The organism is Streptomyces sp. NPDC046915 (assembly GCF_040644935.1).
Taxonomy (GTDB): Bacteria; Actinomycetota; Actinomycetes; order Streptomycetales; family Streptomycetaceae; genus Streptomyces.
Genome location: NZ_JBEYXB010000006.1, coordinates 388240 through 445047, shown reverse-complemented (window position 1 = coordinate 445047; position 56808 = coordinate 388240). Strand labels below are relative to the sequence as shown.

Sequence of the window (56808 nt, the reverse complement as noted above, 5' to 3'; positions counted from 1 at the left end):
TCCGCGTCGACGAGGCGCTCGGCATCGCCGCGAAGCGGGCCGCGCTGCACGCCATCGAGGCGGGCGACGCGGCCGAGGAGCACTTCGACACCCTCGGCGACGACTGGGACGTCGAGGAGCGCGCGCTCGCGACCCTCGGCGAGCTCGGCCTCGGCCACCTCGGCCTGGACCGCGGCGTCGGTGAGGTCTCCGGCGGCGAGTCGGTACTGCTGCGCCTGGCCGCGCTGCTGCTCGGCCGCCCGGACGTACTGCTGCTGGACGAGCCCACCAACAACCTCGACCTGTACGCCCGCAGGCGGCTGTACGCGGCCGTCGCCTCCTGGCCGGGCATCCTGCTCGTGGTCAGTCACGACCGGGAACTCCTCGACCTGGTCGACCAGATCGCCGATCTGCGTGCCGGGGAGATCACCTGGTACGGCGGGAACTTCTCGGCGTACGAGGACGCCCTCGCCGTGGAGCAGGACGCCGCCGAACGCATGGTGCGCGTGGCCGAGGCCGACCTGCGCAAGCAGAAGCGGGAACTGGCCGACGCCCAGATGAAGCTGGCCCGCCGCAAGCGGTACGGGCAGAAGATGTGGGACAGCAAACGCGAACCGAAGATCGTCATGGGGGCGCGCAAGCGCGCGGCGCAGGAGTCCGCGGGCAAGCACCGCATCATGCACGAGGAGAGGCTCGCCGAGGCCAGGGAGCGGCTGGACGAGGCGGTGGACGCCGTACGGGACGACGACGAGATCAGGGTCGACCTGCCGTACACGGCGGTGCCGCCCGGCCGCGACGTCCTCACCCTGCGGGACCTGGAGCCGGCGCACGGGGCGCGCGTCAAGGGCGGCTTCGAGCTGCGCGGCCCCGAGCGGGTGGCCCTCGTGGGGCGCAACGGCGCGGGCAAGACGACCCTGCTGCGCACCATCGCGGGCGAGCTGGAGCCGGTGGCGGGCGAGGCGCGGGCGCACGTCCCCCTGCGGTTCCTGCCACAACGGCTGGACGTCCTGGACGGCGGGCTGACCGTCGCGGAGAACGTGGCCCGGTTCGCGCCGGGCGCCACCAACAACCGGATCCGGGCCCGCCTGGCCCGCTTCCTGTTCCGGGGCGCCCGCGCCGACCAGCAGGCGGCCACGCTCTCCGGCGGCGAACGCTTCCGGGCGGCCCTGGCCGCGCTGATGCTCGCCGAGCCCGCGCCGCAACTGCTCCTGCTCGACGAGCCGACGAACAACCTCGACATGGCGAGCGTGCACCAGCTGACGACGGCCCTGGAGTCGTACGAGGGCGCGCTGGTCGTGGCCAGTCACGACCTGCCGTTCCTCCAGTCGCTCGGCATCACGCGCTGGCTGCTCCTGGAAGGAGGGGAATTGACGGAGACCACCCCCGAGGCGCTCACGGATCCCGCGTAGCCCGCGCGCGGAGCGTCTCAGGAGGGGCACAGCCTGACAACGAGGGTTTTGTCCTCGCGGACCCGCCCTGCATGATGGCGAACCGGCGCCCCGAGAACGGGCGCCGGACCCCCGCCGATACGGAGACCCCTCGTGCCCAGCAAGAAGGCCCTCGTCCGCCGCCCCAGCCCGCGCCTCGCCGAAGGCCTGGTGACGCACATCGAGCGGGAGAAGGTCGACGTGGACCTGGCCGTCGAGCAGTGGGAGGCCTACGTCGAGGCGCTGCGCACGCACGGCTGGGAGACGGTCGAGGTGGAGCCGGCCGACGACTGCCCGGACTCGGTGTTCGTCGAGGACACCGTGGTGATGTACAGGAACGTGGCGCTGATCACCCGGCCCGGCGCCGAGTCGCGGCGCGAGGAGACCGCCGGGGTGGAGGAGGCCGTGGCCCGGCTCGGCTGCTCGGTGAACTGGATATGGGAGCCGGGCACCCTCGACGGCGGCGACGTGCTCAAGGTCGGCGACACCATCTACGTCGGCCGGGGCGGGCGTACCAACGCGGCCGGGGTCCAGCAGCTGCGGGCCGCCTTCGAGCCGCTCGGCGCGCGGGTGGTCGCCGTCCCGGTGAACAAGGTGCTGCACCTGAAGTCGGCGGTCACCGCGCTGCCCGACGGCACGGTGCTCGGTCACATCCCGAACGTGGACCGGCCTTCGCTGTTCCCCGGCTTCCTGTCGGTGCCCGAGGAGGCCGGCGCCCATGTCGTGCTGCTCGGCGGCCACAAGCTGCTGATGGCGGCCAGTGCGCCGAAGACGGCCGAGCTGCTCACCGATCTCGGCCACCAGGTGGTCACCGTGGACATCGGCGAGTTCGAGAAACTGGAGGGCTGTGTGACATGTCTCTCGGTGCGGCTGCGGGAGCTGTACGCCTGAGCGGGTGATCCCTTCCCTCTTGCGGCCCTGGGACCTGCGCGTCCCGGACTCTTCGGCGTGCCCCGGTCCGGCCGGGGCAAGCGGCCTGATCAGCGATCTTTACGACGCGCTTAACCTACGGCTTCGTAACCTACGGATTCGTAGCCTACGATCACGTAGATTCCGGTGCCGCTCACCGGACCCTCCCCCGACCGAGTCGGTTTCCTCCCCCTTCTGTTCGGCGTCCCCCTGGAGTTTCCATGACGATCGCTTCTCCTCACCTCGGCAGCCCGTCCGTGTGGACCGACGCGCGGCTGCTGTACGCGCTGGAGGAAGTGGTCGAGAAGGAACTGAACCGGCATCTGACAGTGGCCAAGGACTGGATGCCGCACGAGTACGTGCCCTGGAGCGACGCCCGCAACTTCCCCGGCCTCTTCGACGACGGCGAGGCGTGGGACAAGGAGCAGTCCAAGGTAACGGAGATCGGCCGGATCGCCCTGGTGGTGAACCTCCTCACCGAGGACAACCTGCCCAGCTACCACCACGAGATCGCCTCGCTGTTCGGCCGGGACGGCGCCTGGGGCACCTGGGTGCACCGCTGGACCGCGGAGGAGGGCCGGCACGGCATCGTGATGCGCGACTACCTGCTCGCCTCGCGCGCGGTCGACCCGGACAAGCTGGAGCAGTTCCGCATGGCGCACATGAGCGAGGGCTTCGAGTCGGACAACCGGCACTCGATGCTGCACTCGGTCGCCTACGTCGCCTTCCAGGAACTCGCCACCCGCATCTCGCACCGCAACACCGGCCACCAGTCCGGCGACCCGGTCTGCGACCGCATGCTCTCCCGCATCGCGACCGACGAGAACCTCCACATGGTCTTCTACCGCAACCTGCTCAAGGCGGCCTTCGACCTCGCCCCCGACCTCACCATGCAGGCCGTGCGGGACGTGGTGGTCGACTTCCGCATGCCCGGCCACGGCATCCCCGGCTTCGAGCGGGCGGCTGCCCAGATGGCCATCGGCGAGGTCTACAACCTGCGCATCCACCACGACGACGTGCTTCAGCCCGTGCTGCGCTTCCTGAAGATCCTGGAGATCGACGGGCTCGGCCCCGAGGGCCTCAAGGCGCAGGAGGAGCTGGGACTGTTCATGGGCGGACTCGACGCCGAGGCCCTGAAGTTCGACGAGAAGCTCGCCGCCCGCAAGGCCCGGATGGCGGCGCGGGCCGGCGCCTGACCCCCGGCCGGCAAGGCGCACCGAACTCCGGTGCGCCCTGTCGGAGGGCTGCGGCATCATGCCGCCATGCGTGACAACACCAGGGCGGAACAGGCGGTCGGTCTCCTGCTCGGACTGACCGACGAGGAGACCGCCGCGCGGGTGCGGGCGCGGACGGGCCTGCCCCGGGCGGAGGACCCCGCCGCGGCCCGGCGCCGGATGCAGCGTCCGTGGCTGTGGTCCGGTGAACTGCCGGCGTCCGTGAAGCTGTGGATCCTCGAGCAGGACGACCCCGAGCTCAACGCCCTGGTGTGGTGGGCCATCGGCACCGACGCCGGCCTGCGCCGGGCCGTCGCCCGCGGAGTGCCGTTCGGGGCGGACCGCACCGAGCCCGTGCCGGTGGACCAGGCTCTGCGGGAGCAGGAACCCGAAGTCCCCGAGAGCTACGTCCGTCACGGCATCGTCGGTGCCCTGCGCGCGGCCGGCTCCATGCGCGAGGGAAACGGCGCCGCGTCCATGGTGCTGACGCGCACCGACTGGCGGACGGTCACGGACGCCGACGGCGAGCGGCCGCTGCCCGGGTTCGCGCGCTGGGCGCTCACCGTCCGCCCGGACTGCCCGCCCGCGCTGCGCGCGCAGTTCGGCTCGCACCCCAAGTTCACGCACCGGATACGGCAGGCGGGTGTGCTGGACGGCCCCGCCGAGTACGCGACGGCCCACGGCCCCGCCGTGCGCGTGCTGGACGTCCTGGCGATGGGTCACCTGCTGTTCCCGGCCCGCCTGCGCGAGGCCGAGGACGCCCTGCGCCCGCTCGTCCACGAGCACCTGGGCGACCGTGAGGAGGCCTGGGCGGTGCTGACCCAGCTGATGGAGACCTTCCACGGGACCGTGCCGGAACTGGTGGTGACGGCGGGCGCGATCGCCTGAGCCGTGCCCATGAGGTCGTCGAGGGGGCGGGGCGGCTGGATTCGAACCAGCGTGTTCTGGTTTTGGAGACCGGTGCGCCTGCCTCTGCGCTACGGCCCCGCCCTTGACCGCCGAGCGTAATGCCTTGGCCGGTTGTCGGTGGGGCCTGGTACCAATGAGGCACTGGGGGAGGCACGGCACGGGGGGCATGGCATGGCGTACGGGGAGCGGGGGCGACGACGGCCCCCGGTGGTCGATCTCGCCGACCGCAGGGCACTTGTGCGGTACCGCCCGGCGGACGAGGCGGTGGTGGAGGAGGCGCGGCGGCTGAAGGAGGCCGCGCTGCTCGACTTCGGTCTGACCGAGTCGGCGGTGGCGTCGTGGCTGTACGCCAAGTGCCACCACCAGATCCCGACGACGGCGGTGGACACGGCGGCCGTGGTCGCCTCCGGTGACGGCACCTGCCTGCTGCTGTACAACCCGGACTTCTTCGTCGGACTCGGCCTGGACGGCGTGAGGTTCGTGCTGTTCCACGAGGCCCGGCATCTGGTGCACCGTCATCTGTTCGCCGACCCCGAGCTGCGTGCGGACCCGGTCTTCACCCTGGCGGCCGAGGTGAGCATCAACCACGTGGCGCTGGTCCGCCTCGGCCGCCGCGGGCTGCCGCTGCTGGACGGCAGGCCCACGGGCATCGATCCCCGCTCGGTGTACGACGCCTACGCGGAGGACCTGACGACGCACGGCCTGGAGCCGGTGGCGTACGAGGCGTTCACCGAGACGGACATGCGGGTGTACGGCGAGCTGAAGCGGATGCGGCACCCGCCGGTCCCCGAGCCCCGGCTGTGCGTGCACCTCACGGAGGGCGGGGTGCCCGGCGACCAGGAGACCGTCGACGCCGTGACCTCCTCGGCGCTGCTCAACTCCCTGCTGGCCGCGCGGCGTGGGCACGCGGGCGCGGAGCGGGAGCTGCTGGACCTGATGGGCCGCACCGAGGACGGCTCGGCGCGCGCCGCCCGGATCTGGGGGAATCTCGGCGCGGGCCTGCTGCGCGGCGAGACCACGCGCACGCGTACGGTCGACTGGTGGCAGCGCTGGCTGGCCGACGTGCTGGGTTCGAAACTGCGCGACGGCGAGCGGCTGGTGTACCCCAAGAAGCGGGGTGCCCTGCTCACGGCCCTCGGCCAGGACCCGACGCTGTCGCGGCGCGGCCCGGTACGTCACAAGGTGCTGGTCGTCGCCTACGACACCTCGGGCTCCATGCCGGAGCACGTGATCCGGTGGCTGACCGAACTCGTCGGCCGGATCGACGGGGTGGAGGCGCACTGGCTGTCCTTCGACGCCGTGGTGATGCCCTTCAGGCCCGGCGAGCGGGTGTACGGGGGCGGCGGCACCAGCTTCCAGGCGGTCGCGGACCACGTGGAGGGCCGGACGGAGGTGAACGGCCGCCGGTTCGAGGAGACCCCGGACGCCGTCGTCGTCCTCACCGACGGATACGCCCCGCCGATCACCCCGGCGGAGCCGGAGAAATGGATCTGGCTGATCACCGAGGGCGGCGACGAGTGGCCCGAGAGGCACAACCCGGCGATGCACTGCCATCGCGTCACCACCGGATCACGGTAAATGACCACGCAAGCACAGCGGACGGCTGTTTCCCGCCTCGAGGCGTTCATCGACGCGATGATCGACATGGGGCAGACGGGTCAGGTCTTCGGCGAGCACGGCATCGGCAAGACGTCGACGTTCTTCACCCACCTCACCCGCGCGCACCCGGACACGACCCTGGTGTACGTGCCCGCGGCGAACCTGACGCCGGACGACCTGCTCGTCAACGCGCCCGTGCGCGATCCGCGCACCGGTGAACTGGTGCTGCGCCAGCTGGTGATGAACCAGTTGAAGCCGGGCCGGCCGTTCGTGCTGCTCATCGACGACTCGTTGCAGGCGGGCGACACGATCCAGTCGCAGCTGATGCAGATCGCCTGCGACTGGACGCTCGGCGAGCACGATCTGCGGGCCCTGGGCTGCGTCGGTGTCTTCCTCACCGACAACGAGTCGCTGTCGGAGACATCGGCCCGGCGCGGCGACCTCGCGCTGCTCGACCGCATGGTGACGATCCGGATCACTGCGAACGACACCTCCTGGCGCAAGCACCTCGAGGCCGAGTACCGCCCGTGGGACCTGCGCGGGGTGTTCTCCCTGTGGGCGTCGCTCTCCCCCGCCCTGCGGGAGCTGCTCTCGCCGCGCACCCTCGACCACGTCCTGGCGAACGCCCGGGAGGGCTTCCCGCTGCGCTGGGGGCTGCCCCTGGTCGACGGCGAGCGGCTGCGGCTGGCCGAGCCGGGCCCGGACGGGCGGCCCGGTCACAACCGTACGGCCGAGATCCTCGACCGGATCGCCGAAGCGGTGGGCGTGCCCAACCCCGCGACGGTCCCCGACCCGGTCCGGCAGGTGGTGCGGGCCGCGCTGCGGGGCCGGTGGACGGTGCTGCTCCAGGGCCCGCCGGGCTGCGGGAAGACGGAGATCGTGCGCGAGACGCTGCGCGCGGGCCTGGGCCGGGATCCGCTGTACTTCTCGCTGCCGGTGACGAACGTCGAGGACCTGTGCGCGCCGATCCCCTCGCCGGACGGCACGCTGGACAACCTGCTGGCCGCATCGTTCACCGGGCCGGAGCCGAAGGCGATCGTGTGGGACGAGTACAACCGGCCCAAGGACAAGGCCGCGTTCGCCAAGCTGATGGAGATCACCCAGGAGTGGTCGCTCGCGGGCCGGCGGATCGAGAACCTGCGGGCGCAGATAGCCGTGCAGAACCCGCCGTACCACCTGGGCCGCAAGCTGCTGGTGGCGCGCAACAACATCGCCCAGGCCACCCGGTTCACGGCTTCCCTCACCGTCGAGCCGGAGGACATACCGGCCAACGAGTGGCTCCTGGCGCGGTACGGCGCGGACGCCGAGACCGTCCTGGAGTGGTGGAAGCACGACATCGACGACGAAGGCCGTGCCTGGATCACCAAGCGCACCCTGGAACGGCTGATCAAGCTGCACCGGCGGGGTCTGCCGCTGGAGATGGGGACCGTGTACCTCGGCGACGGCGAGTACGCGCCCGTGCCGCTCACCGCGCTGGTCGACCGGCTGCGGGGCCGCCCGGTCACGGGCCTCGGCGAACTCGCCCGGGACGCCGGCGCCTGGGAGGCCCGCCTGCGCCGCGCGGCCGGCCGGTCCGACGAGGGCGGCGACGACAGTGATGTCGTCCACCAGATCCTCGCGAACGCGGAGCTGTCCCAGCTGAAGAAGCACAAGGCGGTGGTCACCCGGCTGGTGGCCCACCTCCCGGCCAAGCTGCGGGCCACCTATCTGGTGGGGGCCTCGGAGAAGCAGCAGCGGTTCTGGATGGAGGTGTTCACCGGGATGCGGCGCGGCTGAGGCCCGGCCCGGCCGCCCGCGGTCAGTGCGCGGGCGGTGGCGCGGTGCGGTGCACGCTGCGTACGGCCGCCACGTCGGCCGGGACGGCGGGCGCGGGGATGTGGGCGCTGAGGGCGTCGAGGCGGCGTTTGATGCTGCTCGCGATGCCGCTGCCGAGGCGGAAGCGGGTTGCCGTGACGGCGGCGGGCGCGGTGTCGAGGAGGCGGTGCGCCTCGCGGCTGCGCAGGCCGGTGTGGGTGAGGACGAGGTGGGCCAGCCGGTGCTCGCGTTCCGCGAGAGTGCGGGCGACGGTGTCGGCGGCGGCCAGGTCGAGCCGGTTGTCCGCCGCGCCGAGCACGGCGGCCGCCCTGACCCGGCCCAGGTCGAGCAGGGTGACGCCGGCCCCGGTCGCCGCCGTCACCAGGCGGGCGGCGGCGACCGGTCCGATACCGTTGCCGGCCACCGACAGACGGGTGAGCCGCCCGTACGGCGCCGCGTCCAGGGCCTCGGCGAGCCGCAGCGCGCCCGCGTCCCCCAACCGGGCGGCTGACACGTACAGTTCGTCGACCGCTCCCTGGGCGACGACGGCGGCCAGGGCCCGCGCGCCCTCCTCACCGAGGGGGTTGCCGCCGACGAAGAGCCGCTCGATCCGGCGTCCGCCGGCCGCGGCGGACAGCAGTGCGTCGGCGAGGACACCGGCGCCCGCCGGGTCGAGTCCGGTCTGCACGAGGTCGAGGGTGCGCAACGCCCGCGCCGACTCGACGAGTCCGGCCGCCGCCCGGCCGCCGCCGCTGCCCAGCGGATTCCGTTTGAGCCACACGCCGGTGACCACCTGCGGCGAGGCGCGCAGCTGGTCGGCGATCCGGCAGGCGCCGCCCGCGGTGATGCCGTTGCAGCCGAGGTACAGCGTCTCGACCTGAGCGCCGGTTCCGGCCACGGCGGCGGCGCCGTCGTCACCGAGCCCGTCGGTGCCGAGGAGCAGGTGCCGCACCGGCGACGGTCCGTGGGCCAGCGCGTCGGCGATCAGCGCGGCCCCCTCCGCGCCGACACCCTGCTTGCACAGGTCGAGCCGCCCGTCCGGCAACGCCGTACCGGCCGCGAAGTCGAGACGCTCGCCCGCCGGGCGCCCGGCCCGCAACCACGCCAGCAGCGGGGCGAGGTCGACGGGCGGGCGCGGTACGACGGGCGGCACACCCGCGAACCCGGGTTCCACCCTGCCGGGTCTCCCGCTCACCACGCCGCCTCCTGGTAGTCCTTCAGGAACACCCCGGACACCGGGTCGCCCGCCTCGCCGCGCACGATCGGGTCGTACACCCGTGCGGCGCCGTCCACGATGTCCAGCGGGGTGCGGAAGCCGGCACCCGCCATGCGGGCCTTCTTCGGGGCCGGGTTCTCGTCGGTGATCCAGCCGGTGTCGACGGCGCACATGTGCACGCCCCGCCCGGCGAGTTCGGCGGCGCTGGTGCGGGTGAGCATGTTGAGGGCGGCCTTGGCCATGTTGGTGTGGGGGTGGCCCGCCATCTTGTTGCGGACCTCGAACCGGCCCTCGACCGCGGTCACGTTGACCACGTAGCGGCGCGGATACGGCGAGGCGAGCAGCAGCGGCAGCAGCCGGTCGCACAGCAGGGCCGGGGCGAGCGCGTTGACCAGCTGGGTCTCCAGGACCTCGGCCGGGTCGAGTCCGCCGAGCCGGGCCGACCAGGAGTTCTCCGGGGACGCGTCGGGCAGCAGGCCCGCCTCGTCGGCCTCCCGCAGCACCGCCGGCAGGGCGGCGGCCGTGCCCGCGAGCATCCGCATCGGGGTGAAGCCGGGCGCCTGCCGGGCGCCCCCGGGCAGCGCGTCGTACTCCCCCGCCGCGAGCAGCGCGTAGGACTCCGGCGGCCGTCGCACGGTCTGGGCCGCGTTGTTGACGAGGATGTCCAGCGGCCTGCCCTCCCGCCGCAGTTCCTCGCACAGCCCCAGCACCTGTCGTGGGTCGCGCAGGTCGACGGCGAGCACGGTCAGCCGGTCCAGCCACTTCCCGCTGCCCGGCTCGGCCCGGAAGCGGCGCACCGTGTCATGCGGGAAGCGCGAGGTGACCAGGACCTCGGCGCCGTCACGGAGCATCATCAGCGCCAGCTGGAAGCCGATCTTCACCCGGCCGCCGGTGAGGAGCACCCGGCGCCCGCCCAGGTCGGTGCTCAGGGCGCGACGGGCGGTGTTGTCGGCGGCGCAGCGCGGACAGAGGCGGTGATAGAAGGAGTCGACCTGTCGATAGGGCGACTTGCAGACGTAGCAGGTGCGCGGCTTGCGGAAGACGCCTGAGGCGCCGGGCTCGGCCAGCGGGGCGTCCTCGCGCCGGCCGAGGGCGCCGGTGGCGGTCGCGGCCATCACCGCGGCGTCGGCCGCCGACGCCGCGGCACCGCGCGCCTTGCGCCGCCTGAGCCGCCCGTCCCGGGCGAAGGACGCGGCGACCTGCTCGGCCCTCAGCCGTACCGGGTCGTCGGCGGGCAGCGCCCGCAGCTTGCCCACGACCTCGTGGAAGACCGCCAGTTCCGCCTCGGTCACCGCCGCGGTGACCCTCTCGGTGACCGCCTCGTCCATGCGCCCCGCCCCGTGTCCGCCGTGCCGCGGCCCCGGCCGGATTCGAACCGGCGTATCCGCCCTGAGAAGGCGGCGAGTCTGCCTCTGCTCTACAGGGCCCCGCGACGCACCCCGGATCCTAACCCCCGGCCCGTGCCCGCGGATCAGGAGGAGGTACGCCTGAGTTCCAGCCGCTCCTTCTCCGACAGGCCGCCCCACACGCCGAAGCGCTCGTCGTTGCTGAGGGCGTAGTCCAGGCACGCGGTGCGCATCTCGCACATGCCGCAGATGCGCTTCGCCTCGCGGACCGAACTGCCCGGTTCCGGAAAGAAGAACTCCGCCCCGGTCTGTGCGCACAGCGCCTGCGCCTGCCAGGCGGTGTCGGCCGGGGTGATCGTTTCGATGTGCATGGCCAGGATCGTTCCGGAGGCCGAAAAACGTTCGATCAACGCCGGCTCAACGAGCGCGCCAGGACCTCCGGCCGCTCCGATCATGCTCCCCGGGCGGACGCCGGCGCACGGCGGCGCGCGGAACGGGATGAAGACCGGGAGAACAAGGGACGTCACCCAGGGTGAGCGCCGGGGTCGTTCCGGCGGGCGTGAGTGTTCCGGCAGCGATTGTCAGTGGGCGGTGCCAGACTCGGCAGTGCAGACAACGGGACCCTTCTGAGGAGGGCGAACATGCTCACCACCCGTTTCGTCGACGGTGCCCCCAACTGGATCGATGTCGGCAGCCCCGACATCGACGGCGCCGTCTCCTTCTACGGCGGTCTCTTCGGCTGGCGGTTCCAGTCGGCGGGGCCCGAGGCCGGTGGCTACGGCTTCTTCCAGCTGGACGGCAAAACGGTCGCCGGCGGTATGCAGACCACACCCGAGCAGGGCCCGCCGTCCTGGACCGTGTACTTCCAGAGCTCCGACGCACAGGCCACCGCCAAGGCCGTCGAGCAGGCGCACGGCACGGTCCTGTTCCAGCCGATGGACGTGATGGGACAGGGGCACATGGCGGTCCTCGCCGACAAGGCGGGCGTGCCGTTCGGCGTCTGGCAGCCCGGGCAGATCAAGGGCGTGGACCTGGCCGGCGAACCGGGTTCGCTGTCCTGGGTCGAGCTGTACACGCCGGACGAGGCGGCGGCCGCCGCGTTCTACCAGCAGGTGCTGGGCCTGGAGACCTCGGCCGTGTCCTTCCCGGGCGGCACCTACACCTGCGTCAATCCCGCCGGCGCCGGCGAGGACACCATGTTCGGCGGCGTCGTCCCGCTGGCCGGTGCCGCCGCGGAGGCGGAGGGCGGGCCGCACTGGCTGCCGTACTTCGAGGTCGAGGACGCCGACGCCGTCGTCGCCAGGGCGCAGGAGCTCGGCGGCACGGTCCGGTCGCCCGCGACGGACATGGAGGGCGCCGGCCGGATCGCCAAGCTCGCCGACCCGTACGGCGCCCGCTTCGCGGTCATCAAGAGCACGCCGCCGCAGGGCTGAGGCGCCGCTCGTCCGGCTACGCGGAGGCGCGTCGCACCAGTGTCGTCGGCAGGACCACACCGGTCGGCGCGCCGTCCGCGGCCGGATCACCGTGGTGCCGGGGCTCCGGGCCGCGCAGCAGGAGACGGGCCATCAAGCGGCCCATCTCCTCGATGTCCTGACGGACCGTGGTCAGCGGCGGGTCGGTGTGTTCGGCGACCGGCAGCATGTCGTCGAAGCCGATCACCGCGACGTCCTCGGGCACCCGCAGCCCCCGCTCGCGCAGCACCCGCAGGGCACCGGAGGCGGCGAGGTCGTTGGCGGCGAAGACGGCGTCCACGTCCGGGCGGCGGTCGAGGAGTTCCCGCATCGCCCGCTCGCCGCCGGCCGCGGTGAAGTCGCTCTCCACGATCAGCCCGGGGTCGGCATCGCCCATGACGTCCCGGTAGCCGTCGAGCCGGTCCACCGCCGAGGTCTGGTCGAGGGCGCCGGTGATGTGCGCGATCCGCCCGCGGCCGAGCCCCAGGAGGTGCCGGACGGCGGTGCGGGCGCCGTCCCGGTTGTCGCTGTCGACGTACACCGCGCTGCGCGTGCCGTCGCTCCACCCCGGCCGCCCGCCGAACACCGTGGGCACACCGGCGCCCTGGATCAGACCGGGCAGCGGGTCGTCGAGGTGCAGCGAGAAGACGAGCGCGCCGTCGACATGTCCGCCGGCGAGATAGCGGGCCACGCGCGCGTGGTCGTCCCTGCCCTCCGTGAGCAGCAGCACCAGTTGGTTGTCGTGCGCCGTCAGTTCCTTGCTGATGCCGCGCAGTTGCAGTCCGAAGAAGGGGTCGGCGAAGACCCGGGTCTCCGGCTCGGCGATGACGACGGCGACCGCGTCGTGCCGTCTCGTCACCAGACTGCGCGCCGCCTGGTTGGGGACGTAACCGAGCTCCTCGACCGCCCGCCGCACCCGCCGGACGAGGGGCTCGCGGACTCCGTCGCCGCCGTTGACGACCCGTGACACGGTGGCCCGTGACACCCCGGCCCGCGCGGCCACGGCCTCCAGCGTGGGACGCGGCGCTGTCTCGGTCACTTCGGGGCTCCTCACCGGGGTGTGCGGATCAGGATAGCCGGGCCGCGAGCCCCGGTGAGAGCGCTCTCGTCGCCGTGAAATGCGGTTGCGCACGCGGCGCCGCCCGGCTGATGATCGCCGTCATGACGACGAGAAGGGCCCATGACGCCTGACCGCCTCACCCCGTACGCCCGGCTCCCGCACGCGTACCGGCACCGGGACGTCCTGCACAGCACCGTCGACGCCTTCGGCCGCGCCCACTGGCTGATCGCCATCGCCGAGGAGCGGCACGGCCGCCCGCGCGCGGACCCGTACGACGCCGTGGTCGTCACCGTCGAGGACGGCCGCGGGCACGAGACGCACCTGAGCGCCCTGCGGCCGCGCTTCCCCCTGCTCGACGCGCTGCCGGACGGCGGCTTCGTCGTCGCCGACGCGCGCAGGCGGGCCCGCGAGGAACAGGTGCAGGTCTTCGACGCGCTGGGGCGGCCGTCGTGGTCGTTCGCGGTGGGCGACGCCGTCGAGCATCTGCTGGCCGACGAGACGGGCGATCTGTGGGTCGCGCACTTCGACGAAGGCGTGTGCGGGAACGACGAGTTGAGCCACCCGGGCCTGCGCCGCTGGAGCAGCACCGGTGAACCGCAGTGGCGGTACGGGCCGGTGCCCGGAGCGAGGGAGATCATCGACTGCTACGCCCTGAACGTGGCGGAACGCGCCGCCTGGGCCTGTCCGTACACCGACTTCCCGCTCCTGGAGATCCGCGGCGACCGGGTGGTCCGGGTCCGGCACAACCCGGTGGCGGGCGCGCGGGGCCTCGCGGTGCACGGCGACCGGGTGGTGTTCTTCGGCGGGTACGGCGACGAACGGGACCGGATCGCCGACTGCCGCCTCACGGACACTGCGGTCGAGGTGGTCGCGGAGGGCCGTCTGGCCCGCCCCGACGGTGCCGCGCTCGGGCGTCGCCGGGTGGTCAGCCGGGGCGCCCGCCTCTATGTCCAGGCGGAGCCGGTCCAGGAGTGGACGGTCCTGGACCTCGCGGCTCCGGACCTCGCCTGAACGGCTCCCTCCTGATCCGCCGTCGGGGCCGTTGTCAGTGGCCTGCGGCATGCTGTGACCAGTGGCGGACCGCGCGCCACGGGCGAGGGGGCGGACAGGGTGTTCACGGGGATCGACGAGGTCGACTGGGCGTCGCTGGGCCATGCGTACACGGACTCGGCGACGGATGTGCCCGACCTGCTGTGGGGACTGGCGTCGGACGACCCGGCACGGCGCGAGATCGCGCTGGACGGGATGTACGGCGCGGTGCACCACCAGGGTGACGTCTACGACAGCACGCTGGCGTGCATACCGTTCCTGTTCGAACTGGTCACGACCCGTGCGGTGGCCGACCGGGGCGCCGTCGTCGGACTGCTGCGCAGCATCGCGGGACGGCCCGACGAGGAGGAGGACGCCGCCCCGGAGGACGCCTTCGGCACGGACGCGTCCGAGGACGGCGAGTACGACGACGCGTACGACGACTACGACGAGCACGAGGAATGGCTCCGCCACCACCGCGAGGCCCACGCCATGGTGCGGGACCGCGCCGGTGTCTTCCTGGACCTGCTGGACGACCCGGACCCGGGGGTGCGGGCCGCGGTGCCCGGCGCGCTGGCGCAGCTGCACTCCGATCCTGTACGGGTGTTCGACGCCCTGCGCGAGAGGCTGCCCGGCGAGCCCGACCCCGCGGCCGCCCGGTCCCTGGTCCGTGCCCTGGGCACGCTGGCCGTCGAGCACACGGGCGTCCTCGGTACCGGGCCGGGCCACGCCCTGCGTGACGTCGTCTCCGGCACGCCCGATCCCGAGCTGCGGCTGACGGCGCTGATCCAGCTGGCGCGCTGCGCCCCCGGCCTGCTGCCGGACGACACCCCGGAGATCGCCCTGGAGGTGATGCGCCTGGCCCGCGCCGCCAAGGAGCTGGGGCCGCCGCCGGCGGAACCGGAGCGACCGCGTACGGACACGCTGATCTCGCACGTGCGCGAGCTGCACGCCGAGCACCGCCGGAGCCTCGGCGTCGACGAGACCGACGAACTCCTCACCGAGCTGCACCGGCAGCTGTGCGACCGCGTCGACGTGCGCTTCCCGCTGCTCGTCGCGCAGTTGCGCAGCCCCGACCCGGTGCAGCGGGCCCAGGCCGTCGGCATGGCCGGGCAGCTGCTGACGGGGTGGCGGGCCCCGGACGACGAACCGGTGCTGTCGCTGGCCATGCTGCTCGCCGAGGACGACCTGCGGCTGCACAAGTCGGTCCTCGCCGAACTCCGGTACCTCGCACCCGTCTCGCACCGCGTGGCCGAGGGCCTGGTGGCGTACATCGAGAGCTGGGAGGACCGGGAGCCCGAGACCGGGACGGCCTGGCGGGAGACAGCGGTCGGCATGGCGTTCGAGGTGCTGACGCTCCAAGGGGACGAGCGGGTCGTGCCCGCGCTCACCTCGGTCCTGAAGAGCATCGAGGTGCCCGCGAACCTGGCGGGTTGGATCGAAGCGCTCGGCCCCGAAGCGGCGGCCCCGCTGGGCCCGGTGCTGCACGACAGGCTGGCCGCGCTCGACCACCGGGCGCGCGGCGACGCCTGGAGCCGTCTCGTCAGAGGTCTGGGCGCGCTCGCCCACCGTGAGTCGGTGCCGCTGCTCGCGGAGATCCTGAGCGGCACGGACGACCGCCACACACGCCGCGACGTGCTGGAAGCACTCACCGCGTACGGCCGCCGGGGCAGCGAAGCCACCCCGCGGATACGGGAGTTGTGGTCGGGCGGCACGGTGCCCGACGAGGACCGGATCTACGTCGCCGAGGCGCTGTGGGCGGTGGCCGGGGACGCCGGGGCCGCCGAAGCGGCGCTGACGGTCACCGGCGACGCGTTGACGAGCGGGCACTGGCTGCGGCGGGACACCGGACTGCGGCTGGCCGGGGCGCTCGGCCCGTCCGGGGCGTCGCTGGCACCCCGGCTGCGTGAGCTGATCGCGGCCGGTACGGAACCCGCGCGGGCGGCGGTCGCGCTGTGGCGGGTGACCGGCGAGGCGGACGAGTCACTGCCGGTCCTGCTGGACCAGTGGACGGCGGCTCCCCGCACGCGCCCGGAGACCGCCGCGTGCCTCGCCGAACTGGGCCCGGCCGCCGCTCCCGCGCTGCCGCTGATCCGCGCGGAGCTGGCCGCACCGCGCCGCCACAACAACACCGGCAGCCCGGGCAACATGCGCTACCACGTCCTGGCCGACGTGACCCTGCTCGAGGACTGCCGCCGCGTCCTGGACGCGTGCGGCGAGCAGCGCGACGCTCAGGACGACAGACTTTAGGGCGCCTCCTCGCGCCGCGCCCGGCTCGGCTGCACCCGTTTGGGCTCGCCGGGCATCTTCGGGTACTCGGGCGGGTAGGGCAGGTCGCCCAGCCCGTGGTCGTGCTCGTCGCGGCGGGCGAGTTCGAGCAGGGCGTCGAGGGAGTAGGCGTGCTCGTCCATGTCCGCGTGGACATCACCGAGTTCGGCGAACCGGCCGGGCATGGTCGCGAGGTCGAAGTCCCGGGGGTGCGCGGCACCCACCTCCTCCCAGCGCAGGGGCGCCGAGACCGGGGCGTGCGGGCGGGGCCGCACGGAGTACGCGGAGGCGATGGTGCGGTCCCTGGCCGTCTGGTTGTAGTCCAGGAAGATACGGCGGCCCCGTTCCTCCTTCCACCACTTGATGGTGACGTGGTCGGGCATCCGGCGTTCCATCTCCCGGCCGACGGCGATCGCCGCGCGCCGTACCTGGGTGAAGGTCCAGCGCGGCTCGATGGGCACGAAGACGTGCAGGCCGCGCCCGCCGGAGGTCTTGGGCCAGCCGCGCAGGCCGCCGTACTCGTCGAGGACGGCACGCAGTTCGTGGGCGGCGCGGACGGCGTCCGCGTAGTCGGTGCCGGGCTGCGGGTCGAGGTCGATACGGAGTTCGTCGGGACTGTCGACGTCGGCGCGGCGTACCGGCCAGGGGTGGAAGGTGAGCGTCCCGTACTGGGCGGCCCACACCACGGCGGCCGCCTCGGTGGGGCACATCTCGTCGGCGCTGCGGCCGCTGGGAAAGGTGATGTGGGCGGTCGGGATCCAGTCGGGCATGCCCTTGGGCGCGCGCTTCTGGTAGAACCACTCGCCGTTCAGCCCGTCCGGATGACGCTCCAGGGTGGTGGGACGGTCGCGCAGGGCGCGCAGGATGCCGGGGCCGACCGCCATGTAGTACCGGGCGAGGTCGAGCTTGGTGAAGCCGCGCTCCGGGAAGAACACCTTGTCCGGGCTGGACAGCCGCACGGTCCGCCCACCCACCTCCAGCTCCACCGCAGCACCCATGCGGCCACGGTAGGCGCACCCCGCACACCCCGCACACCGGGCGGCACACGGCGGGTGCGAGCAGAATCGGAGCATGGATCTGCCGGTGATGCCGCCCGTGAAGCCGATGCTCGCCAAGTCGGTGGCGAACATCCCCCCGGACATGCAGTACGAGGCGAAGTGGGACGGGTTCCGGGCGATCGTGTTCCGCGACGGGGACGAGGTCGAGCTCGGCAGCCGTACGGGCAAGCCGCTCACCAGGTACTTCCCGGAGCTGGTGGCGGCCGTCAGGGAACGGGTGCCCGAGCGATGTGTGCTGGACGGCGAGATCGTCATCGCCCGCGAGGGGCGGCTCGACTTCGACGCGCTGACCGAGCGGATCCACCCGGCGGACTCCCGGGTCCGGATGCTCGCCGAGCGGACCCCGGCCTCCTTCGTGGCGTTCGACCTGCTGGCGCTGGACGACGAGTCGCTGGTGGACGTGCCCCTGACCGACCGGCGGGCACTGCTCGTGCGGGCGCTGTCGGGGGTGACCGCGCCGGTGCACCTGGCGCCGGCGACGACGGACATCGAGGTGGCGCGGCAGTGGTTCGAGCAGTACGAGGGGGCCGGCCTCGACGGGGTGATCGCCAAGCCGCTCACCCTGCGCTACCGGCCCGACGAGCGGGTGATGTTCAAGGTCAAGCACGAGCGCACCGCGGATGTCGTGGTGGCCGGCTACCGCTTCCACAAGAGCGGCCCCGTGGTCGGCTCGCTGCTGCTCGGCCTGTACGACGACCGGGGCCGGCTCCAGCACGTCGGCGTGTCCGCCGCCTTCCCCATGAGGAAGCGCGCCGAACTGGTCGAGGAGCTCGAACCGCTGCGCATGGACGACGTGGCCGGGCATCCGTGGGCGGCCTGGTCCGAGGAGGCGGCCCACGAGACGGCCCGGCTGCCCGGGGCGCCCAGCCGCTGGTCGGGCAAGAAGGACCTGTCCTGGGTGCCGCTGAGGCCGGAGCGGGTCGTCGAGGTGGCCTACGACCACATGGAGAACGGCGCCCGCTTCCGGCACACGGCCCGCTTCCGCCGCTGGCGGCCCGACCGGACCCCGGAGAGCTGCACCTACGCGCAGCTGGAGGAGCCGGTGCGCTACGACCTCGGCGAGATCCTCGGGCCGTAGACGCGGTGACGCGCGGGGCCCGGCGGGTCAGGGCTGGTCAGGGCTGGAACAGGATCTTGACCGCGCCCTCCTGCTTGCGCTGGAACATGTCGTACGCGTGCGGCGCCTCGGACAGCGGCACCCGGTGCGTCGCGAAGTCGTCGACGCCGAGCGGGTCCTCGTCGGTGAGGTAGGGCAGGATGTCGCCGCTCCAGCGGCGCACATTGGCCTGGCCCATCCGCATCTGGATCTGCTTGTCGAAGAGGGTGAGCATCGGCATCGGGTCCGCCGTGCCGCCGTACACGCCGATGAGGGAGAGCGTGCCGCCGCGGCGCACCAGCTCGATGGCGGTGTGGAGGGCGGCGAGCCGGTCCACGCTGAAGCGTTCCGCGAGGGGGCCGCCCAGCTTCCGGGGCATCACCGCGGCGGCCTGCTGGACCAGCCGGGCGGCCGCGCTGCCGTGCGCCTCGGTGCCGACCGCGTCGATCACGGCGTCGGGGCCGCGTCCCTCGGTCTCGTCGCGGATCGCCTCGATCAGTTCCTTCTCGCCGTCGAAACCGCGCAGGTCGAACGTCTGCACGCCTCGTCGGCGGGCCCGGGCCAGCCGCTCCGGGACCAGGTCCACGCCGAACACGCGCCCGGCGCCGCGGGCGCGGGCGATGCGGCACGCCATGTCACCGATGGGCCCGAGACCGAGCACGGCGACGCTGCCGCCGCGTGGGATGCCGGCGTACTCGACCGCCTGCCAGGCGGTCGGCAACACGTCGGACAGGTAGACGAACCGGTCGTCGGGCGGGCCCTGGGGCACCTTGATCGGGCCGTAGTCGGCGTGCGGGACCCGCAGGTACTCGGCCTGCGCGCCGGGCACCGCGCCGTACAGCCGGGTGTAGCCGAACAGTGCGGCGCCCATGCCCTCGCTGGTGACCTGGGTGGTCTCGCACTGGGTCTGGAGTCCGTCCGAGCACATGAAACAGTGCCCGCAGGAGATCTGGAACGGCACCACCACCCGGTCGCCCGGCCGCAGGTCGGGCACCTGCGGGCCGACCTCCTCCACGATGCCCATCGGCTCGTGGCCGAGGATGTCGCCCGGGGCCATGAACGGGGTGAGCACCTCGTACAGGTGCAGATCGGAGCCGCACAGCCCGGTCGACGTCAGGCGGATGACGGCGTCGGTCGGCTCCTCGATCCGGGGATCGGGCACGTCCTCCACCCGTACGTCCCGCTTGCCCTGCCAGGTCACTGCCTTCATCGTGTCGCGCTCCCTCCGACGCGTGTGCGCGCCTGTCGCCGTTGCGCGTTCGCTTCTGGGGTGGCGCCCGGGTACCCCTGAGGGCGGGCCCGAACCGTGACCGGCTGACCGGGGTGGGGGGCTCGGCGGTTGCGCTCAGGGCTGCGTGACGAGGGGTTCCGCCGGGTTGCGCAGGCCCTCCGCCGCGTCCGAGACCCGGCGGATCAGGTCGAAGAACTGCCGCTGCTCGTCGGCGGAGAGCGGCGCGAGGAAGACCTGGTTCATCCGGGCCGTGCGCACGGTCAGCTTGCGGTGGGTACGCAGACCGTCGTCGGTCAGGCCCAGCAGGAAGCGGCGGCCGTCCTGCGGATCGCGCACCTTGTCCAGCAGTCCCCGGCGGGAGAGCCGGCTGATGACCTCGGCGATCGTCGACCGGTCGAGGCCCACGCGCTCCCCGACGGTGCGCTGGTCGAGGCCCGGTTCGGCGACGAGCGCGTTCAGGACAGCGAACTGCGGCGAGGTGATCTCCTCCGAGACCATCGTGTTCCACAGCAGGTAGTGGGCCTGCTGGAGCCGCCGGGCCAGGTGCCCGGGGTGGGTGGTGAGGTCCACCGCGGCCATGTGCGCTCCCGAGGTCGTCTTCGTTGGTGCACTGAACGATACCCGCCTCCCCACTCCCCTGCCTGGGTCCGTTTCTCCTTCCACCACAGGTATTGACGCTGCGATGCTCCAGTGGCAGCGTGGGCGCTACCTCATTCAAATACTCAGTGCGCTGATTAATTCACAGTCTCGCGGATTCGCAGAGATGGGGCTTCACGGATGGACAAGGTGGTCGCCACGGCCCTGGAGGCGGTGGCCGATGTGCCGGACGGCGCGTCGTTGGCGGTCGGCGGCTTCGGGCTGAGCGGTGTGCCGAACGTGCTGATCCAGGCGCTGTACGAGCGGGGCACGACGGGCCTGGGCGTGGTGTCGAACAACTGCGGGGCCATGGAGTCGGGTCTGGCGGTGCTGCTGGCGGCCGGGCGGATCGCCCGGGTGACGGGTTCCTACATCGGCGCCAACAAGGAGTTCGCCCGCCAGTATCTGGCCGGGGAGCTGGAGGTGGAGCTGATCCCGCAGGGCACGCTGGCCGAGCGGCTGCGGGCCGGCGGCGCGGGGATCCCCGCCTTCTACACCCCGGCCGGGGTGGGCACGCAGGTCGCCGACGGCGGGCTGCCCTGGCGCTACGACGGCTCGGGCGGCGTCGCGCTCGCCTCCCCACCGAAGGAGGTGCGGGAGTTCGACGGCGTGGAGTACGTCCTGGAGCGGGGCATCCGCACCGACTTCGCACTGGTGCGGGCGGCGAAGGGCGACCGGCACGGGAACCTGGTGTTCAACAAGTCCACCCGCAACTTCAACCCCCTGGCGGCGATGGCCGGCCGGGTGACGATCGCCGAGGTCGAGGAACTCGTGGAACCCGGGGAGATCGACCCGGACGCGGTGCACCTGCCGGGCATCTTCGTGCGGCGGGTGGTCGCCCTGACCCCGGAGCAGGCGGCGGACAAGCGGATCGAGCGGCGGACGGTGAGTTCCTGATGGCCTGGACACGTGAGCAGATGGCCGCCCGCGCGGCCCGCGAACTACGGGACGGCCAGTACGTCAACCTCGGCATCGGCCTGCCCACCCTGATCCCCAACCACCTCCCCGAGGGCGTGGAGGTGATCCTGGAGTCGGAGAACGGCATCCTGGGCACCGGCCCCTACCCCACCGAGGACGCCGTCGACCCCGACCTCATCAACGCGGGCAAGGAGACCGTCACGGTCCTGCCCGGCGCGTCCTTCTTCGACTCGGCGCTGTCCTTCTCGATGATCCGCGGCGGCCACATCGACGTCGCCGTACTCGGCGCCATGCAGGTCTCCGCCACGGGCGACCTCGCCAACTGGGCCGTCCCGGGCAAGCTGGTCACCGGCATCGGCGGGGCCATGGACCTCGTGCACGGCGCCCGTACGGTCGTGGTCGTCATGACACACACCGCCAAGGACGGCTCCCCGAAGATCCTCAAGGAGTGCACGCTGCCACTGACGGGCCGGGCGTGCGTCGACCGGATCATCACCGACCTCGGCGTCCTCGACGTGACCGAGGACGGCCTGCTGCTCGTGGAGTGCGCGCCCGGCGTGACCACCGAGGAGATCACCGCGAAGACCGCCGCCGGGGTGCGCGTACCGGAGGAGGTCCCGTCATGAGGGACGTGTACGTCGTCGACGCCGTCCGCACCCCCGTCGGCCGCTACAACGGCGGCCTGGCGAGCGTCCGCCCGGACGACCTGGCCGCCCACGCCGTCCGCGAACTCCTCGCCCGCACACCCGAACTGGACCCGGCACGGATCGAGGACGTCTACCTCGGCAACGCCAACGGGGCGGGCGAGGAGAACCGCAACGTCGCCCGTATGGCCGCCCTGCTGGCCGGACTGCCCACCACCGTGCCCGGCGTCACCGTCAACCGGCTGTGCGCGTCCGGTCTGGAGGCGGTCGTCCAGGCGTCCCGCGCGATCGCCGTCGGCGACGCCTCCGTCGCCGTGGCGGGCGGTGTGGAGTCGATGACCCGGGCACCGTACGTGCTGCCGAAGTCCGACCGCCCCTACCCGGCCGGGCACGCCGAGCTGTACTCGACCACGCTCGGCTGGCGCATGGTCAACCCGCGGATGGACCCCCAGTGGACGATCCCGCTGGGCGAGTCGGCCGAACTCATCGCCGACAAGCACAAGATCAGCCGCGAGCAGCAGGACGAGTTCGCACTGCACAGCCATCGCAAGGCCGCCCGCGCCCAGGCCGAAGGCCTCTTCGCCGCCGAACTCGCCCCGGTGCCGGTCCCGCGGCGCAAGGGCGACCCGGTCGTCTTCGACGCCGACGAATGCGTACGCCCGGACGCCTCCCTCGCCGCGATGGCCAGGCTCAAGCCGTCCTTCCGCCCGGAGGCGGGCACCGTCACCGCGGGCAACGCCTCACCGCTCAACGACGGCGCCGCAGCGCTGCTCCTCACCGACGAGGAGGGCCTGAGGGCCACCGGCCGCGAGCCCCTCGCGAGGATCACCGCCACCGGCGTCTCGGCGAGGGACCCGCACTACTTCGGGCTCGCCCCCGTCGAGGCCGTGAACCGGGCCCTCGCCAAGGCGGGCAGGGGATTCGACGACCTGTCGGTGCTGGAACTCAACGAGGCGTTCGCCGCGCAGGTCCTCGGCTGCCTCGCCGAATGGCCCGAGTTCGACCCGGCGGTCCTCAACCCGCAGGGCGGAGCGATCGCGCTCGGCCACCCGCTCGGCGCCTCCGGCGCCCGGCTCGCCGGCACCGTCGCCCACCAGCTCGCCCGACGCGGCTCCGGCACCGGCGTCGCCACCCTCTGCATCGGCGTGGGCCAGGGCCTCGCCCTCGTCCTCGAACGCTAGGAACACCCGCCATGTCCCTCACCCAGCACGACATCGACCAGGAGATCGCGGCCGAGCACGCCGCGTACGAGAAGCGGGTCGCCGACGGCGCCCCCGTCGAGCACCACCCGCGCCGCGACTACACCCCGTACCGCTCCTCGGTGCTGCGCCACCCAGTGCAGCCGCCGGTCACCATCGACGTGGCCAAGGACCCGGAGCTGGTGGAGCTGCACTCCCCCGCCTTCGGCGAACGCGACATCACCGAGATCGACAACGACCTCACCCGGCAGCACACCGGCGAGCCGATCGGTGAGCGCATCACCGTATCCGGCCGCCTCCTCGACCGCGAGGGCCGTCCGGTGCGCGGCCAGCTGATCGAGATCTGGCAGGCCAACTCGGCCGGCCGCTACGCCCACCGGCGCGAACAGCACGACGCCCCGCTCGACCCCCACTTCACCGGCGTCGGCCGCACCCTCACCGACACCGACGGCCTCTACCGCTTCACCACCATCCAGCCCGGCCCCTACCCCTGGCGCAACCACGTGGGCGCCTGGCGCCCGGCCCACATCCACTTCTCGGTCTTCGGCACGGCGTTCACCCAGCGACTGGTGACGCAGATGTACTTCCCGAACGACCCGCTCTTCCCCTACGACCCGATCCTTCAGTCCGTCACCGACGACGCGGCCCGGCAGCGGCTGGTCGCCACCTACGACCACGGCCTGTCCGTACCGGAGTTCTCCCTCGGCTACCACTGGGACATCGTGCTGGACGGCCCGAACGCCACCTGGATCGAAGAAGGACGCTGACCGCCATGACGAAGATCGACCCCAGCCGGCCGGAGACCGTCCTGCCCACCCCCTCGCACACGGTCGGCCCCTTCTACGGATACGCGCTGCCCTTCCCCGGCGGCGGCGACATCGCCCCGCTCGGCCACCCGGACGCCCTCACCGTCCAGGGGTACGTGTACGACGGCGAGGGCGATCCGCTGCCGGACGCGTTCGTGGAACTGTGGGGCCCGGACCCGGACGGCCGCGTCCCGACCACCGACGGCTCCATGCGGCGCGACCCGGCGAGCGGCGGCTTCCTGGGCCGCAACGGCGTGGAGTTCACCGGCTGGGGACGCGTCCAGACGGACGCCGACGGCCACTGGTACGCGCGCACGCTGCGGCCGGGCGCACGCGGGCACAGCGCCCCGTACCTGAGCGTGTGCGTGTTCGCCCGCGGCCTGCTCATGCACCTGTTCACCCGGATCTACCTCCCCGGCGACGAGGCGGCCCTCGCCGCCGACCCGCTGCTCGCCGGACTGGACGCGGAGCGCCGCGGCACGTTGATCGCCGCGGACGAGGGGCACGGCACGTACCGTTTCGACATCCGCCTTCAAGGCGAAGGCGAAACGGTCTTCCTGGAGTTCCGGTGACAGCTCCCTACGCCGACACCGGCCTGCTCGCCCCCGAGTGGGCCGGCGCCGCCGCGGCCAACGCCACCAGCGACCACGCGTATCTGCTCGCGATGCTCGACGCGGAGGCCGCCCTGACCCGGGCCCAGGCCGCCCTGGGACTCGCCCCGGCGCAGGCCGCGGCCGTGGTGACCGAGGCCGCCGACCTGGCCAACTTCGGCATACGGACACTGGCGGCACGCACCCGCGCCGGGGGGAACCCGGTCATCCCCCTGGTCGAGGAACTGACCAAGGTGGTCGGCGAGGAGTACGGGCCGTACGTCCACCGGGGCGCGACCAGCCAGGACATCATGGACACCGCGACGATGCTGGTGGCCGCCCGCACCCTGGACCTGGTCCTCGCCGACCTGGCGCGCGCGGAACAGGCGCTGGCCGCGCTGGCCGCGGAGCACCGCGACACCCCGATGCCGGGCCGGACGCTGACCCAGCACGCCGTACCGACGACCTTCGGGCTGAAGGCCGCCGGGTGGCGGTCGCTGGTGCTGGACGCCCGGGACCGTACGACGGCGGTACGGGACTCACTGCCGGTCCAACTCGGCGGCGCCGCAGGAACGTTGGCGGCCTTCACGGCCTACGGCGCCCACGACGCCGTCGCCCTGCCCGCCGCCTACGCGAGGGAACTCGGCCTGCGCGAGCCCCTGCTGCCCTGGCACACCCTGCGCACGCCGATCGCCGACCTCGCCGGATGCCTGGCCTTCACCGCCGGGGCACTGGGCAAGATCGCGGCGGACGTGCTCACCCTGTCCCGCACCGAGATCGGCGAGGTCACCGAGGGCACCGGCGGCGGCTCCTCGGCCATGCCCCACAAGGCGAACCCGGTCCGGGCGACACTCCTCGCGGCCGTCGCCCAGCGGGCGCCACAGCTCGCGGCCACCCTGTACGGATCACTGGCGGCCGAGGACGAGCGGCCGGCCGGGGCGTGGCACGCCGAATGGGAGCCGCTGCGGGACCTGCTGCGGATGGTGGGCGGCGCCACCCAGGACCTCGCCGAACTGGCCGGGGGGCTGCGGGTCCACCCGGACACCATGCGTGACCACCTCGGCCTCACCCACGGGTTGATCGTCTCCGAACGGCTCTCCGCCGAACTGGCCCCCCTCCTCGGCCGGGCCCGCGCGAAGGAACTGCTCACCGAGCTCGCCCGCCGGGCGCACAGCGAGAACCGTGATCTTCGCGAACTGCTTGCCGAGGAGCAGGAGTTGAAGGACGTCGATGTCGACCTCGACGAGCTCACCGACCCCGTCCGCTACACCGGCTCCGCCGGACCACTCACCGACCGTGCCCTGGAGCGACGTTGACAAGTGCACTGCTCAACTACCGTGCCGAGGGCCCTGTTTCCGCTTCCCCGCTGCTGCTCGGCCCCTCGCTCGGCACCTCGTACGCCCTGTGGGACGCCGTCGCCCCGGAACTGTCGGTCACCCACCGGGTGATCCGCTGGGACCTGCCCGGGCACGGCGGTTCGGCGGCGGACCTGATCGGACCGGGCGCCACCGTCGGCGACCTCGCCGGACTCGTGCTCGCGCTCGCCGACTCCCTCGGCATCGACCGGTTCGCGTACGCCGGAGTGTCCCTCGGCGGCGCGGTGGGCCTGCATCTCGCCGTGCACCACCCCGAACGGCTGTCGTCCCTCGCCGTCATCTGCTCCTCGGCCCACTTCGGCGGCGAACAGCCGTGGCGGGAGCGGGCCGAACGGGTCCGCCGGGAAGGCCTGGAGTGGCTGGCCGAGAACGCCGACGCCCGCTGGTTCACACCCGGGTTCACGGTGCCGCGGCTGGTCAGCGACCACCGGAACGCCGACCCGGAGGGATACGCCGCCTGCTGCGACGCCCTGGCCGCCTTCGATCTGCGCGACCGGCTCGCCGGCATCGCCGTACCGACCCTGCTCGTCGCGGGCCGGCAGGACCCGGCGACCCCGCCCGCCCACCTGCGGGAGATCGCGGACGCCGTGCCCGGCGCCGCCCTGGTCGAACTCCCCGGCGCCTCCCACCTGGCGCCCGCCCAGTGCCCCGACGCCGTACTGACCGCCCTGCGCACCCACCTCGACGGGACCGCCGGTCGCGGCATGACGGTACGGCGCGAGGTGCTCGGCGACTCCCACGTGGACCGGGCGCAGGCTCGGCAGACCCCGTTCACCGCGCGCTTCCAGGACTTCATCTCGCGCTACGCCTGGGGCGAGATCTGGACCGACCCGACGCTCTCCCGCCGCGAACGCAGCATGATCACGCTGACGGCGCTGGTCGCGCACGGCCACTACGAGGAACTCGCGATGCATGTGCGGGCGGCGCGGCGCAACGGGCTCACACCGGACGAGATCGGTGCGGTGCTGCTCCAGACGGCGGTGTACTGCGGGGTGCCCGCGGCCAACTCGGCGTTCGCGACGGCTCAGCGGGTGCTGGCGGAGGAGAGAACGGAGACGGAGACGGAATCGGAGACGGAAGGGGAGGCGGGGGACGGCGTCGGCTGACGCCTGTATGCAAAAGGTGCATACAACAGGTGCATACAAAACTTGTATGCGATCTACCGCAGCCCGCGCCCCGTCTCCAACACCTCCCGCGCCCGCAGGACCAGCCCGTCCGCCCCGCACGACCGCGCCAGCGCCAGGCCCCGGTTGAGCTCGGCGACCGAGCGGGCGGCGATGCCGTACTCGACGCGGGCGGCGGCGTGTTCGTACTGGCAGGGTGAGGCTTCCAGGTAGGCGACGGCCTGGGCGGCGAGGCGGACGGCGCGCTGGCCGGTCTCCAGGGCGGCGGCGCAGCGCAGGGCCTCGCCGATGGCGGTGTCCGTGCCGAACCGTTCGGCCTGCCGGCGGGCGTCGGTGGCGAGCCGGGCTGCGCGGGCCGGGTCCTCGGTGGCGAGGGCCCGGGCGAGGTCGACGGCCCACGGGACCATCACCGGGTTGTGGTGGCCGCGCGCGGCTGCCGCCTTCTCCGCGGCCTCCAGTTCGTTGATGCCTTCCTTCGTGCGGCCGGCGGCGAGCAGTAGCCGGCCGCGTACGGAGCGCGGGTCGGGCAGCACGATGGTGGACGGGTACGGCGGCGCGAACCCGTACTGTTCGGCGATCTCCCAGGCCTCCTCGGCGTGCCCGCGGGCGAGCAGCGTGTCGACCAGGTTGCACGTGGCCGACCAGTACAGGGGCAGGCCGCGGCCGACGCGTTCGGCGAGGCGGAGCGACTCCCGCAGGGATGCCTCCGCCTCCCGGAGCCGACCCCTCCTGCGGTGCCCCAGGCCGACGTAGGCGTGGGCCAGGGCGAGGTGGCCGCCGCTCCAGCCGGCGGTCTCGTAGGCGCGCAGGGCTTCCGTGTAGAGGGCTTCGGCGCGGTCGAGGCGGTCGGTGTAGGCGTACGCGTTGGCCAGCATCAGCAGCAGTTCGATGCCCCACTCGGTGTCGGTCCAGCCGAGTCCGGGGGCGAGGCGGCCGTTGACGAGGGCCCGGTCGCACAGTTCGGCGACCTCCTCGGCGTTCTCGCCGTGGGTCAGGGCGTCGAAGCCGCGCAGGATCAGCAGGGCACGCTCGGAGTTGTCGCGGCCGGTGCAGGTGCGGGCGAGTTCGGCGAGGCTCTCGGAGCGGCCGGGTGTGGTCGCCTCTCCGGCGTGGATGCCCTCCCACATGAAGTGCACGGCCTGCAACCGCAGTTTGGCGGGCCCGGCCTCCTGCCGGGCGGCCTCCGCCTCGACGGTGCGGACGGCTTCCTCCAGCTGGTCGTTGTGGAGCAGGGCCTGGGAGAGGCGGACGATGGCGTCGATGCGCTTGTCGCCCACGAGGCCGGGCATGGCCAGGGCGGTCTGGAGGTGGTCGATGGTGGTCGCGGGCGCGGTCAGCAGGGTGGCGCAGCCCAGTTCGTACAGTACGTGCGCGTGGACCTCGGGCAGGGGCGGCTCGACCAGGGCGCGTTCCAGGCAGCGGCGGGCCGCGTCGGGTGCGCCGACGGCGAGGTGTTCACCGGCGGCCTCGCGCAGCTGTTCGACGAGTTCCTCGTCCTCGTCCGGGTGCACTTCCAGGAGGTGCCGGGAGGCCGCGGCGGCACCGCGGCCGGATTCGGTGACGACCTGGGCGGCGATGCCGTGCATGGCGGTGCGCATCGCGGGCGGTATGGAGTTGTAGACGGCGGTGGCGATGAGCGGGTGGACGAACTCCAGGTCGCCGTTCTCGACGCGGGCGGCGGCGGGATCGGGTTCGGTGAGGATGCGGGCGCCCACCAGCTGTTCGGCGCAGCGCCGGGCGTCGTCCTCACGCATGGTGGCGAGCTGGGCGACCAGGTCGACGGTGATGCCGGTGCCGAGGATGGCCGCCGCCCAGGCGAACTTCATCGCGTCGATGCCGAGGCCCTCCAGGCGGGCGACGAGTCCGCCGCCGCGGGCGGAGCGGTTCAGGGCGCGCAGTTCACCGGCGTGGGTCTCGACCGGTTCGAACTCGCTGTCCTGCACCTTGGCGAGGAGTTCGACGGTCTCGTACGGGTTTCCGCCGGTGACGGCCCACACCTCGCGGCAGAACGGGGCGTCGGCGTGCCGCCCGAGGGTGGCGCGGGTGAGGCCGGCGGTGGCTTCGGGGGTGAGGGCGCTGAGGTTGTTGACGGGGGCGCCCGCGGCGGCGGCCACCGCGTCGAGATGGTGGGCTCCGGCGCCGCTGACCTCGCCGGGCCTGCGGGCGACGACGACCAGTACGGACAGGTCGTCGAGGCGTTCGGCGAACGCGGCGAGCCAGCGCAGGGTCTCCTGGTCGGCCCAGTGCGCGTCGTCGATCAGCAGCACGAGGGGCCAGCAGCGTTTGGCGAGCCTGCGGACGGCGGCGACGAGTCCGTCGCACACGCCCTGTGGGTCGGCGTGGCCCTCGCCGGGTTCCGCTATGCCGAGGGCGGGGCCGGCGATGTCGTACCAGTCGCCGAGGTATTCGCGGGCCTCCTCGGGCAGCAGGGAGACCAGCGCGGGCTGGAGCAGCTGCCGTACCACGTTGAAGGGGACGGACCTCAGCGTCTCGCCGCCGCGGGTGGACCACACGGTGCAGCCGCGGCGTTCGGCGATCCGGCGGATCTCCGCCAGCAGCGCCGTCTTGCCGAGGCCCGCCTCGCCCCGGAGAACCAGCAGGTTCCCGGAGGACGAGCGGTCCGCGCACAGGACGTCGAGCGCCCGCGTGACGGTGGCGATCTCCGCGTCGCGCTCCCACAGGGAAGCCGAGGCGGCCACAGGGGGCCGTGCCTCCGTCATCCCGTTACCTCCCCAAGTCGCCCGAACGACGTACCGACCTCGAGCGTAGCCGTCCTGTCGGCCGGTTGGAGGCCGGTCCGCGCGGCTGTTGCCGTGACGAGTGAACGACGGTGCGGCGGGGCGACGTCCACCGGGCCCGACCAGCGCCTGTGAAGCCGACGGGCGGTCAACAGGCCGCAAAGAGGACCCGTTTCGGGACGACGCCCACGCCGGCCGTCCCGCGATCGCCGTCCGCGGCGCCGCCGGACGGCCCTGGGACCGGCCCGAGGTCTGGCCGAGATCCGACCCGTGATCCGGTCCGAGATCCGGTCCGAGATCCGGTCCGGGCCCGCGGATGCAGGGGCCTCTCATCCGTCTTTCACCGACGCCTCATACGGTGGGGGCATGACGCAGGTGACTCCTCCCGGGTGGTACCCCGATCCCGGGCAGACAAGTGACGGTCCCGCCACCGAGCGCTGGTGGGACGGCAAGGCATGGACGGAACAGACCCGTCCCGCCGGGTCGGCCGCCGTATGGGGTCCCCCGGCGCAGACGCCGGCCGCTGGGGCGTATCCGGCTTATCCCGTATATCCCGCCCATCCGCCGGCCGCTCCCCGGCGCGGTCTGCGCACCGGCATAGCCGTCGCGGTGGCGGCCGCGGTCCTCGCGAGCATCGGGGTCGGTGTGTACGCCCTCTCCGGCAACGGCGGAGGCGGCGACGGCGACCGCGCCGGGTCGCAGCAGGGCTCCGGCGGGCAGGGCGGCCAGGACGGTGGTCCCGGCGGGCAGGGCGGCTCCGAGGGCCAGGGCGGGCCGTTCGGCGGCTCGGGCGGGGGCTCGGGCGACGGAGGCTCGGGAGGCGGGCCGGGCGGCCAGTCGCCCTCGCCCGGCGAGTCCGGGGCGCCCAAGGTCAAGGGCGGCGGCACGATCAGCGACGCGGTCAACGGCATCAGCATGCGGGTACCGGACGGCTGGACCGGGGAGACGCTCCCCGCGGGCGTGCAGGTGACCTCCGGCGGCTCCTACAAGTGCCCGGGCGACACCTCCAAGACCTGCACCCCGGGCGGCGCCTACTCGGCGCCGGCGCTGGCCCTCCACGCCACGGGCGACACGGCCGAGGAGGTCGCCAAGTCGGACATCGCGGCCAATGCCAAGGACTCGTACGGCGGCGCCACCTACGGCAGCATCACCTCCCACAAGGTGCTGGCCTCCAAGGCGGTCACCGTGGCCGGACAGAAGGGCTACCTGGTCCGCTGGCAGGCGGTCACCAGCAAGGGCGCCGACGGCTACGTCGAGTCGCTCGCCTTCCCCTCGCCCGCGAACCCGCAGCAGATGGTCGTGGTGCGCTTCGGCGTCGACGTCGGGCAGAAGGAGTCGGTCATCGACGACATCACCAAGAACATCAAGGTGTCGTCGGGTGGCGGCAACGGGCAGAACGTCTGACCCGGCGGTCCGCCCCGGCACATGAGTCGGCCGGGTGGGGCGCCCCTCCGCTCCAGAGGAACCCCACCCGGCCGGTGGTGTGCGCCGCCCCCGTCCCCACGGTGCGGCGCAGGCAGGTCACCGTCCAGTCATCCCGTGGACGGCGGCCTGGGTCTCAGGTCAGCCCGAGTGCGGGCAGCACGGCGGCCTCCACGAACCGCAGCAGGTAGTCGGAGTCGGCGTACTGGCCGCTCAGCACGGGCCGCACGCGCAGCACGCCGAACATCATCGCGGGCACGTACTCCAGCGCCGGGTGATCGGCCCGCACCTCGCCCCGTTCGACACCGCGCCGGAGGATCTCCTGGAGCGCGGCGATCTCGGGGTCGACGAGCGTCTCGCGCAGCGCCTGCTGGAGTTCGGGGTCCTGCGTGATCGCGTGCCCGAGGGCCTGAAGCAGCCGGGTGTCCTTGCCCGACCAGTCCCCCGCCGCCCACGCGGCCCGGCGCAGGTCCTCGGCGAGCGATCCGCTGTCGATGCCGGCGAAGCGCACCTCCCGGTTGGCACGCAGCGCCGCCGCCACGAACTGGGGCTTGGTCTTCCACTGCCGGTAGAGCGTGGACTTGCTGCACCGCGTGCTGGCGGCGACCCCTTCCATGGTGACCGAGTCGTAGCCGCACTCGCGGATCTGCTCGAGCACGGCGTCGAAGAACTCCCGCTCACGCTCGGCCGTGATCTTGGAACGGCGCGAGGCGGCGACCGTCTCCGGTCCGTCCGCGGCCTGCGACGTCATGTGCTCTTCTCCTCACTCGTAGCGCGGTCACCCATGTAACGCGGTCACTCCCGTACGACTCCTGTGCGGCTCCTGCACGGCGGTTTCCGCAACCCGTATCCAGTGTGTCCTACGTCAATCGATACGCCAGTGTACCGGTACCCGAGCGTATCGGTACACTGGCGTATCGGTACGGTGACGTATCGATGAGCCAGCACACCGTCAGTGAAGGGGCCGGGGGATGAATGCCCGAACCGCGCCTGCGAAAGCGGAGGCCGACGCGACAGCGCGGCCTCCGCTCGTCCGTGAGCTCCTGCTGGTAGCAGGGCTCTTCCTCGTCTACAAGCTGGGCCGGCAGCTGGCCACCGGCCACACCGGTGAGGCGCTGCACAACGCCCGCCGCGTGTGGGACCTGGAACGGGCCGTGCACCTGCCGGGCGAGGGCACGGTGCAGTCCGCACTGCTGCACGGCGACACCCTGGTCCACCTGGCGAACACCTACTACGCGACCGTCCACTTCCCGGCCACCGCCGCCTTCCTGGTCTGGCTGTACCTGCGGCGGCCCGCGCACTACGTCTGGGCCCGCCGGGTCCTCGCCGCGGTCACGGCCGCCGCCCTGGTGCTGCCCTTCACGTTCCCGCTGGCCCCGCCGCGCATGCTGGCCGCCACCGGGCTGGTCGACACCGCGCGTGTGTATGGACCTTCTGTATACGGTCCACCGCAGACCGATCACCTCTCCAACCAGTACGCCGCGATGCCGTCGCTGCACTTCGGCTGGGCCCTGATGGTGGCCATCGGCCTGATCGTGGCGACCCGGTCGCGGTCGCGCCTGCGCTGGCTGTGGCTGCTGCACCCGCTGGTGACCCTGCTGGTGATCGTGGGCACGGCGAACCACTACTGGCTCGACGCGATCGTCGCGACGGCCATGCTCGGCGTGGCGCTCGCCCTGATCCACCCGCCGCACCGCACGGCGGACGGGGCGAGTACCCCACATGCGCGGCGCAGCGGCCGGGGAAGCGGCCGACGGATGCCGGTGTCCCCCGAGGCGCCCGTCCTGGCCGGAGCGGGCCGATGAGCGCCGACCTGATCGCCGTCGCCCTGTCCCTGGTCTCGGCCGTCGCCTACGCCGCGGCCGCCGTCGCCCAGGAACGCCTCGCCTCGCGCGCTTCCGGCGCGGGCCTGCTGCGGCTGCTGGGCACCGGCGCGTGGTGGTCGGCGGTCGGGCTGAACGCGGGCGCCGCGCTGCTGCACGTGGTGGCCCTCAAGTACGGTCCGCTGACGGTGGTCCAGCCACTGGGCGCGCTCACTCTGGTCGCGGCCGTGCCGATGGGGGCGCGGGCCGCCGGGCGGCGGGTCAGCCCGGTCGAGTGGCGGGGCACCGCGTTCACGCTGCTGGGGCTGGCCGCCATACTGGTCGCCGCCTCGGGCCCGGCGCCCGAGCGGGTACTGAGCCTGCCTCAGGCGCTGGCGGTGGCCGGTACGACGGCGGCGCTGATCGGCATGCTGGCGCGGCCCGGTGCCCGGCCGGGCCTGCGGCACGCGACGGCGTCCGGCTTCGCCTCGGGCGTGGCGTCGGCGCTCACCCAGACGGTGACGGTGGCGGCGACCGGCTCGGGGGCCGGGCTCGGCGCCGGGATCGGCGGGGCGGGCGAGGTCGTCGGGGTGGCGCTGCTCGTCGCCGCGTTCGCCACGGGCGGGCTGCTGCTGTCGCAGACGGCCTACCGGGGCGGTCTGGGCGCCCCGCTGGCGGTGGTGACCCTGGCCAACCCGGTCGCGGCCGCGGTGATCGGGCTCACCCTGCTCGGCCAGGGACTCCGGGGCGGGGAGGCCGGGGTCCTGCTGGCGCTGGCCGGGGCGGGGCTGGCCTCCTTGGGCGTGGTCCTGCTCACCCGGGCGGCTCCCGCGGCCGGGCCCGCCGTCGACGACGACGCGGAACATCCCGTGGCGGCGGTGCTGGCGCTGGAGCCGGGCACGGCGTCGCTCGAACCGGCGCTGGTGCCGCGGCAGTCGGAGCCGGGACGGCTCAGCCCGCTGTAGCCACGAGAGCGGCGGCCGGTGCGTGCGGAATCCCGCGCGCGCCGGCCGCCGTTGTCTGCTGCCGCCTGGATACAGTAGGCGAAGATCAGCCCAGCCCCCGCGAGTCCTGCTTCAGCGCGGTGTCGACGGTCAGCGCCGTCGCCACCACGAGGCTCAGCAGCGGCTCGGGCAGCTGGTAGTGGATCTGCAGGACGTAGTTGTCCGCGGTCGTGAACAGCGTCTTGGCGAGGCCTTCCCAGGTCTTGGTGATCCGGGCGACCTCGTTGTCCGCGTGGTCGACGATGGCGAAGTTCCACGCCCGCCAGTTCTCCGCCTTGATGGCGCCGACCTTCTGGCCGTCGGCGTTCATCGCGAAGTTGATCTTGCCGATCATGTTCTGCTGGACGATCTCACCCACCGGCGAGCCGTCCGGGCGCTGCACGATCACCTTCGACTTGAAGATCTTCCCCGGCCGGGTCAGCAGCAACTGCGGCTGGCCGTAGGCGTCCCGGATCTCCAGCTTGTGCGTCATGAACTGGTCGAGGCTGGAGACGAAACGGACGATCTTCTTGATGAGGCTCTGCCCGACCTGGACGACCGAACCGATCTCCCTGCCGTTCTGATCCATGACCTTGTACTCGTTGGTCACCTCGATCAGCTTGGCCTTCTGGTTCACGACCAGGACCGGCTCGGTGAACAGGGTGCCGCCACCGGGGCCGCCGGCGGCGACTCCGGCCTGCTGCTGCACCTGACGCTGCACGCGGGCGTCACCGGCGGCCTGCTGCGGAACGGCCGCGTGCGGGGCAGCCTGCGGCGCGGCCTGCTGGGCACCCGGCTGGGCGCCCTGCTGGTCCGGGCTGGTGTGGTCGGTCCACTGCGCGCCGTCCCAGTAACGGAGCGTCTGGGGCGCACCGTGCGGATCGGGGTACCAGCCTGCAGGAGTGTTCGATTGCGTGGTCACCGGGGCACACTACCCTGAGCTGACCGGTACCTGACCAGTCCCCACGATGCGGTATTCATCGGCCGTTTACTCCGTGACGATCGCCGGGTCGCTGACACCGGAGTGCCCGTTCTCGACATGTCCGGCGAACCGGCGCAGAAAGCCCGGGTCGGTGTCGGACGTGACGGTGAGGTCGTACCAGCGGCGGCTCGCCGTGAGGTCCACGGTGAGCCGGACGTGCGCCCCCGGCCGTACGGTGACCGTCCGCGGCCGTCCGCCGTAGCCGTTGACGAGCTTCAACCGGGCCGCGCCGGAGCCCTGGTTGGTGAAGGTGAGCTGGATGCCGTCGCCCGTGTGCCGGGCGGTGACCTCTGCTCCCGCGGTCTTCCCGGAGCCCTTGAAGGCGCGCAGGAAGCCGTTCGGGCCGTGCACGGTCAGGTCGTGGGAGCCGCCGGAGTACGCCGAGTTCCAGGTGTCGGAGACCGATGTGCCGGCTTCGGTGGTGTAACTCCAGGGACCGTCGGTGCGGTTGCCGGAGGTGATGAGGAAGGCGGCGCCCGCGTGGGCACCGGAGGCGAAGGTGAGCGTGATCTTGCCGGTCGCCGCGTCCGCCGAAGCGTCCACGAGGGGCGCGTACTTGAGCGGCCGGGTGAGCCGTTGCCCGCGCTCCTGCTTGGGCAGGGCCGGGTTGGCGGGCGGGGTCGGCTTGTAGTCGGGGTGGCGGTCGTGGTCCGGGGGCCGGTAGCCGTCGGTGTCCGGCAGGGCGACCGGCCGGGTGTCCGTGCGGGAGAAGTCGAACGCCGAGGTCAGGTCGCCGCAGACGGCACGCCGCCAGGGCGAGATGTTCGGCTCGTGCACCCCGAAGCGACGCTCCATGAACCGGATGACCGAGGTGTGGTCCATCGTCTCCGAGCAGACGTAACCGCCCTTGCTCCACGGGGAGACGACGAGCATCGGCACGCGCTGCCCCAGCCCGTAGGGACCGGCGACATGGCCGCTGTCGCCCTTGAACAGGTCGGGTCCGGCGTCGACCGTCGAGATGCCCTGCGCGGCGGAGGACGGCGGGAAGGGCGGGATCACGTGGTCGAAGAAGCCGTCGTTCTCGTCGTAGGTGATGAACAGGGCCGTCTTCGCCCACACCTTCGGGTCGGCGGTGAGGGCGTCCAGGACCTGGGCGACGTACCAGGCGCCGTAGTTGGCGGGCCAGTTGGGGTGCTCGGTGAAGGCCTCGGGAGCGACGATCCAGGAGATCTGCGGCAGCTTGCCGCCCTTGACGTCGGCTTTCAACTGGTCGAAGAAACCCTCGCCCTTGCGAGCGTCGGTGCCGGTGCGGGCCTTGTCGTACAGCGGGTCGCCGGGCTTCGCGTCCTGGTACTGCTTGAAGTAGAGCAGCGAGTTGTCGCCGTAGTTGCCGCGGTAGGCGTCCTGGATCCAGCCCCAGGAGCCGCTCGCGTCGAGGCCGTCGCCGACGTCCTGGTATATCTTCCACGAGACTCCGGCCTTCTCCAGGCGCTCGGGGTAGGTGGTCCAGCTGTAGCCGGCCTCGTCGTTGCCGAGAACCGGGCCGCCGCCCTTGCCGTCGTTGCCGGTGTAACCCGTCCACAGGTAGTAGCGGTTCGGGTCGGTGGAGCCGATGAACGAACAGTGGTACGCGTCACAGATGGTGAAGGAGTCGGCGAGCGCGTAGTGGAAGGGGATGTCCTCACGCTTCAGGTACGCCATGGTCGTGGAGCCCTTGGACGGCACCCACTTGTCGTACTTGCCCTGGTCGAAGGCGGCGTGTCCGTCGTTCCAGCCGTGCGGGAGGTCCTGGATGAACGCGAGGCCCAGGTCGTCGGCGTCGGGGTGGAACGGCAGCAGGTCCTTCATACCGTCCGACTGGTACCACACCGGCTTGCCGTCCGGGCGGGCCACCGGACGCGGGTCGCCGAAGCCGCGGACGCCTCTGAGCGAGCCGAAGTAGTGGTCGAAGGAACGGTTCTCCTGCATCAGGACGACGATGTGCTCGACGTCCTCGATCGACCCCGTGCGATGGTTGGCGGGCAGCGCGGCGGCGCGCTCGATGCTGTTGGACAGCGCGGTGAACGCCGTGGTGGCGCCTGCGAGTTGGAGGAATCGACGCCGGTTGACTTCGGGCATGGCTGTGGGACCTCTCATCCTGGCGTACGGAATGGCCGGAGCGTGACGGATGATGCGCGGTGCGAGTGTTCCAAGAGCACCGAACGTCAGGGAAGGGCCCGGTGGCGCGGATGTGACGGATGAGGGTACGCGAGCCCAAGACCTCACCAAGAAGTCCCCACGACCGAATCAGGGCCGGAAATCGGCGGTTGGCCGAGAACATCCCCGGCGCGCGGAGGGACGGCCGTCGCCGACCCGGTCCGACCCGTCAGGTACACGCCAATACCGCCGGGTGGCCGCACCGCACCGCCCGGCACCGCCCGGCACCGCCGCGCCGGTCCGCGGTACATCGCATACCGTGCGTGTATACAAACCTCGAGTCGTCACCACACAACATCCACAGCGCCGTCACTCGAGAGACACTTCCGGCCGACCTGTGAATCAGCTGTTCCAGCAGGGGCAGACGGTGTGCTCACCGTCTGCCTAGCCTCCCGGGCCATGCGATCACCCCTGATGAGACGCCTCGGTCTCGCCACCGCCCTCGCCTTCGTGCTCGCCGTCCTCGGCCTGGCCCCGAGCGCGAGCGCCGACTCCGGGCCGGCCGATCTGACGTTCACCACCGACAGCGCCACCACCACGCCCGGTGGGACGGTGAACCTGTCGATGACGATCACCAACAACAAGACCTACGACATCTGGTTCGTCCACCAGACGATCGACCCGACCTGGCTGACCAGCCAGCGCCCCGACCTCAAGTACAGCTTCACCGGCTGTTCCCTGGCCACGGCCACCGGCGGCACGTCCTGTTCCGGGACCGGTCCGGCCGACCTCGGGACCGACTACGGCGCCACCATCCCGCCGGGACAGAGCCGCACGGTCACGCTGACGCTGCAGATCGCCGCCGACTCCGGCTGCAACGGCGACATCGGCTTCTACTCGTACTACTACGCCGAGTTCAGCGACAGCTCGACCACCAGCGGCGGCCCGGTCTACACCCCCGAGACGCGCGTGCTCTGCGCCTGAGGCACCGAGGCCCGCGCCAAAGCCGCACAGAGACACCACCACGTGACGACGGATGCGTCGACGACCGGTTTCCGAGGGGACGCCGGGGTCGCGCAAGGGGGTGCGTCCCCGCTCCCTGGGAGCCGTGCTCACCCCTGCCCGGGGAGAGGACTTCACCGCATGAAGCGAACCGTCCGCACCACCGCGCTCACGGTCGGCGCGCTCGTCGCCGCACTGGGCCTGCCGGCCGGCACGGCGCACGCCGACACCACGATCCCCCGAATCGACCTCCAGGTCCTGCTGGTGAGCGACGGCGGCCCGGCCACCGCCGCGATCGCGTCCGAACTGGACACCGCGGGCACGCCGTACACCGAGGTCGATCTGACCAGTTCCGACCGGTCGGTGATCGACGCGGGGTTCCTCGCGGACACCGTGGACGGCAGACCCCGCGCCAAGTACCAGGCGGTCGTGCTGCCCGACGACGATCCGTTCGCCGCCGGATCCACCGAGATGGCGGCGCTCGCGGCGTACGAGCAGACGTACGCGATCCCGCAGGTCGACGCCTACACCTACGCGCGTCCGGAGGCCGGGCTGCAGTACGCGGCCGCCGGCGGCTACTCCGGCAGTATCGACGGCGTCGAGGCCCAGGTGACGGCGGCCGGCGAGGCGGGCGCCTTCGGCTACCTCGACGGTGCCGTGCCCTTCGAGGACAACTCCCCTACGGTGGCCGAGAGTTACGCCTATCTGTCGACTCCCGCCACCGGCGCGGACTTCACCCCGTACGTCGAGGCGACCATCCCCGGGACGTCGCAGCAGGGCTCGCTGGTGGGCGAGTACCGGCACGACGGGCGGCGCGAGCTGGTCGTCACCTTCGTCTACAACCAGTACCAGCAGCAGTTCCGGCTGCTGGCCCGGGGCATCGTGGAGTGGATGACCGGCGGGGTGCACCTCGGTGCCTCCCGGAACTACTTCGCCGTGCACGTCGACGACGTGTTCGCCGCCGACGACCGCTGGGACACCGAACTCAACTGCACGCCCGGCGACGTCGACTGCACCGGCGGCCAGGGCACCCCGGACCCGATCCGCATGACCGCCGCGGACGTCGACCAGGCCACCGCCTGGCAGAACAGCCACCACTTCACGCTCGACCTGGCCTACAACGGCGTCGGCAGCGTCGACCAGCGCGAGGACAACGACGGCGTCGACGAACTCGCCGACGAACTGATCGCGGACCGCGACCAGTTCCGCTGGATCAACCACACCTACACGCACGCCTTCCTCGGCTGCGAGCAGGACACCACGGTGGTGCCCTGGAAGTGCGTCACCGACGCCGACGGCAGCACCGAGTGGGTCAGCCGGACGGAGATCTCCGACGAGATCGCGAACAACCGCGCCTGGGGACAGGCCGCCGGACTGCCCCTGGAGAGCGACGAGTTGGTCACGGGCGAGCACTCGGGCCTGAAGCTGCTGCCGCAGCAGCCCGACGACAACCCGAACCTGGCCGTCGCACTCGCCGACAACGGCGTCGCCTACACCGGCTCGGACAACTCCCGTGAGTCCGAGCAGCGTCAGATCGGCCCGGCCCTGACGGTGCCCCGCTACCCGATGAACATCTTCTACAACGTGGGCAAGGCGGCCGAAGAGGTCGACGAGTACAACTGGCTCTACACCTCCCGCGCCCAGGGCGGCAGCGGCATCTGCGAGGACAACCCGGCGACCACCACCTGCCTCGGCGCACCCCTGGACACCACCACCGGCTACACCGGCCAGATCGTGCCGACCGAGACCCGGATCGACCTCGGGCACGTCCTGTCGAACGACCCCAGGCCGCACTTCATCCACCAGTCGAACCTGGCCGAGGAACGCATCGCCTACCCGGTGCTCGACGGCGTACTCGACGGCTACGACGCCCTGTTCGCGGACAACACCCCGGTGGTGAACCTGCGGATGAAGGACATCGGCACCGAACTCCAACGGCGCGCGGCGTGGAAGGCGGCCCTCGCGGCCGGCCAGGTCACCGCCTACCGCGTCGGCGACACCGTGACCGTCGACGCGCCCAGCGGTGTGGCCGTCACCGCGACCCTGCCCGACGGCACGACGCTGGGCGGCGCCTCCTACGGCGACGCGTACGCGGGAGCACGCTCCGGCTGGACCCCCTCGGCCGGCTCCCCGCTGACCCTGACCCTGCCGACGACCACCGCGACCCCCACCGCGACCGCCGGCACCACCGGCCCCGCCCCTGCCACGAAGCCCGCCCCGGGCACCCGCGTCCCCGCGGGCGTCCAGAAGCGGGTCCCGTACACCGCGAACACGGCAGGCACCGCGAGCACCGCGAAGCACTGAGCGTCGCACCGACCCCAAGGTCCCGGCCCCCACCGCACCCCCCACCCCCGGCCGGGACCGGCACGACCACCCCCACACCTCGGCCGTGGAGCCCATCGATGCACGTTCAACGCGGCGCGCGACGCCCACAGTCAACGCGCGTCACCCTCCTCACCGAAGGCACCTATCCGCACAGTCACGGAGGTGTCAGCGTCTGGTGCGACCAGCTCGTCCAGGGCATGCCCGACATCGACTTCGACGTGATCGCCGTCACGGGTACCGGACGGGAACCCGTCGTGTGGGACCTGCCCGGGCACGTCACCTCCGTCAGGTCGGTGCCCATGTGGGGTGACCCGCCCGAGGGCCGTGCGCCCCGGGGCCCGGCCCGCCGGCAACTCGCCGCCGCCTACGAACGGTTCCTCACCGCGCTGCTCGACCCGTGCGCCGAGGACGGCTTCCGGCCCGCGCTGTACGCGATGGCGCGGACGGCGGCGGACGGGACGCTGAGCCCGTTCCTGCGCGGCGACCGGGCGGTGGCGATCCTGGCCGCCGTATGGAACCGTCCGGGCCTGGCCGTACGGGAGGCCCGGCCGACCCTGCACGACGCGCTCACCGCGACCGCCCTGCTGGAGCACGCCCTGCGCCCGCTGGCCGCGCCGGCCCCCGACGGCGGGGTCGCGCACGCGGTCAGCGGCGGTGTCGCCGTCCTGCCGGGGCTGGCCGGCCTCGAACGGCACGGCGTTCCGCTGCTGTTGACCGAGCACGGCGTCTATCTGCGCGAACGCTACCTCGGTTACCGCACCGCCCCCTACCCCTGGCCGGTGAAGGCCGTCGTCCTGGGCTTCTTCCGGCTGCTGGCCCGGGAGAGCTACCGCCGGGCCGCGCTGATCACGCCGGGCAACCGCTACAACCGGCTGTGGGAGGAACAGGGCGGCGCCGACCCGGAGTCGATCCGCACGGTCTACAACGGCGTGGATCCGGCCGCGTTCCCGCCGGCCGGGCCGGAGCCGGAGGTGCCCACCCTCAGCTGGGCCGGCCGGGTGGACCCGATCAAGGACCTGGAGACCCTCGTCCGCGCTTTCGGCCCGGTCCGGGAGCGCATGCCCGAGGCACGCCTCAGGCTGTTCGGCGGAACGCCCCGGGGCGGGGAGGCGTACCGCGAACGGTGCGAGACGCTGGCGGCCGAGCTCGGGCACGCGGACGCCGTGACGTTCGAGGGCCGTGTGGAGGACATCAAGGACGCCTACGCGGCCGGCAACGTCGTGATGCTCTCCAGCATCAGCGAGGGCTTCCCGTTCACCCTCATCGAGGCCATGTCGTGCGGGCGGGCGACCGTCTCCACCGATGTCGGCGGGGTCCGGGAGGCGGTCGGGGACACCGGTCTGGTGGTGCCGCCGCGCGACCCGGCCGCCATGGCCCGGGCCGCGCTGGAGCTGCTGGGCGACCCCGCGCGCCGGCGGGCGATGGGTGAGGCGGCGCGTCTGAGGGTGATCGAGCAGTTCACCCTGCGGCAGACCGTCGACACCTTCCGCTCCATCTATCGGGAACTGCCCACGCTCCGGCGGCGGCCGGCCGCCGCCGAGGCCGACGGGACACCAGCACCGGCACCGGCACCGGCGGGTACGGGGAGTCTGGCCGGATGAGCGGGCCGATGTCCCTCGAACCCGGCGGCGCGGAACGGGACGTGCTGGCGCTCCGGCTGGCCGAGCTGCGCCGCCCGGCCCGCCGGCCGCGCCGCCGCCCGAGCTGGGCCCTCGACGACACCGCCCCGGCCATCCGGCTGCCGGGCCACGGTCCGGACGAGGAGGCGGTCAGCGAACTGGCCGCCGCACTCGCCGACCGCGTCGGCCCGGCCGTCCACCCCTACGAGGTGGTGGCCCTGCTGGAGTCGGAGGGCCTGGCCGCCGACGCGATCCGGGAACGGTACGGCCACCCGGACCTGTTCTCGCTGGCCGCCGCGCTCTACGAGCGGGTGCCGCGCACGTTCCCCGAACCCGCCCCGGCGGCCGACCCCTGGCGCCCGGACCATGTGCGCTGCCTGCTGCGGGGCGTGCTGTTCGCGCTGCCGTGCCTGGCCTACCCGCTCACCGCGCCGCTGTGGCACGCCGGCCGGCACACCGCCGCGCTGATCACGGCGGGGCTGGTCTCCTGGGCCTGGGGGCAGGCGCTCGGCCATCGCGCCCACCTCAGGATGGCGACGGGCCGCAGGGAGGCCGCCCGTACGCTGCTGGCCGGGGCGCCCCTGGGGGCCGCCCTGGCCACGGGGGCCGCCGCGCTGCCCGCGGGAGGCGGCCCGGTGACGCTGGTGGCGGCCGCGCAGTCGCTGTACCTGGCGGCGGCGGGGGTGCTGCTGGTGCTGGGCCGGGAGCGTGTGCTGTCGGCCGCGCTGTCCCCGCTCGTCGCCGGGGCGGCGGTGCTGCCGTGGTGGGAGCCGGGCACCTGGGTGCGGGCCGGCCTGCCGCTGCTGGCGCTGGCGGTGACGCTCGCGGTCACCGGCCGCGTCCTGCGGGCCGGCATCGCCGCCCCGGCCGTCCCCGGCGCGGGCCGGCCGCGGCTGCTCGCGTCCCTGCCGTACGGCCTGTTCGGGCTCGCAGCGGGCGTGCTGGTGCTGCTGGAGGGCCGGCGGGAGCCGTACGCGGTGATCGTGCTGACGGTGAGCATGGGGCCGGCCGAGTGGCTGCTGTACCGCTTCCGGGGGCTGTCGGTCTCCGCGCTGCGCGCGACCGCCTCCCCCGCCGCCTTCCTGCTGCGGTCGGCCGGGATCCTGGCCGGCTGTCTGCTCGGCTACGCGCTTCCCCTGCTGCCCGCCGCCCTGCTCACCGGCGCCGGGCCGGCGGTGCTGCCGCTGCTCGGGGCCACCCTGTGGACGGGCCTGCTGCTCCAGGCGTTCGGGGTGGCGTGGCCGTCGGCCGCGATCTGTCTGACGGCGGCGGGCGGCGCGGGGGCCGTCACGCTGCTGGACCTTCCGGCGGGCCCGCGGGCGCTGCCGCTGTGCTGCGGCGCGGCCCTGCCGTGTCTGGTGGCGTGCGCGCTCCGCCTGCTCGGCCGACCGGCCCGGCACGTCTGATGCCCCGGCCCGCCGGACCGCGTCCCCGTACTTCCCGGCACCCCCACACCGGGCCCAACCCACCGGAAGGACACCCGCGTTGACCTCATCACCGCTCGCCGCCGTCACCGGAGCCGAGGGTTTCATCGGCTCGCACCTGACCGAGACCCTGGTCGCCGCAGGGTTCCGGGTCAGGGCGATGGCCTTGTACAACTCCTTCTCCTCGTACGGCTGGCTGGAGACCCTGCACCCGGACGTCCTGGACCAGGTGGAGATCGTCCTCGGCGACGTCCGCGACCCGGGTTCGGTCCGCGGCCTGCTCGAGGGCGCCGACGTCGCCTACCACCTGGCCGCGCTGATCGCGATCCCGTACTCCTACCGGGCGCCGCGCAGTTATGTGGACACCAATGTCACCGGCACCCTCAACGTGCTGGAGGCGGTGCGCGCGCTCGGCACGCCCCGGCTGGTGCACACCTCCACCAGCGAGACCTACGGCACCGCGCGGACCGTGCCGATCACCGAGGACCACCCCGTCAACACCCAGTCGCCGTACGCCGCTTCGAAGGCGGGCGGGGACCGGCTGGCCGACAGCTACCACGCGAGTTTCGGCACCCCGGTGGTGACACTCAGACCGTTCAACACCTTCGGGCCCAGACAGTCGATGCGCGCGGTGATCCCCACGGTGATCGGCCAGGTCGCCGCCGGGGAGCGCGTCATCACCCTCGGCGACCTGCGTCCCACCCGGGACTTCGGCTACGTCGAGGACACCGCGCGGGCGTTCCTCGCGGTCGGCACCGCACCCGCCGGGCAGGTCGTGGGCCGCACCTTCAACGCCGGTACCGGCGGGGAGATCTCGGTCGGCGACCTGGTCACGCTGATCGGCAAGGTGATGGACGCCGCCCTCGACGTGCGCGAGGACGCCGAACGCGTCCGGCCCGCCGCCTCCGAGGTGATGCGGCTGGTCGCGGACGCGAGCAGGCTCACCGCGGCGACCGGCTGGCGGCCCGCGCACACGCTGGAGGAAGGCCTCGCGCACACCGTGGAGTTCTTCCGCGACCCGGCGAACCTGGCCCGCTACAAGGCCGGCATCTACAACGTCTGACCGCGTCCGGAACCGTCCCAGCACGTCCGCGCACGTATCCGAAGGAGGAGTTCCATGCACGCAGTGATCCTGGCGGGAGGCAAGGGCGTCCGGCTGCGGCCGTACACCACGGCGCTGCCCAAGCCGCTCGTCCCCATCGGCGACCAGCACGCCATCCTGGAGATCGTGCTGCGTCAGCTGTCCACGGCCGGTTTCACCCACTGCACCATCGCCATCGGCCACCTCGGCGAGATCATCCGCGCGTACGTCGGTGACGGCTCCCGGTGGGGCATGGCCGTCGACTACGCCACCGAGGACAGCCCGCTCGGCACCATGGGCCCGCTGCTGACGCTGCGCGACCGGCTGCCGGAGACGTTCCTGGTGATGAACGGCGACGTCCTCACCGACCTCGACTACGCCGACGTCCTGCGCACCCACCGCGACGCCGGCGCGCCGCTGACCATCGCCACGTACGCCCGCAGGGTGCACATCGACTTCGGGGTGCTGACCACCGACGACGGCAAGGTGGTCGCGTTCACCGAGAAGCCCAGCGTCGACTACCGCGTCTCGATGGGCGTCTACGGCTTGTCCCGCGCCACGCTGGAGGACTACACTCCCGGGCTGCCGCTCGGCTTCGACGAGCTGGTGCTCGATCTGCTCGCCAGGCAACAGCCGCCGTACGCCTACGAGTTCGACGGCTACTGGCTGGACATCGGCCGCCCGGACGACTACGACCGGGCGAACGCGGAGTTCACCATCCGCAAGTCTCACCTGCTCAAGGGAGCCTGAGCACCGCATGCGCGTTCTCGTCCTGGGCGGCACCGGATACCTGGGCTCTCACATCGTCGACCGGCTGCGGGCGCTGCCGGGGGCGCTGGTCCTCGGCGGCGGCCGCTCCCCCGCCGCCGGGTTCCGCCTCGACCTGGCCTGCGACCGCCCGGAGCGGCTGGCGACGGCGCTGGCGGCGGCGGCACCCGACGCCGTGGTCAACTGCGCGGGCGCGACCGGCGGCGACGCCGTGACCCTCGCCGAGGTCAACGCCCGCGGCCCGGCGGCGCTGTGCGCGGCGCTGCGCGAGGCGGCGCCCGCGGCGCGCCTGGTCCATCTGGGCTCGGCGGCGGAGTACGGCCCGGGTCGTCCGGGCACGGCGGTGACGGAGTCGGCGGCCACCCGGCCGGCCGGCCCGTACGGCGCGACCAAGCTGGCGGGCACGGTCGCGGTGACCGCCTCCGGACTGGACGCGGTGGTGCTGCGGGTGGGCAACCCGGTCGGGCCCGGGGCGCCGGGCACCTCGCTGCCCGGGCGGATCGCCGCGCTGCTGCGTACGGCGGGCGCGGACCCGGAGGCGGTGCTGCGGCTCGGCGACCTGTCCGCGCACCGCGACTTCGTGGACGTACGCGACGTGGCCCGGGCGGTGGCGCTGGCGGTCACGGCACCCGGGCCGCTGCCGCCCGTGCTGAACCTCGGCTCCGGCCGAGCCGTCCCGGTTCGGGAACTGGTGCGGGCGCTGACGCGCCGGGCGGGGTTCGCCGGGCGGGTCGAGGAGGAGACGGGAAGCGGGTCGGCGCGCTCGGCCCAGGTGTCGTGGCAGTGCTCGGACATCACGGCCGCCGGCGAGTCGCTCGGCTGGCGGCCGTCGTACACCCTCGACGACGCGCTGGCCGCGCTCTGGGCGGCGACGACCCGGGAAGGCGGCGGGGTGCCGTGAGCCTGCTGGTTCCGCTGTATGTGCACCCGGCCGAGGACCCGGGCGCCTGGCACCGGCTGATCACGGCCGCCGACCGGACGTACGGCGTCGTCCTCAACCCCGCGAACGGCCCCGGCACGGCCCCCGACCGGGCCTTCGCCGCCGCGGCCGGGGCCCTGCGGGCGGCGGGGGCGCGGCTGCTCGGCTACGTCGACACCGACTACGGTGCCCGCGGCCGGGCCGAGGTGACCGACGAACTGCGCCGTCACCGGCAGTGGTACGCGGCCGACGGCTGCTTCCTCGACCGCGTCACCGCGGCCCCGGACGGCCTGCCCGCCTGCCGCCGGCTGGTCCGCACGGCACGCCGCCTCGGTGCCGCTCCCGTCGTGCTCAACCCCGGTGTCCACCCGGCACCCGGGTACGTCCGCCTCGCCGACCTCACCGTCACCTTCGAGGGCCACTGGACGACGTACGTCTCCGCCTTCACCCGGCCGCCCTGGCCGGCCGACCACCCGCCCGACCGGCTCTGCCACCTCGTCTACGGCGTCCCCGCACCCCTCATCCCGCTCGCCGTACGCACCGCCCACGAGCGGGGCGCGGGGGTGTGCGGGCCGGTGACGGGGGAACCGCCCAATCCGTGGGCGGAGTTGACGCCCGCGCTGAGCGGGACGGAGTACTGACGCGACCTGCCGCGGGTCGGCGCGCCCCGGTGCGTCCGCGGCCTCACGGCCCGGCCGTCGCGGCGAGGTCCACGCACGTCCAGGCCATCGCGACGGCGCCGTCGAGGACCGCGCGGTCGGCGGCCGGGGTGACGCAGGCGGCGGTGAACCCGGGCTGGTGGTTGACCGCGGGTGCGCAGTCGAGGCCCAGCATGGGGTGGATGGCGGGCACTACGTGGGAGACGTTTCCCATGTCGGTGGCGGCGCCGACGACCGCTTGTGCCGACAGGTCGGGGAACGTCCGGCCCAGCGCCTCGGCGTTGGCCCGGTACAAAGCCAGGAGCCGCGCGTCGGGGCGCAGGTCGGCGTAGTCGGGGCACACCGGCTCCGTCGACAGCTCGCACCCGGTGGCGAGTGCCCCGGCCTCGAAGCAGCGCCGTACGCGTGACGTCAGCGGTCCCAGCCCCTGAAGGGTGTCCGAGCGCACGATCCACCGGCCCCGGCTGGCGTCCGGGATCACGTTCGGCGCACTGCCCGCCTCGGTGACGATGCCCTGGACGCGGTCCGCGGCCGTGGTCTGCTGGCGCAGCAGCCCGATGGCCACCTGGGCCACGGTCATGGCGTCGGCGGCGTTGACGCCCCGCTCGGGGTAGGCGCCGGCGTGCGCGGCCGTGCCGCGGTACGACACGTCGAACACGGAGACCGCCGAGCCGGACATGGCGGCCATCTCCACGGCCGCCGGATGCACCATCATCGCGGCGTCGAGGCCGTCGAAGGCCCCGCGTTCGAGCATCAGGACCTTTCCCCCGCCGCCTTCCTCGGCCGGGGTCCCGAGGACGGTGACCGTCAGTCCGAGGTCGTCGGCGAGTTCGGCCAGTCCGAGTCCGGCGCCCACCGCGGCGGCGGCGATCACGTTGTGCCCGCAGGCGTGTCCGATCTCCGGCAGCGCGTCGTACTCCGCGCAGATCGCGACGTGCAGCGGCCCGGAGCCCACGGTGGCCCGGACCGCGGTGGGAAGCCCGTAGCAGCCGTGCTCGACGGCGAACCCGGCCTCGCTGAGCCGCCCGGCGACCCATTCGCTGGCGCGGACCTCCTCGAAGGCGAGTTCCGGGTGGGCGTGGATCCGGTGGGACAGGTCGAGCAGGCTCGGGCCCGCCGTGCCGATGCGGCGCCGGACGGCGTCCTTGGCGGGCGTCGGCGCGGCGCTCATGACGCGGGCCGGGCGGCGATGTGCACCGCGGCCGGGCGGGTCGCGGCGTCGTAGGCCGCGGTCGAGCCGGTGGCGCCCATGCCGCTGTCACCGGCCGGTTCGTAGAGGCGCTCCGGGCCGCCGCCCTGCCACTGGTTGACCCAGACGACGCCCGCGGGAAGCCGGGCGGCCGCGGCGACATGGTCGTCGTCGTTCGTATACACCGTGGCGGCGAGCCCGTAACGGGACCGGCCGGCTCGCTCGAGGCCCTCCTCGAAGGAGGGGACGACCACGACCGGCGCGAGCGGCCCGAACGTCTCCTCCCTCATCACGAGCATCGACTCGTCGACGTCGGTGAGCACCGTGGCCGGGTAGAAGTACCCCTTGCCGTCCGGTTCGACGCCGCCCGCACGGATCTTCGCACCCCGCTCGACCGCGTCGGCGACGTGGCGCCGGACGATCGCGCGCTGACGCTCGTCGACCAGCGGTCCCATCATGACGTCCTCGCGGCGGCCGTCGCCTGCCTGATAGGCCGCCGCCGCCTCGGCCAGGGCGTCGACGAACGCGTCGGCGATGTCCTGGTGGACGTAGATGCGTTCCATGGAGGTGCAGATCTGGCCGGTGTTGAGGAACGCGCCGAACGCGACGGCCGCGGCCGTGGCCTTCGGGTCGACGCCGGCGTCGACGACGACGGGGTCCTTGCCGCCGAGTTCGAGCACCGTGCGGTGCAGCTTCCCGCCGGCGTCCGCCGCGACCTTCCGGCCCGCGTCGACGGAGCCGGTGAAGTGCACGAGCCGGATCCGGTCGTGCCCGGCCAGCGGCGCTCCGGCACGCGCGTCGCCGAGGACCAGGTTCACCACGCCCGGCGGCAGGTCCAGCAGTTCGAAGAGCCGGACCGCGGACAGCGGTGAGCGTTCCGAGGGTTTGACGACGACCGTGTTGCCGGCCGCGAGCAGGGGGCCGAGGGCCCCCAGCACCATGGCCACGGGGAAGTTCCACGGCGTGATCACCGCGGTGGCGCCCAGCGGGTGCCGCAGGATCCGCGTCGTGCTGCCTTCGGGGCCGTCGACCGTGTCCTCGAAGCGGTACGACAGCGCCTGGCCCGCGGCCTCCTTGAGGCCGGCCGCCGCTCCCGCCACGAAGGTGCGGCCGATGCCGACAGGCTTGCCCATCTCGCGGCATTCGAGCTCGGCGAGCTCACCGGCGTGCTCGGCGACGGCGTCCGCCCAGGCGGAGATCCTCGCGACGCGTTCGTGCACGGGCAGTGCGGCCCACGCGGGCTGCGCCCGCACCGCGGCGGCCACGGCCCGGTCGACGTCGTCCGGGGATCCGGCCGGCGCCCGGGCGACGACCTCCTCGGTGGCGGGATCGACGACGTCCGTGTACGCGTCGTCCGAGGAGTCCTCCCAGACGCCGCCGATCAGGTGTTGCAGGGTCTGCATGGGGAGCTCCTTCGGGTCAGCCGAGCCGGTCGGCCATCAGCTCGCCGGCCATGATCGTGGCGAGGTTGGTGTTGGCACGGGGGACCGAGGGGAAGACCGACGCGTCGACGACGTACAGGCCGTCGACGCCGAGCACGCCGCACCCGCTGTCCACGACCGTGCCGGGGGCGTCGCTCGCGCCCATGCGGCAGGTGCTGGTGCCGTGCTGTGCGTCCACGACCGTGGTCAGCAGGTGGTCGTCCAGTTCGCCGTCGCTGTCCAGCACGGCGAACAGCCGCTCGTTCGCCTCGGCGAGCGAACCCGCCGTGATGGCCGCGGTCTCGGGCCGGCGTGCCAGGTCGACCAGCGTCCGCATGCCGTGCCGCATGCGTGCCAGGTCCCGTTCGTCGGAGAGCATCCGCTGTTCCACCAGCGGCTGGCGGGTGGGGTCGGCCGAGGTCAGCGTCAGCTCGCCGCGTGAATAGCCCTGGTTGAGCCAGACGCCGAAGGCCCCTGACGAGGCGCCGGCGGAGGCGGTGGCCATGGCGAGCACGTTCTGGTTGAGCGAGACGAACATCAAGTCGTCGGCCGGGGCGTGGGCACCGCTGGTCCAGCGGACGCAGACATTGGTGTGCCGGTCGTGCGGCGTCTTGACGGCCGCCCCCGGCGCCAGCGGGATGGACACCAGGGCCATGGGGTGGTCCTGCATGCCGCGTCCGACCGGGAGGTCGTGTCGCACGTCGATGCCGAGTGAGCGCAGGTGCGCCGCGGGGCCGATGCCGGACCGCATCAGGACGGCGGGCGAGTGGATCACACCGGCGCTGAGGACGACGGTGTCGCCGTGCGCGCTCACCACGTGTCCGTCGTGGACGAACTCGACCCCCACCGCGCGGTTCCCGGCGAAGAGGACCCGGTTCACCAGGGCGTCTCCGTGGATCGTGAGATTGCCGAGTTCCCGGGCCGGTTCCAGGTAGGCGTCGTTGACCGACACCCGCCGCCCGTCACGGGAGTTGATGGGGTACGGCGAGACTCCGGTCGCCGACGGCGCGTTGACGTCGGGGGCCCACGCGAACCCGGCGGCGAGGGCGGAGCGGGCCAGGGCCGTGTCGACACCGCCCCACTCGTCCCGCGGCGTGCGGTGGATCGGCGTCGGGCCGCCGCGGCCGTGATGGGGCTGGTCCCCGAACTCCTCGTCGTCCTCCAGCTCGGCGAAGCAGGGCAGGACGTCCTCGGGCGACCAGCCGGTGCAGCCGAGGGCGGCCCAGTCCTCGAAGTCCGCCATCGGCGGTCTGATGGCGATCTGTCCGTTGACCGACGAGCTGCCGCCGACCCCGCGGCCCCGCCAGTACGGCGCCTGCTGCTGCTTGCCGGTACGGGCGGAGTTCACTCCCGTCCAGACGAGTCCCTCGGCGGCGGTGGGGTCCATCAGCGCGACCGCCGGGTTGGGCGAGCGCCACGCCTCGTGCATCTCGGCGGAGCGGTAGTCGGGGCCGGCCTCCAGCAGCAGCACCCGCTTCCCCCGCCGCGCGGAGCGCGCGGCGAAGGTGGCGCCCGCCGATCCGGCGCCCACCACGATGATGTCCCAGCCTTGCGTCGTCATGTCCCGACTCCCCCCAGAGGGCGATCAGCCACGGTGCGGGCCCGTAGGCTCCGTCGCGGGCCCGTAGGCTTTGTTTCGGTACTGTCCAACGCGCGAAAGATTCAGTCAAGACTGAACGTTCAGTTTTTTGTGACCACTGGAGGCTTCGGTGTCCCAGGCGGCCGAGGGCGTCGAGCCCGACGCTCACGACTCGCTCGTCAAGGAGTTCGGCACACACGTGGGCCGGGCCATGGGCTGGCCGCCCATGGCCGGGCGGGCGGCCGGCCTGCTCATGCTGAGCGAACGGCCGATGACCCTCGCCGAACTCCAGGACGCCCTCGACGCGAGCAAGGGGTCGGTCTCGGAGACCACCCGGCTGCTCATCGAGAACGGCACCGTGGAGCGCTACAAGGAGCCCGGCCGGCGGCAGTTCGTCTACCGCTGGCGGGACGACGCCTGGGTCGGCTGCCTCCAGCACATCGTCGACTCGACCACGCAGCTGCGCGCCCTCGCGGAACGCGCGCAGGAGCAGGGCGCGGGAATGCCGGCCGCCCAGCGGGAACGGCTGCGCGAGATGCGGGAGTACTACACCTTCATGGTGGGACACCTGGAGGCGCTGCTCCCGCGGTACGCCGAAGTCCGGCAGAAGGGCACCACCGGAGCCTGAGCCGGCGCACCCGCGAGGGCCCGGACCGTCCTTCCGTCTGACAGAAGCCGCCTTGCCGACCGGCCGCGACCGTCACGAACCTTGAGTCCAACCACGGCACGCGGGGCGCGGGCGCCCCGCTCTCAGGGACGGGAACGCCATGCCGCACATGACCGCCTTCGCCAGGAACCAGTGGTACGTCGCCGCCTACAGCCATGAGGTCGGACGCGAGGAACTGCTGGGACGGACCGTTCTCGGTGAGCCGCTCGTCCTCTACCGCACCGAGGAGGAGGGCACGCCGGTCGCCCTGCACGACCGGTGCGTGCACCGCCGCTTCCCGCTGTCCGAGAGCCGGCTGGACGGCGACCGGATCGTGTGCGGGTACCACGGGTTCACCTACGACACGACCGGTACGTGCGTGTACGTGCCGGGGCAGAAGCGCGTACCGCGCACGGCACGCGTCGCCTCCTACCCGGTGGTCGAGCAGGACTCGCTGGTGTGGGTGTGGATCGGCGACCCGGCGCTCGCGGACCCGCTGACCATCCCGCGCGCCCGGCACCTCGACTCCCCCGGCTGGGTCACCGTCCGCGGCATGGAGCCGATCGACGCCGACCACGGCCTCCTCGTCGACAACCTCCTCGACCTCTCCCACGAGACGTATCTGCACGGCGGTTACATCGGCACCCCGGAGGTCGCCGAGACACCGATCACCACGGAGGTCGACGAGGGCGCGGGCATCGTGCGGGTCAGCCGGCGCATGGACGACGCCGCCTGTCCGCCGTTCTACGCCCGTTCCACCGGCATCGACGGCCGGATCACCCGCTGGCAGGACATCGAGTACCACGCGCCCTGCCTCTACCTGCTGCACAGCCGCATCGCCCCGGTCGGCGTGCTGCCGGAGGCGGACGGCAGCGACCCGAACGGCTTCCACACCGAGATCACGTACGCGATCACACCGTCCGCCGACGGTCACGTGTACGACTTCTGGATGGTGTCCCGCGACTGGGCGGTCGACGACGAGGAGGTCACCGAGTTCCTGCGGGGCAACAACCACACCGTCGTCATGCAGGACGTGGACGCGCTCAACCTGCTCCAGAAGACGCTCGGCACCGAGCGCACCGGCTACCAGGAGCTGAGCATCAACATCGACACCGGCGGCCTGGCCGCCCGCCGTATCCTCGCCCGGCTGGTCGAGGAGGGCGAGAAGCCCGTGGAGAAGGTCCAGTGACGGCACCTGCCGGCCGGGCCGCCACCAGCGAGGTGTACCGCATCGACTGGCTGCCGGGCACCGACGTCCTGCACGGCACCTGTCACTGCGGTGCCGAGCACACCGCCCAGGATCCGGTCGCCATGTGGGAGTGGATGCTCGGCCACCCCGAAGGACACCAGCCCGCAGGAGACCACCCCGAAGGACACCAGCCGCGAGGAGCCGGCTCATGAGCGTGTACGAAGCCGAACTCATCGTGGAGCGGCGGGAGTTGGCCGCCGACGGGGTCCTCGCCCTCACGCTGCGCCATCCGCTGGGCGAGGAGCTGCCCGCCTGGGAGCCGGGCGCCCACGTCGACGTGCTCCTCGGCCCGGACCTCGAGCGGCAGTACTCGCTGTGCGGTGATCCGGCCGACCGTTCCGTGTGGCGCGTCGCGGTGCTGCGCGAGCCGGACGGACGGGGCGGATCGGCGTATGTGCACGAGCGGATGGGGCCGGGCGACAAGGTGCGGGTGCGCGGGCCGCGCAACCACTTCCCGCTCCAGCCCGCGCCCCGGTACCGGTTCGTCGCGGGCGGCATCGGCATCACCCCGATCCTGCCGATGCTGGCCGCGGCCGAGGCGGCGGGCGCCGAGTGGACCCTGCTGTACGGCGGGCGGGCGCGCGGATCCATGGCGTTCACCTGGGAGTTGGCGCGCTACGGGGACCGGGTGACGATCGCCCCGCAGGACGAGACGGGGCTGCTGGACCTCGGTCCGGTGCTCGACGGTCTGCCCGACGGCACCCTCGTCTACTGCTGCGGCCCCGGCCCGCTGCTCGACGCGGTCGAGGAGCGGTGCCCGGCCGGGGTGCTGCGCGTGGAGCGGTTCCGGCCGAAGGAGCAACCGGTCGGCGAGGACGGCGAGTTCGAGGTGGAGCTGGCCCGGACCGGCCGCACGCTCACGGTCCCGGCGGGTGTCTCGGTGCTCGACACCGTGCGCGCCGCGGGCGTGGAGGTGCTCTACTCCTGCACCGAGGGCACCTGCGGCACCTGCGAGACCGACGTGCTGGAGGGCACCCCCGACCACCGGGACTCGGTCCTCGGCGACGACGAACGGGCGTCCGGGGAGACCATGATGATCTGCGTGTCACGGTGCCGGGGCGCACGGCTCGTCCTCGATCTCTGAAGGCACGAGCCGGGTCGCGCCGCGCTTCCGGGCGGTGAAGCGCGGCGCACCGTTGGTCACGGAGTCACGGGGTCACGGAGTCACGGCGTCACTGCATCACGGGGTCAGATACGCCTCCACCTCGCTGAACTGGCCCGCCGGCCAGCCGGTGTTGGCGCTGACGGTCAGCTTCAGATGGCGCAGGCTGGTGCCGTCGGGCAGGGAGACGGTCGTCGTGTTGCCGGTCGCCGGGTCGAAGCGGTAGCCCTGGGGGCCGACCACCGTGGACCAGTTCGAGCCGTCGGTGCTGCCGAGCACGGTGATGGTCTGGGTGCGCGCGCCCCAGGCGGCCGACGGCGGCAGTTTCAGCACCAGGCGGCGGACCGCCTGTGCGGAGCCGAGGTCCACCGTCCAGGACTGCGGGAAGGCGTTGTTGGTGGACTCCCAGTAGCTGCTCGCGTCGCCGTCGACCGCCTTGCCGGGCGTGTAGACGTCCTGCGAACCGGTGGCGGTGGCAGGCCGGCCCTTGGCGAGGTTGCGGCCCGGGTCGGGGTCCGGGTCGCCCTGGCCGGGCTGGGGCCAGGCGGAGCAGTCCGACCAGGTGCTGCTCCAGCCGGAGTTGCCGCCGCCGTCGGTCAGCGTGAAGGCGCCCGAGCCGGACGGATAGGGGCAGTTGTAGATGCCCGCCGCGCCGACCGAGGTGGCCGTGACATTGCGGAAGGCGGCGGCGCCCTGGGCTTCGGCCTGGACGACGACCGTCCCGGTGTTGCGTACCGTCGCCCCGTCCACGGTGACGCCCCGGACCGGGTAGCCGTGCCCGCCGCCGGAGACGAACTCGAAGGCGCTGTAGGGGCTGTCGGTGACCGTCGTGTCGGTGATGTTCACCGTGGCGTCGATGGCGCTGTCGTAGGAGTCGACGCGCAGGGCGCCCATCGGGTGGTTCCAGTTGGGGTTCATGGCGCCGGCGCGCACGAGTGTGTTGCCGTCCACCGTGATGGTGCCAGCGAGGGGGTTGAAGGGGTCGAGGAACTTCTGGTTGGAGATCGCGATGCCGCTGCCGAGGGCGTTGGTGTCGGAGACCAGGTTGTTCTTCACGGCGATGTCGGTGCCGCCGTAGATCGCGATGCCGTTGGCGAGGTTCGGCTGCGAGATGGTGTTGTTCTCGAAGCTGCTGTTCGTGTCCGGCGCGTACAGCGACCACATGGCGAGCGAGTCGTCGCCCTGGTTGCGCAGGAAGTTGTTCCGGACGCGGACGCCCTTCGCGGTGCCGTTGAGGTTGAGTCCGTCGGCGGTGGTGTCGAGGATGCGGTTGTTCTCGACGACCAGGTTGTCGTTGTTGCCCATGAGCCACAGGCCGACCTTCATGTGCTGGATCCACATGCCGGAGACCGAGGAGTTCGGGCCGAGCGAGCCGTTGACGAAGTTGTCCGGGTTGGAGTCGACGCGCTCGGTGACCTCGCCGACGACCGCGAAGTCCTTGATGTGGACGCCTCCGGAGGAACTGGACTGGTCGATGAAGCGGGAGGTGTGCACGACGGAGTACCAGTGGCCGGCCCCCTGGAGGGTCACGTTCTGTACGCCGCTGAGCGAGGACGTCAGCCGGTAGTCGCCCGGCGGGATCCAGACCACTCCGCCCTGTGCGGCCGCGATGGCGTCCCGGAACGCCTGGGTGGAGTCGCCCTGGCCGCTGGGGTCGGCGCCCTTGGAGGTGACCGACACCGATCCGGCGGGCTGGCCGGCGGCCGCGGCGACCTGCTCGAAGTCGGCGACGTCGACGGTGACCTGGGTGCCGGTCGACTGGAAGGCGACCTTGTCGCCCGCCTGGACGTCCCGGCCCAGCAGCAGACGGGCGTTGTCGTAGAAGTGGTGGGTCCTGGATCCGGCGATCCAGCCGGTGTCGATGTAGGAGTACTTGGAGGTGACCGGCAGGGTCTTCGCCAGCTTGGTGCCGTTGACGTACACGTCGAGCGTGCCGGACCGACCGTCCGGAACGCTGTATGCGATGTTCACCGCATTGGATGCACGCGGCACGGTGAACTCGACGCGCTGCCCGGAGTCGAGTCGCACGGCCTGACGGCCGGAGGCCTCGGATGCGAGGGTGCCCTGGGTGTAGTCGGGGCCGATCTTCGTGCCGGTGGTGGTCGCCGACTCGGCCTCGACCGAGCTGAACGGGAGGGTGGCGCCGGCCGCCGCGTGGGCGGCGGGTGCCGCCGTGGTCAGCAGGCCGGCGGTGAGGGCTACGACGGTCGCTGCTGGCATGCTCCTGACACTTCTGCGCATGTGCTGATCCCTTCGTGGTGGGGGTGGGGATAGCGGGGTGCGGTCTCAGGCGCGCAGCCAGACCGCGGTGTCCTTCGGCAGCCGGCCGTCGGGGTCCAACGACCCGCTGCCGAGGAGGAGTTCGGTGTGGGCGGGCAGGGCGGCGGGCGTGTCGGCCAGGTTCACCAGACACAGCACGCCCGCCGCCCGGGTGAAGGCGAGCACCCCGTCGGGCGTGGGCAGCCAGGCGAGCGGGCCGTCACCGAACACCGGGCGGATCCTGATCGCCTCGCGGTAGAGGGTGAGCATCGAGCCGGGATCACGGGCCTGGCGGTCGGCCGCGTACGACGCCCAGCCGGCCGGCTGCGGCAGCCACGGCTCCGCACGGGAACCGAAGCCCGCGTACGGCTCCCCCGCCGCCCACGGCAGCGGCACCCGGCAGCCGTCGCGGCCGGGATCCGCGCCGCCGGAGCGGAAGTGCATCGGGTCCTCGATGCGCTCGACGGGGATCTCGGCCTCGGGCAGCCCCAGTTCCTCCCCCTGGTACAGGTACACCGATCCGGGCAGGGCCAGGGACAGCAGGGCGGCGGCACGGGCGCGGCGGGTACCGAGGGCGAGGTCGGTCGGGGTGCCGAAGGCCTTGGTCGCGAAGTCGAAGGCGGTGTCCTCGCGGCCGTAACGGGTGACCGTGCGCGTCACGTCGTGGTTGCACAGCACCCAGGT

At 72.9% G+C, this 56808-nt stretch carries 48 protein-coding genes and 2 tRNA genes (2 of these 50 cut by a window edge); 32 read left to right on the top strand and 18 right to left on the bottom strand.

Annotated features, from left to right (window positions below; all coding sequences use genetic code 11):
- The 4 genes from ABZ915_RS18775 to ABZ915_RS18760 form a co-directional block, all read left to right on the top strand.
- On the top strand, positions 1-1388 hold the 3' portion of the coding sequence (locus ABZ915_RS18775; protein WP_361803700.1) for an ATP-binding cassette domain-containing protein. The gene continues 238 nt to the left of window position 1, outside the view; 1388 of the gene's 1626 nt are visible here — the last part of the coding sequence; its start codon lies beyond the left edge, outside the window; the stop codon is at positions 1386-1388.
- Positions 1389-1520: 132 nt separating this feature from the next.
- Positions 1521-2297: a dimethylargininase gene (ddaH, locus tag ABZ915_RS18770; RefSeq protein ID WP_361803697.1), complete on the top strand. Its 777-nt coding sequence runs from the start codon at positions 1521-1523 to the stop codon at positions 2295-2297.
- 239 nt (positions 2298-2536) lie between these two features.
- Positions 2537-3511, top strand: coding sequence for an acyl-ACP desaturase (locus tag ABZ915_RS18765; RefSeq protein WP_361803694.1), 975 nt, complete (start codon positions 2537-2539; stop codon positions 3509-3511).
- A gap of 66 nt (positions 3512-3577) precedes the next feature.
- Entirely contained in the window at positions 3578-4417 is an 840-nt protein-coding gene (locus ABZ915_RS18760) for a hypothetical protein (protein WP_361803692.1), read from the top strand.
- 25 nt (positions 4418-4442) lie between these two features.
- Here ABZ915_RS18760 and ABZ915_RS18755 read toward each other — a convergent pair.
- A tRNA-Trp gene (locus ABZ915_RS18755) sits at positions 4443-4518 on the bottom strand.
- 91 nt (positions 4519-4609) lie between these two features.
- Here ABZ915_RS18755 and ABZ915_RS18750 point away from each other — a divergent pair.
- Complete coding sequence (locus ABZ915_RS18750; RefSeq protein WP_361803689.1) at positions 4610-6016, top strand: hypothetical protein; 1407 nt, start codon at positions 4610-4612, stop codon at positions 6014-6016.
- Positions 6017-7813: an AAA family ATPase gene (locus ABZ915_RS18745; RefSeq protein WP_361803686.1), complete on the top strand. Its 1797-nt coding sequence runs from the start codon at positions 6017-6019 to the stop codon at positions 7811-7813. It abuts the gene before it with no gap.
- Between the two features lie 22 nt (positions 7814-7835).
- On the opposite strand, the gene ABZ915_RS18740 is transcribed toward ABZ915_RS18745, so the two are convergent.
- The 4 genes from ABZ915_RS18740 to ABZ915_RS18725 form a co-directional block, all read right to left on the bottom strand.
- Positions 7836-9026 (bottom strand): ribonuclease inhibitor, encoded by a 1191-nt coding sequence (locus ABZ915_RS18740; protein WP_361803683.1) that lies wholly within the window; start codon positions 9024-9026, stop codon positions 7836-7838.
- Positions 9023-10375 carry an SDR family oxidoreductase gene (locus ABZ915_RS18735; protein WP_361803680.1) on the bottom strand — a complete coding sequence of 451 codons (1353 nt, stop codon included), beginning with the start codon at positions 10373-10375 and terminating at the stop codon, positions 9023-9025. The genes ABZ915_RS18740 and ABZ915_RS18735 overlap by 4 nt, the downstream gene beginning before the upstream one ends.
- Positions 10376-10402: 27 nt before the next feature.
- Positions 10403-10474, bottom strand: a tRNA-Glu gene (locus ABZ915_RS18730).
- 44 nt (positions 10475-10518) lie between these two features.
- Positions 10519-10764, bottom strand: coding sequence for a WhiB family transcriptional regulator (locus ABZ915_RS18725; RefSeq protein ID WP_361803678.1), 246 nt, complete (start codon positions 10762-10764; stop codon positions 10519-10521).
- 270 nt (positions 10765-11034) lie between these two features.
- On the opposite strand from ABZ915_RS18725, the gene ABZ915_RS18720 reads away from it, so the two are divergent.
- Positions 11035-11826 carry a VOC family protein gene (locus ABZ915_RS18720; protein WP_361803675.1) on the top strand — a complete coding sequence of 264 codons (792 nt, stop codon included), beginning with the start codon at positions 11035-11037 and terminating at the stop codon, positions 11824-11826.
- Positions 11827-11842: 16 nt separating this feature from the next.
- On the opposite strand, the gene ABZ915_RS18715 is transcribed toward ABZ915_RS18720, so the two are convergent.
- Positions 11843-12883: a LacI family DNA-binding transcriptional regulator gene (locus ABZ915_RS18715; RefSeq protein ID WP_361803672.1), complete on the bottom strand. Its 1041-nt coding sequence runs from the start codon at positions 12881-12883 to the stop codon at positions 11843-11845.
- Between the two features lie 141 nt (positions 12884-13024).
- Here ABZ915_RS18715 and ABZ915_RS18710 point away from each other — a divergent pair, with 141 nt between their 5' ends.
- Positions 13025-13915, top strand: a complete 891-nt coding sequence (locus tag ABZ915_RS18710) for a hypothetical protein (protein WP_361803669.1) — start codon at positions 13025-13027, stop codon at positions 13913-13915.
- A 99-nt stretch (positions 13916-14014) separates the two neighbouring features.
- A complete protein-coding gene (locus tag ABZ915_RS18705) occupies positions 14015-16183 on the top strand; it encodes a HEAT repeat domain-containing protein (RefSeq protein ID WP_361803666.1) in 2169 nt (722 codons plus the stop codon).
- Here the strand turns inward: ABZ915_RS18705 and ligD are convergent.
- Positions 16180-17199 (bottom strand): non-homologous end-joining DNA ligase, encoded by a 1020-nt coding sequence (ligD, locus tag ABZ915_RS18700; RefSeq protein WP_361803663.1) that lies wholly within the window; start codon positions 17197-17199, stop codon positions 16180-16182. The two genes, ABZ915_RS18705 and ligD, sit on opposite strands and share 4 nt — an antisense overlap.
- A gap of 73 nt (positions 17200-17272) precedes the next feature.
- On the opposite strand from ligD, the gene ABZ915_RS18695 reads away from it, so the two are divergent.
- On the top strand, positions 17273-18337 hold the full coding sequence (locus ABZ915_RS18695) for an ATP-dependent DNA ligase (protein WP_361803660.1): 1065 nt from the start codon (positions 17273-17275) through the stop codon (positions 18335-18337).
- Between the two features lie 37 nt (positions 18338-18374).
- Here ABZ915_RS18695 and ABZ915_RS18690 read toward each other — a convergent pair whose 3' ends face one another.
- Positions 18375-19565 (bottom strand): zinc-dependent alcohol dehydrogenase, encoded by a 1191-nt coding sequence (locus ABZ915_RS18690; protein WP_361803657.1) that lies wholly within the window; start codon positions 19563-19565, stop codon positions 18375-18377.
- Positions 19566-19700: 135 nt separating this feature from the next.
- Positions 19701-20165 carry a MarR family transcriptional regulator gene (locus tag ABZ915_RS18685; protein ID WP_361803654.1) on the bottom strand — a complete coding sequence of 155 codons (465 nt, stop codon included), beginning with the start codon at positions 20163-20165 and terminating at the stop codon, positions 19701-19703.
- A gap of 198 nt (positions 20166-20363) precedes the next feature.
- Here ABZ915_RS18685 and ABZ915_RS18680 point away from each other — a divergent pair, with 198 nt between their 5' ends.
- The 7 genes from ABZ915_RS18680 to pcaD are packed head-to-tail and all read left to right on the top strand — an operon-like array spanning position 20364 to position 26861.
- A complete protein-coding gene (locus ABZ915_RS18680) occupies positions 20364-21119 on the top strand; it encodes a CoA transferase subunit A (RefSeq protein WP_361803651.1) in 756 nt (251 codons plus the stop codon).
- Positions 21119-21766, top strand: a complete 648-nt coding sequence (locus tag ABZ915_RS18675) for a CoA transferase subunit B (RefSeq protein ID WP_361803648.1) — start codon at positions 21119-21121, stop codon at positions 21764-21766. Before ABZ915_RS18680 ends, ABZ915_RS18675 begins: the two co-directional genes overlap by 1 nt.
- Positions 21763-22965, top strand: coding sequence for a thiolase family protein (locus ABZ915_RS18670; protein ID WP_361803645.1), 1203 nt, complete (start codon positions 21763-21765; stop codon positions 22963-22965). The genes ABZ915_RS18675 and ABZ915_RS18670 overlap by 4 nt, the downstream gene beginning before the upstream one ends.
- Before the next feature lie 11 nt (positions 22966-22976).
- Positions 22977-23750 (top strand): protocatechuate 3,4-dioxygenase subunit beta, encoded by a 774-nt coding sequence (gene pcaH, locus ABZ915_RS18665; protein ID WP_361803642.1) that lies wholly within the window; start codon positions 22977-22979, stop codon positions 23748-23750.
- Between the two features lie 5 nt (positions 23751-23755).
- Entirely contained in the window at positions 23756-24361 is a 606-nt protein-coding gene (gene pcaG / locus ABZ915_RS18660) for a protocatechuate 3,4-dioxygenase subunit alpha (RefSeq protein WP_361803639.1), read from the top strand.
- Positions 24358-25695, top strand: coding sequence for a 3-carboxy-cis,cis-muconate cycloisomerase (gene pcaB, locus ABZ915_RS18655; RefSeq protein ID WP_361803636.1), 1338 nt, complete (start codon positions 24358-24360; stop codon positions 25693-25695). The genes pcaG and pcaB overlap by 4 nt, the downstream gene beginning before the upstream one ends.
- Positions 25692-26861, top strand: coding sequence for a 3-oxoadipate enol-lactonase (gene pcaD / locus ABZ915_RS18650; RefSeq protein ID WP_361803633.1), 1170 nt, complete (start codon positions 25692-25694; stop codon positions 26859-26861). The genes pcaB and pcaD overlap by 4 nt, the downstream gene beginning before the upstream one ends.
- Positions 26862-26914: 53 nt before the next feature.
- Here pcaD and ABZ915_RS18645 read toward each other — a convergent pair whose 3' ends face one another.
- Positions 26915-29599: an AAA family ATPase gene (locus ABZ915_RS18645; RefSeq protein ID WP_361803630.1), complete on the bottom strand. Its 2685-nt coding sequence runs from the start codon at positions 29597-29599 to the stop codon at positions 26915-26917.
- 384 nt (positions 29600-29983) lie between these two features.
- Here ABZ915_RS18645 and ABZ915_RS18640 point away from each other — a divergent pair, with 384 nt between their 5' ends.
- Positions 29984-31021 (top strand): DUF2510 domain-containing protein, encoded by a 1038-nt coding sequence (locus ABZ915_RS18640; protein WP_361803627.1) that lies wholly within the window; start codon positions 29984-29986, stop codon positions 31019-31021.
- Positions 31022-31175: 154 nt separating this feature from the next.
- Here the strand turns inward: ABZ915_RS18640 and ABZ915_RS18635 are convergent, their stop codons facing one another.
- Complete coding sequence (locus tag ABZ915_RS18635) at positions 31176-31790, bottom strand: TetR/AcrR family transcriptional regulator (protein WP_361803624.1); 615 nt, start codon at positions 31788-31790, stop codon at positions 31176-31178.
- Between the two features lie 220 nt (positions 31791-32010).
- Here ABZ915_RS18635 and ABZ915_RS18630 point away from each other — a divergent pair, with 220 nt between their 5' ends.
- A complete protein-coding gene (locus tag ABZ915_RS18630; protein ID WP_361803621.1) occupies positions 32011-32844 on the top strand; it encodes a phosphatase PAP2 family protein in 834 nt (277 codons plus the stop codon).
- Complete coding sequence (locus tag ABZ915_RS18625; protein ID WP_361803618.1) at positions 32841-33806, top strand: hypothetical protein; 966 nt, start codon at positions 32841-32843, stop codon at positions 33804-33806. The genes ABZ915_RS18630 and ABZ915_RS18625 overlap by 4 nt, the downstream gene beginning before the upstream one ends.
- 85 nt (positions 33807-33891) lie before the next feature.
- Here the strand turns inward: ABZ915_RS18625 and ABZ915_RS18620 are convergent, their stop codons facing one another.
- Both ABZ915_RS18620 and ABZ915_RS18615 read right to left on the bottom strand, forming a co-directional pair.
- A complete protein-coding gene (locus ABZ915_RS18620) occupies positions 33892-34746 on the bottom strand; it encodes a phospholipid scramblase-related protein (protein ID WP_361803615.1) in 855 nt (284 codons plus the stop codon).
- A 66-nt stretch (positions 34747-34812) separates the two neighbouring features.
- Positions 34813-36864: a phosphocholine-specific phospholipase C gene (locus tag ABZ915_RS18615; protein WP_361803612.1), complete on the bottom strand. Its 2052-nt coding sequence runs from the start codon at positions 36862-36864 to the stop codon at positions 34813-34815.
- Positions 36865-37341: 477 nt separating this feature from the next.
- On the opposite strand from ABZ915_RS18615, the gene ABZ915_RS18610 reads away from it, so the two are divergent.
- The 8 genes from ABZ915_RS18610 to ABZ915_RS18575 all read left to right on the top strand — a co-directional run bounded on the left by ABZ915_RS18610 (position 37342) and on the right by ABZ915_RS18575 (position 46661).
- Entirely contained in the window at positions 37342-37866 is a 525-nt protein-coding gene (locus ABZ915_RS18610) for a hypothetical protein (RefSeq protein ID WP_361803609.1), read from the top strand.
- Between the two features lie 159 nt (positions 37867-38025).
- Entirely contained in the window at positions 38026-40188 is a 2163-nt protein-coding gene (locus tag ABZ915_RS18605; protein ID WP_361803606.1) for a hypothetical protein, read from the top strand.
- Between the two features lie 98 nt (positions 40189-40286).
- A complete protein-coding gene (gene pelF / locus ABZ915_RS18600) occupies positions 40287-41810 on the top strand; it encodes a GT4 family glycosyltransferase PelF (protein WP_361803603.1) in 1524 nt (507 codons plus the stop codon).
- On the top strand, positions 41807-43234 hold the full coding sequence (locus ABZ915_RS18595) for a hypothetical protein (protein WP_361803600.1): 1428 nt from the start codon (positions 41807-41809) through the stop codon (positions 43232-43234). Before pelF ends, ABZ915_RS18595 begins: the two co-directional genes overlap by 4 nt.
- Positions 43235-43313: 79 nt before the next feature.
- Positions 43314-44315 (top strand): GDP-mannose 4,6-dehydratase, encoded by a 1002-nt coding sequence (locus ABZ915_RS18590; protein WP_361803597.1) that lies wholly within the window; start codon positions 43314-43316, stop codon positions 44313-44315.
- Positions 44316-44369: 54 nt separating this feature from the next.
- Positions 44370-45083, top strand: coding sequence for a sugar phosphate nucleotidyltransferase (locus ABZ915_RS18585; RefSeq protein WP_361803594.1), 714 nt, complete (start codon positions 44370-44372; stop codon positions 45081-45083).
- 7 nt (positions 45084-45090) lie between these two features.
- A complete protein-coding gene (locus tag ABZ915_RS18580) occupies positions 45091-46002 on the top strand; it encodes an NAD(P)-dependent oxidoreductase (protein ID WP_361803591.1) in 912 nt (303 codons plus the stop codon).
- The gene (locus tag ABZ915_RS18575; RefSeq protein ID WP_361803588.1) at positions 45999-46661 is read left to right on the top strand and encodes a spherulation-specific family 4 protein; all 663 of its coding nucleotides are present in this window, start codon (positions 45999-46001) and stop codon (positions 46659-46661) included. Before ABZ915_RS18580 ends, ABZ915_RS18575 begins: the two co-directional genes overlap by 4 nt.
- Positions 46662-46704: 43 nt before the next feature.
- On the opposite strand, the gene ABZ915_RS18570 is transcribed toward ABZ915_RS18575, so the two are convergent.
- The 3 genes from ABZ915_RS18570 to ABZ915_RS18560 are packed head-to-tail and all read right to left on the bottom strand — an operon-like array spanning position 46705 to position 50850.
- Positions 46705-47850, bottom strand: a complete 1146-nt coding sequence (locus tag ABZ915_RS18570; protein WP_361803585.1) for a M20 family metallopeptidase — start codon at positions 47848-47850, stop codon at positions 46705-46707.
- Positions 47847-49271 (bottom strand): aldehyde dehydrogenase family protein, encoded by a 1425-nt coding sequence (locus ABZ915_RS18565; RefSeq protein ID WP_361803582.1) that lies wholly within the window; start codon positions 49269-49271, stop codon positions 47847-47849. Before ABZ915_RS18565 ends, ABZ915_RS18570 begins: the two co-directional genes overlap by 4 nt.
- Positions 49272-49287: 16 nt before the next feature.
- Entirely contained in the window at positions 49288-50850 is a 1563-nt protein-coding gene (locus ABZ915_RS18560; protein ID WP_361803579.1) for a GMC family oxidoreductase, read from the bottom strand.
- A gap of 148 nt (positions 50851-50998) precedes the next feature.
- Here ABZ915_RS18560 and ABZ915_RS18555 point away from each other — a divergent pair, with 148 nt between their 5' ends.
- The 4 genes from ABZ915_RS18555 to ABZ915_RS18540 all read left to right on the top strand — a co-directional run bounded on the left by ABZ915_RS18555 (position 50999) and on the right by ABZ915_RS18540 (position 53847).
- On the top strand, positions 50999-51496 hold the full coding sequence (locus ABZ915_RS18555) for a winged helix DNA-binding protein (protein ID WP_361803576.1): 498 nt from the start codon (positions 50999-51001) through the stop codon (positions 51494-51496).
- A gap of 139 nt (positions 51497-51635) precedes the next feature.
- Positions 51636-52703: an aromatic ring-hydroxylating dioxygenase subunit alpha gene (locus tag ABZ915_RS18550; protein ID WP_361803573.1), complete on the top strand. Its 1068-nt coding sequence runs from the start codon at positions 51636-51638 to the stop codon at positions 52701-52703.
- Positions 52700-52915, top strand: coding sequence for a hypothetical protein (locus ABZ915_RS18545; RefSeq protein ID WP_361803570.1), 216 nt, complete (start codon positions 52700-52702; stop codon positions 52913-52915). The genes ABZ915_RS18550 and ABZ915_RS18545 overlap by 4 nt, the downstream gene beginning before the upstream one ends.
- Positions 52912-53847, top strand: a complete 936-nt coding sequence (locus ABZ915_RS18540; protein ID WP_361803567.1) for a PDR/VanB family oxidoreductase — start codon at positions 52912-52914, stop codon at positions 53845-53847. Before ABZ915_RS18545 ends, ABZ915_RS18540 begins: the two co-directional genes overlap by 4 nt.
- Before the next feature lie 96 nt (positions 53848-53943).
- Here ABZ915_RS18540 and ABZ915_RS18535 read toward each other — a convergent pair whose 3' ends face one another.
- On the bottom strand, positions 53944-56085 hold the full coding sequence (locus ABZ915_RS18535; RefSeq protein WP_361803564.1) for a discoidin domain-containing protein: 2142 nt from the start codon (positions 56083-56085) through the stop codon (positions 53944-53946).
- A gap of 66 nt (positions 56086-56151) precedes the next feature.
- Positions 56152-56808: the final stretch of a glycoside hydrolase family 13 protein gene (locus tag ABZ915_RS18530; RefSeq protein ID WP_361803561.1), read on the bottom strand. Its footprint extends 933 nt past the window's final position; only the last 657 of its 1590 coding nucleotides appear in the window; its start codon lies off the right edge, out of view — the gene reads right to left on this strand; it ends in the stop codon at positions 56152-56154.

Bases quoted from the DNA above. Each gene is read 5' to 3' on its own strand.
- ABZ915_RS18765 (WP_361803694.1), top strand. From the start codon at position 2,537: ATGACGATCGCTTCTCCTCACCTCGGCAGCCCGTCCGTGTGGACCGAC.
- ABZ915_RS18760 (WP_361803692.1), top strand. From the start codon at position 3,578: ATGCGTGACAACACCAGGGCGGAACAGGCGGTCGGTCTCCTGCTCGGA.
- ABZ915_RS18750 (WP_361803689.1), top strand. From the start codon at position 4,610: ATGGCGTACGGGGAGCGGGGGCGACGACGGCCCCCGGTGGTCGATCTC.
- ABZ915_RS18745 (WP_361803686.1), top strand. From the start codon at position 6,017: ATGACCACGCAAGCACAGCGGACGGCTGTTTCCCGCCTCGAGGCGTTC.
- ABZ915_RS18735 (WP_361803680.1), bottom strand. From the start codon at position 10,375: ATGGACGAGGCGGTCACCGAGAGGGTCACCGCGGCGGTGACCGAGGCG.
- ABZ915_RS18725 (WP_361803678.1), bottom strand. From the start codon at position 10,764: ATGCACATCGAAACGATCACCCCGGCCGACACCGCCTGGCAGGCGCAG.
- ABZ915_RS18720 (WP_361803675.1), top strand. From the start codon at position 11,035: ATGCTCACCACCCGTTTCGTCGACGGTGCCCCCAACTGGATCGATGTC.
- ABZ915_RS18710 (WP_361803669.1), top strand. From the start codon at position 13,025: ATGACGCCTGACCGCCTCACCCCGTACGCCCGGCTCCCGCACGCGTAC.
- ligD (WP_361803663.1), bottom strand. From the start codon at position 17,199: ATGGGTGCTGCGGTGGAGCTGGAGGTGGGTGGGCGGACCGTGCGGCTG.
- ABZ915_RS18695 (WP_361803660.1), top strand. From the start codon at position 17,273: ATGGATCTGCCGGTGATGCCGCCCGTGAAGCCGATGCTCGCCAAGTCG.
- ABZ915_RS18690 (WP_361803657.1), bottom strand. From the start codon at position 19,565: ATGAAGGCAGTGACCTGGCAGGGCAAGCGGGACGTACGGGTGGAGGAC.
- ABZ915_RS18685 (WP_361803654.1), bottom strand. From the start codon at position 20,165: ATGGCCGCGGTGGACCTCACCACCCACCCCGGGCACCTGGCCCGGCGG.
- ABZ915_RS18680 (WP_361803651.1), top strand. From the start codon at position 20,364: ATGGACAAGGTGGTCGCCACGGCCCTGGAGGCGGTGGCCGATGTGCCG.
- ABZ915_RS18675 (WP_361803648.1), top strand. From the start codon at position 21,119: ATGGCCTGGACACGTGAGCAGATGGCCGCCCGCGCGGCCCGCGAACTA.
- ABZ915_RS18670 (WP_361803645.1), top strand. From the start codon at position 21,763: ATGAGGGACGTGTACGTCGTCGACGCCGTCCGCACCCCCGTCGGCCGC.
- pcaH (WP_361803642.1), top strand. From the start codon at position 22,977: ATGTCCCTCACCCAGCACGACATCGACCAGGAGATCGCGGCCGAGCAC.
- pcaG (WP_361803639.1), top strand. From the start codon at position 23,756: ATGACGAAGATCGACCCCAGCCGGCCGGAGACCGTCCTGCCCACCCCC.
- ABZ915_RS18645 (WP_361803630.1), bottom strand. From the start codon at position 29,599: ATGACGGAGGCACGGCCCCCTGTGGCCGCCTCGGCTTCCCTGTGGGAG.
- ABZ915_RS18640 (WP_361803627.1), top strand. From the start codon at position 29,984: ATGACGCAGGTGACTCCTCCCGGGTGGTACCCCGATCCCGGGCAGACA.
- ABZ915_RS18635 (WP_361803624.1), bottom strand. From the start codon at position 31,790: ATGACGTCGCAGGCCGCGGACGGACCGGAGACGGTCGCCGCCTCGCGC.
- ABZ915_RS18630 (WP_361803621.1), top strand. From the start codon at position 32,011: ATGAATGCCCGAACCGCGCCTGCGAAAGCGGAGGCCGACGCGACAGCG.
- ABZ915_RS18625 (WP_361803618.1), top strand. From the start codon at position 32,841: ATGAGCGCCGACCTGATCGCCGTCGCCCTGTCCCTGGTCTCGGCCGTC.
- ABZ915_RS18615 (WP_361803612.1), bottom strand. From the start codon at position 36,864: ATGCCCGAAGTCAACCGGCGTCGATTCCTCCAACTCGCAGGCGCCACC.
- ABZ915_RS18610 (WP_361803609.1), top strand. From the start codon at position 37,342: ATGCGATCACCCCTGATGAGACGCCTCGGTCTCGCCACCGCCCTCGCC.
- ABZ915_RS18605 (WP_361803606.1), top strand. From the start codon at position 38,026: ATGAAGCGAACCGTCCGCACCACCGCGCTCACGGTCGGCGCGCTCGTC.
- pelF (WP_361803603.1), top strand. From the start codon at position 40,287: ATGCACGTTCAACGCGGCGCGCGACGCCCACAGTCAACGCGCGTCACC.
- ABZ915_RS18595 (WP_361803600.1), top strand. From the start codon at position 41,807: ATGAGCGGGCCGATGTCCCTCGAACCCGGCGGCGCGGAACGGGACGTG.
- ABZ915_RS18585 (WP_361803594.1), top strand. From the start codon at position 44,370: ATGCACGCAGTGATCCTGGCGGGAGGCAAGGGCGTCCGGCTGCGGCCG.
- ABZ915_RS18580 (WP_361803591.1), top strand. From the start codon at position 45,091: ATGCGCGTTCTCGTCCTGGGCGGCACCGGATACCTGGGCTCTCACATC.
- ABZ915_RS18570 (WP_361803585.1), bottom strand. From the start codon at position 47,850: ATGAGCGCCGCGCCGACGCCCGCCAAGGACGCCGTCCGGCGCCGCATC.
- ABZ915_RS18565 (WP_361803582.1), bottom strand. From the start codon at position 49,271: ATGCAGACCCTGCAACACCTGATCGGCGGCGTCTGGGAGGACTCCTCG.
- ABZ915_RS18560 (WP_361803579.1), bottom strand. From the start codon at position 50,850: ATGACGACGCAAGGCTGGGACATCATCGTGGTGGGCGCCGGATCGGCG.
- ABZ915_RS18550 (WP_361803573.1), top strand. From the start codon at position 51,636: ATGCCGCACATGACCGCCTTCGCCAGGAACCAGTGGTACGTCGCCGCC.
- ABZ915_RS18540 (WP_361803567.1), top strand. From the start codon at position 52,912: ATGAGCGTGTACGAAGCCGAACTCATCGTGGAGCGGCGGGAGTTGGCC.
- ABZ915_RS18535 (WP_361803564.1), bottom strand. From the start codon at position 56,085: ATGCCAGCAGCGACCGTCGTAGCCCTCACCGCCGGCCTGCTGACCACG.